57 protein-coding genes, 1 tRNA gene and 1 pseudogene (2 of these 59 cut by a window edge) are annotated in these 57671 nt (G+C 50.4%); 26 read left to right on the forward strand and 33 right to left on the reverse strand.

Annotation, left to right across the window (positions count from 1 at the left end; all coding sequences use genetic code 11):
* The 8 genes from OGY13_RS08200 to OGY13_RS08235 all read right to left on the reverse strand — a co-directional run.
* Positions 1-39 carry the beginning of a helix-turn-helix transcriptional regulator gene (locus OGY13_RS08200; protein WP_286637584.1) on the reverse strand. The gene continues 675 nt to the left of window position 1, outside the view, so 39 of the gene's 714 nt are visible here — the first part of the coding sequence; the start codon lies at positions 37-39; its stop codon lies off the left edge, out of view.
* Positions 40-141: 102 nt separating this feature from the next.
* Positions 142-891: a YaaW family protein gene (locus OGY13_RS08205; protein ID WP_286637586.1), complete on the reverse strand. Its 750-nt coding sequence runs from the start codon at positions 889-891 to the stop codon at positions 142-144.
* A gap of 142 nt (positions 892-1033) precedes the next feature.
* Positions 1034-1417, reverse strand: coding sequence for a hypothetical protein (locus tag OGY13_RS08210; protein ID WP_048227221.1), 384 nt, complete (start codon positions 1415-1417; stop codon positions 1034-1036).
* Between the two features lie 77 nt (positions 1418-1494).
* Entirely contained in the window at positions 1495-1725 is a 231-nt protein-coding gene (locus OGY13_RS08215) for a DeoR family transcriptional regulator (protein WP_159426859.1), read from the reverse strand.
* A complete protein-coding gene (locus tag OGY13_RS08220) occupies positions 1713-2177 on the reverse strand; it encodes a lecithin retinol acyltransferase family protein (RefSeq protein ID WP_023337779.1) in 465 nt (154 codons plus the stop codon). Before OGY13_RS08220 ends, OGY13_RS08215 begins: the two co-directional genes overlap by 13 nt.
* 58 nt (positions 2178-2235) lie before the next feature.
* Positions 2236-2664, reverse strand: a complete 429-nt coding sequence (locus OGY13_RS08225; protein ID WP_023337778.1) for a DUF2787 family protein — start codon at positions 2662-2664, stop codon at positions 2236-2238.
* 47 nt (positions 2665-2711) lie between these two features.
* Positions 2712-3143 carry a hypothetical protein gene (locus tag OGY13_RS08230; protein ID WP_286637588.1) on the reverse strand — a complete coding sequence of 144 codons (432 nt, stop codon included), beginning with the start codon at positions 3141-3143 and terminating at the stop codon, positions 2712-2714.
* Entirely contained in the window at positions 3136-3489 is a 354-nt protein-coding gene (locus OGY13_RS08235; RefSeq protein ID WP_286637589.1) for a hypothetical protein, read from the reverse strand. Before OGY13_RS08235 ends, OGY13_RS08230 begins: the two co-directional genes overlap by 8 nt.
* 657 nt (positions 3490-4146) lie before the next feature.
* Here OGY13_RS08235 and OGY13_RS08240 point away from each other — a divergent pair.
* From OGY13_RS08240 to OGY13_RS08250, 3 genes are all read left to right on the forward strand, one after another.
* Positions 4147-5331, forward strand: a complete 1185-nt coding sequence (locus tag OGY13_RS08240; RefSeq protein WP_502873535.1) for a site-specific integrase — start codon at positions 4147-4149, stop codon at positions 5329-5331.
* Between the two features lie 73 nt (positions 5332-5404).
* Complete coding sequence (locus OGY13_RS08245; RefSeq protein ID WP_286637591.1) at positions 5405-7336, forward strand: DUF927 domain-containing protein; 1932 nt, start codon at positions 5405-5407, stop codon at positions 7334-7336.
* A 74-nt stretch (positions 7337-7410) separates the two neighbouring features.
* Positions 7411-7761, forward strand: coding sequence for a hypothetical protein (locus tag OGY13_RS08250; protein WP_286637592.1), 351 nt, complete (start codon positions 7411-7413; stop codon positions 7759-7761).
* Positions 7762-7812: 51 nt separating this feature from the next.
* Here the strand turns inward: OGY13_RS08250 and OGY13_RS08255 are convergent, their stop codons facing one another.
* Positions 7813-9000: a tyrosine-type recombinase/integrase gene (locus OGY13_RS08255; RefSeq protein WP_286637593.1), complete on the reverse strand. Its 1188-nt coding sequence runs from the start codon at positions 8998-9000 to the stop codon at positions 7813-7815.
* Between the two features lie 63 nt (positions 9001-9063).
* On the opposite strand from OGY13_RS08255, the gene OGY13_RS08260 reads away from it, so the two are divergent.
* From OGY13_RS08260 to OGY13_RS08280, 5 genes are all read left to right on the forward strand, one after another.
* A complete protein-coding gene (locus tag OGY13_RS08260) occupies positions 9064-9312 on the forward strand; it encodes a hypothetical protein (protein ID WP_001096211.1) in 249 nt (82 codons plus the stop codon).
* Between the two features lie 201 nt (positions 9313-9513).
* Positions 9514-10566 (forward strand): ComEC/Rec2 family competence protein, encoded by a 1053-nt coding sequence (locus OGY13_RS08265; protein WP_000511435.1) that lies wholly within the window; start codon positions 9514-9516, stop codon positions 10564-10566.
* Position 10567: 1 nt separating this feature from the next.
* On the forward strand, positions 10568-11866 hold the full coding sequence (locus OGY13_RS08270) for an ABC-three component system protein (protein ID WP_286637595.1): 1299 nt from the start codon (positions 10568-10570) through the stop codon (positions 11864-11866).
* Entirely contained in the window at positions 11850-12389 is a 540-nt protein-coding gene (locus tag OGY13_RS08275) for an ABC-three component system middle component 1 (RefSeq protein ID WP_000771913.1), read from the forward strand. Before OGY13_RS08270 ends, OGY13_RS08275 begins: the two co-directional genes overlap by 17 nt.
* A complete protein-coding gene (locus OGY13_RS08280) occupies positions 12379-15510 on the forward strand; it encodes an AAA family ATPase (protein WP_114675908.1) in 3132 nt (1043 codons plus the stop codon). Before OGY13_RS08275 ends, OGY13_RS08280 begins: the two co-directional genes overlap by 11 nt.
* An 836-nt stretch (positions 15511-16346) precedes the next feature.
* Here the strand turns inward: OGY13_RS08280 and OGY13_RS08285 are convergent.
* Both OGY13_RS08285 and OGY13_RS08290 read right to left on the reverse strand, forming a co-directional pair.
* Positions 16347-16422, reverse strand: a tRNA-Phe gene (locus tag OGY13_RS08285).
* A 105-nt stretch (positions 16423-16527) separates the two neighbouring features.
* Entirely contained in the window at positions 16528-17235 is a 708-nt protein-coding gene (locus tag OGY13_RS08290; protein ID WP_048215570.1) for a DUF554 domain-containing protein, read from the reverse strand.
* A gap of 468 nt (positions 17236-17703) precedes the next feature.
* On the opposite strand from OGY13_RS08290, the gene OGY13_RS08295 reads away from it, so the two are divergent.
* Positions 17704-19839, forward strand: coding sequence for an ornithine decarboxylase (locus OGY13_RS08295; protein WP_213752649.1), 2136 nt, complete (start codon positions 17704-17706; stop codon positions 19837-19839).
* A gap of 52 nt (positions 19840-19891) precedes the next feature.
* Here OGY13_RS08295 and OGY13_RS08300 read toward each other — a convergent pair whose 3' ends face one another.
* The 4 genes from OGY13_RS08300 to mutY form a co-directional block, all read right to left on the reverse strand.
* Positions 19892-21148 carry a nucleoside permease gene (locus OGY13_RS08300; protein WP_071445575.1) on the reverse strand — a complete coding sequence of 419 codons (1257 nt, stop codon included), beginning with the start codon at positions 21146-21148 and terminating at the stop codon, positions 19892-19894.
* 210 nt (positions 21149-21358) lie between these two features.
* A complete protein-coding gene (gene mltC / locus OGY13_RS08305) occupies positions 21359-22444 on the reverse strand; it encodes a membrane-bound lytic murein transglycosylase MltC (RefSeq protein ID WP_128611709.1) in 1086 nt (361 codons plus the stop codon).
* Between the two features lie 86 nt (positions 22445-22530).
* Positions 22531-22800 (reverse strand): oxidative damage protection protein, encoded by a 270-nt coding sequence (locus OGY13_RS08310; protein WP_003027126.1) that lies wholly within the window; start codon positions 22798-22800, stop codon positions 22531-22533.
* 27 nt (positions 22801-22827) lie between these two features.
* The gene (gene mutY, locus OGY13_RS08315; protein ID WP_128611816.1) at positions 22828-23880 is read right to left on the reverse strand and encodes an A/G-specific adenine glycosylase; all 1053 of its coding nucleotides are present in this window, start codon (positions 23878-23880) and stop codon (positions 22828-22830) included.
* 160 nt (positions 23881-24040) lie between these two features.
* Between mutY and trmB the strand changes: the two genes are divergently transcribed.
* From trmB to ansB, 4 genes are all read left to right on the forward strand, one after another.
* Positions 24041-24760: a tRNA (guanosine(46)-N7)-methyltransferase TrmB gene (gene trmB / locus OGY13_RS08320; RefSeq protein ID WP_003825406.1), complete on the forward strand. Its 720-nt coding sequence runs from the start codon at positions 24041-24043 to the stop codon at positions 24758-24760.
* Positions 24760-25086 (forward strand): YggL family protein, encoded by a 327-nt coding sequence (locus tag OGY13_RS08325; RefSeq protein ID WP_003027115.1) that lies wholly within the window; start codon positions 24760-24762, stop codon positions 25084-25086. The genes trmB and OGY13_RS08325 overlap by 1 nt, the downstream gene beginning before the upstream one ends.
* 49 nt (positions 25087-25135) lie before the next feature.
* Positions 25136-25855: a YggN family protein gene (locus tag OGY13_RS08330; protein WP_003825409.1), complete on the forward strand. Its 720-nt coding sequence runs from the start codon at positions 25136-25138 to the stop codon at positions 25853-25855.
* Between the two features lie 188 nt (positions 25856-26043).
* Positions 26044-27090: an L-asparaginase 2 gene (ansB, locus tag OGY13_RS08335; RefSeq protein ID WP_003027108.1), complete on the forward strand. Its 1047-nt coding sequence runs from the start codon at positions 26044-26046 to the stop codon at positions 27088-27090.
* 114 nt (positions 27091-27204) lie between these two features.
* Here ansB and hemW read toward each other — a convergent pair whose 3' ends face one another.
* The 5 genes from hemW to OGY13_RS08360 are packed head-to-tail and all read right to left on the reverse strand — an operon-like array spanning position 27205 to position 30511.
* Entirely contained in the window at positions 27205-28341 is a 1137-nt protein-coding gene (hemW, locus tag OGY13_RS08340) for a radical SAM family heme chaperone HemW (protein ID WP_213752650.1), read from the reverse strand.
* Positions 28334-28927, reverse strand: coding sequence for an XTP/dITP diphosphatase (locus tag OGY13_RS08345; protein WP_003825414.1), 594 nt, complete (start codon positions 28925-28927; stop codon positions 28334-28336). The genes hemW and OGY13_RS08345 overlap by 8 nt, the downstream gene beginning before the upstream one ends.
* A gap of 7 nt (positions 28928-28934) precedes the next feature.
* Complete coding sequence (gene yggU, locus OGY13_RS08350; protein ID WP_003027101.1) at positions 28935-29225, reverse strand: DUF167 family protein YggU; 291 nt, start codon at positions 29223-29225, stop codon at positions 28935-28937.
* A complete protein-coding gene (locus OGY13_RS08355) occupies positions 29222-29788 on the reverse strand; it encodes a YggT family protein (RefSeq protein WP_003825417.1) in 567 nt (188 codons plus the stop codon). The genes yggU and OGY13_RS08355 overlap by 4 nt, the downstream gene beginning before the upstream one ends.
* 18 nt (positions 29789-29806) lie before the next feature.
* Complete coding sequence (locus tag OGY13_RS08360; protein WP_057067562.1) at positions 29807-30511, reverse strand: YggS family pyridoxal phosphate-dependent enzyme; 705 nt, start codon at positions 30509-30511, stop codon at positions 29807-29809.
* 17 nt (positions 30512-30528) lie between these two features.
* Here OGY13_RS08360 and OGY13_RS08365 point away from each other — a divergent pair, with 17 nt between their 5' ends.
* Complete coding sequence (locus OGY13_RS08365) at positions 30529-31509, forward strand: type IV pilus twitching motility protein PilT (protein WP_137377724.1); 981 nt, start codon at positions 30529-30531, stop codon at positions 31507-31509.
* Here OGY13_RS08365 and ruvX read toward each other — a convergent pair.
* The 8 genes from ruvX to metK all read right to left on the reverse strand — a co-directional run bounded on the left by ruvX (position 31506) and on the right by metK (position 38759).
* Positions 31506-31922, reverse strand: a complete 417-nt coding sequence (gene ruvX / locus OGY13_RS08370) for a Holliday junction resolvase RuvX (RefSeq protein ID WP_008785771.1) — start codon at positions 31920-31922, stop codon at positions 31506-31508. The genes OGY13_RS08365 and ruvX overlap by 4 nt on opposite strands.
* A complete protein-coding gene (locus tag OGY13_RS08375) occupies positions 31922-32485 on the reverse strand; it encodes a YqgE/AlgH family protein (RefSeq protein WP_003027086.1) in 564 nt (187 codons plus the stop codon). The genes ruvX and OGY13_RS08375 overlap by 1 nt, the downstream gene beginning before the upstream one ends.
* A 176-nt stretch (positions 32486-32661) precedes the next feature.
* Positions 32662-33609: a glutathione synthase gene (gene gshB / locus OGY13_RS08380; RefSeq protein WP_003027083.1), complete on the reverse strand. Its 948-nt coding sequence runs from the start codon at positions 33607-33609 to the stop codon at positions 32662-32664.
* Between the two features lie 19 nt (positions 33610-33628).
* Entirely contained in the window at positions 33629-34360 is a 732-nt protein-coding gene (rsmE, locus tag OGY13_RS08385) for a 16S rRNA (uracil(1498)-N(3))-methyltransferase (protein ID WP_008785768.1), read from the reverse strand.
* A gap of 74 nt (positions 34361-34434) precedes the next feature.
* Positions 34435-35142 carry a deoxyribonuclease I gene (gene endA, locus OGY13_RS08390; RefSeq protein ID WP_003825437.1) on the reverse strand — a complete coding sequence of 236 codons (708 nt, stop codon included), beginning with the start codon at positions 35140-35142 and terminating at the stop codon, positions 34435-34437.
* 94 nt (positions 35143-35236) lie between these two features.
* Positions 35237-35734, reverse strand: coding sequence for a SprT family zinc-dependent metalloprotease (locus OGY13_RS08395; protein WP_003825440.1), 498 nt, complete (start codon positions 35732-35734; stop codon positions 35237-35239).
* Between the two features lie 76 nt (positions 35735-35810).
* Entirely contained in the window at positions 35811-37205 is a 1395-nt protein-coding gene (gene galP, locus OGY13_RS08400) for a galactose/proton symporter (RefSeq protein WP_008785766.1), read from the reverse strand.
* 399 nt (positions 37206-37604) lie between these two features.
* On the reverse strand, positions 37605-38759 hold the full coding sequence (gene metK, locus OGY13_RS08405; RefSeq protein WP_020996311.1) for a methionine adenosyltransferase: 1155 nt from the start codon (positions 38757-38759) through the stop codon (positions 37605-37607).
* 418 nt (positions 38760-39177) lie between these two features.
* Here metK and yqgG point away from each other — a divergent pair.
* The 4 genes and pseudogenes from yqgG to speB all read left to right on the forward strand — a co-directional run.
* A pseudogene (gene yqgG / locus OGY13_RS08410) lies at positions 39178-39279 on the forward strand (small protein YqgG); the annotation flags it as partial.
* A 258-nt stretch (positions 39280-39537) separates the two neighbouring features.
* A complete protein-coding gene (gene yqgB / locus OGY13_RS08415) occupies positions 39538-39684 on the forward strand; it encodes an acid stress response protein YqgB (RefSeq protein ID WP_071692618.1) in 147 nt (48 codons plus the stop codon).
* On the forward strand, positions 39677-41653 hold the full coding sequence (gene speA, locus OGY13_RS08420; RefSeq protein ID WP_071692619.1) for a biosynthetic arginine decarboxylase: 1977 nt from the start codon (positions 39677-39679) through the stop codon (positions 41651-41653). The genes yqgB and speA overlap by 8 nt, the downstream gene beginning before the upstream one ends.
* 207 nt (positions 41654-41860) lie before the next feature.
* Complete coding sequence (speB, locus tag OGY13_RS08425) at positions 41861-42781, forward strand: agmatinase (protein ID WP_003027056.1); 921 nt, start codon at positions 41861-41863, stop codon at positions 42779-42781.
* Between the two features lie 101 nt (positions 42782-42882).
* Here speB and loiP read toward each other — a convergent pair whose 3' ends face one another.
* Positions 42883-43641: a metalloprotease LoiP gene (loiP, locus tag OGY13_RS08430; RefSeq protein WP_032944921.1), complete on the reverse strand. Its 759-nt coding sequence runs from the start codon at positions 43639-43641 to the stop codon at positions 42883-42885.
* Between the two features lie 279 nt (positions 43642-43920).
* Here loiP and tkt point away from each other — a divergent pair, with 279 nt between their 5' ends.
* The 8 genes from tkt (at position 43921) to srsR (ending at position 53544) form a co-directional block, all read left to right on the forward strand.
* Positions 43921-45912: a transketolase gene (tkt, locus tag OGY13_RS08435; RefSeq protein WP_003825453.1), complete on the forward strand. Its 1992-nt coding sequence runs from the start codon at positions 43921-43923 to the stop codon at positions 45910-45912.
* A 493-nt stretch (positions 45913-46405) separates the two neighbouring features.
* Complete coding sequence (epd, locus tag OGY13_RS08440) at positions 46406-47434, forward strand: erythrose-4-phosphate dehydrogenase (RefSeq protein WP_008785759.1); 1029 nt, start codon at positions 46406-46408, stop codon at positions 47432-47434.
* Positions 47435-47473: 39 nt separating this feature from the next.
* Entirely contained in the window at positions 47474-48637 is a 1164-nt protein-coding gene (gene pgk, locus OGY13_RS08445) for a phosphoglycerate kinase (protein WP_003027032.1), read from the forward strand.
* Between the two features lie 88 nt (positions 48638-48725).
* Entirely contained in the window at positions 48726-49805 is a 1080-nt protein-coding gene (gene fbaA, locus OGY13_RS08450; RefSeq protein ID WP_003027029.1) for a class II fructose-bisphosphate aldolase, read from the forward strand.
* 191 nt (positions 49806-49996) lie between these two features.
* A complete protein-coding gene (locus tag OGY13_RS08455; RefSeq protein ID WP_003825461.1) occupies positions 49997-50857 on the forward strand; it encodes a small-conductance mechanosensitive channel MscS in 861 nt (286 codons plus the stop codon).
* Between the two features lie 191 nt (positions 50858-51048).
* Positions 51049-51684: an arginine exporter ArgO gene (gene argO, locus OGY13_RS08460; RefSeq protein WP_003027005.1), complete on the forward strand. Its 636-nt coding sequence runs from the start codon at positions 51049-51051 to the stop codon at positions 51682-51684.
* 93 nt (positions 51685-51777) lie between these two features.
* The gene (locus OGY13_RS08465) at positions 51778-52524 is read left to right on the forward strand and encodes an oxidative stress defense protein (RefSeq protein ID WP_003825465.1); all 747 of its coding nucleotides are present in this window, start codon (positions 51778-51780) and stop codon (positions 52522-52524) included.
* A 123-nt stretch (positions 52525-52647) separates the two neighbouring features.
* Complete coding sequence (gene srsR / locus OGY13_RS08470; protein WP_003026999.1) at positions 52648-53544, forward strand: LysR family transcriptional regulator SrsR; 897 nt, start codon at positions 52648-52650, stop codon at positions 53542-53544.
* Here the strand turns inward: srsR and scpC are convergent.
* The 4 genes in view from scpC to scpA are tightly spaced (at most 24 nt apart) and all read right to left on the reverse strand, a layout consistent with a single transcriptional unit that may run on beyond the window.
* Positions 53541-55007 (reverse strand): succinyl-CoA:acetate CoA-transferase ScpC, encoded by a 1467-nt coding sequence (gene scpC / locus OGY13_RS08475; RefSeq protein WP_213752651.1) that lies wholly within the window; start codon positions 55005-55007, stop codon positions 53541-53543. The genes srsR and scpC overlap by 4 nt on opposite strands.
* A 24-nt stretch (positions 55008-55031) precedes the next feature.
* Positions 55032-55817 carry a methylmalonyl-CoA decarboxylase gene (scpB, locus tag OGY13_RS08480; RefSeq protein WP_008785757.1) on the reverse strand — a complete coding sequence of 262 codons (786 nt, stop codon included), beginning with the start codon at positions 55815-55817 and terminating at the stop codon, positions 55032-55034.
* A 10-nt stretch (positions 55818-55827) separates the two neighbouring features.
* Positions 55828-56823 (reverse strand): methylmalonyl Co-A mutase-associated GTPase MeaB, encoded by a 996-nt coding sequence (meaB, locus tag OGY13_RS08485; RefSeq protein ID WP_213752652.1) that lies wholly within the window; start codon positions 56821-56823, stop codon positions 55828-55830.
* Positions 56816-57671, reverse strand: partial view of a methylmalonyl-CoA mutase gene (gene scpA, locus OGY13_RS08490; RefSeq protein WP_048236726.1) — the final stretch only. It continues 1289 nt past the right edge of the window; the window shows 856 of its 2145 coding nt (coding positions 1290-2145); the start codon falls outside the window, past its right edge; the stop codon is at positions 56816-56818. Before scpA ends, meaB begins: the two co-directional genes overlap by 8 nt.

The following is a 57671-nucleotide window of genomic DNA, read 5'->3' on the forward strand; positions in this document are numbered from 1 at the left end:
CAGTCTGTCATGTTCGTTTTCTTGTGTTATCAGCATCATACATCATTTCCGAATTTAGCCGGGAAATGATGCCAGCAGTAGCGGACAGGATTTGTCCGCCCTCTGAAGTTTTTTAAAGCCTGAAAATCTTAAATGTAAGTGCTAAACGTCAGTATTCTCAGGTGAATAAAGATGCTTCTGGCGCATGTAGGCAATAAAAATACAGGATGGTAGCGTCACCCGGTATGCCGGACCGGCTAAATCAATCAGTAGCCAGAGAGAACTGAGCACCCAGCCCACGGGACCGGCAAAAGCGCCCATAGTCCGCGTCAACATGGCATTTCCTGCAACGGTCAGCCCTCTGCCTAACAGGGCTTTCGCCACACCATTCGTCACCACAAGCGCCATCTGATAGGCTGCAAAACCGGATGTTTTGATCCCCGCCTGTATTGCCATGGTCAGCAGCTCCGGTGTGGGATTGCTGTAGCCTGTCTGCAATTCTTCCGCCACGGTCTTTAGCTGATTGGGCGTCATCTTCTCAAGGCTTTTCTCCAGGATCTTCATCAGCAGATTCATTTCAATGTTTTCAACACTGGATTTGCTGTTGTAGTTCACCTTCATTTTATCGCAGGCATCGGTAAGAATTTCACGGTACAGCACCCCTTTACCCCAGCGGAGCAGCGTGGCGAAGCTGTTTGCACCAAACGTCTGAACCTCGGCGGCAATGGCATCCCAGTAGCGCGGGTGGTTGGGTTTGTGTTTTTTATACTGAGGATCGTAAGTCAGCGTTTCCGTGATGCGTGCCAGTCCGTCTTTCGGATCGCAGATAAGCACAGAAACCAGTAAATCCAGATCGTCACGATGACAGTGGCGCAGAAACTCAAGGTCGGGGTCGTGTCGGTAGGTAGCCATATTTCACCTCATTGCAGATATTGGACCTGACAGTTTAAGGAAGCCCCCGGACAGGGTTTGTCCGCCTGAAAAATAAAAAAGTAAAAAAAACCTGCCCGAAAGCAGGTTTCTGTTCACCGGATGGAGGTATAACGCGTCGGGATTACTTTCCGCGCCATTCCTTTTCCACTTTATCCGCAAAGGCATCGCACTGCCGGGCATATTCCGGGTTATAGAGCAGCTCCGACTGCGAAAGCTGCATGGCGGTCATGCTGCCGTTACGGGCATTTGATTCGAGCCAGGTTCTGCCATAGGTTTTGTTCATCACCTGAAGTACCCTGTTGAATACCGGTCCGTTGATGCGGGCATTGAGATTGACGCCTTTTACTTGAAGGCCGCTGTCACTGGTCTGGGTCAGGCGGGTGGAGTACATCGCACAGAAGGTCGAGTTGGTTATCATCTGAGCGTCAGCCTGCTCGTCGGCAAATGCGCTGTGGCTGAAGGCTGAAAGCAGAAGTGTGGCGGTTAACAGTTTAGAAATTTTCATCATGTTCCCTTATGGATTGAAAAGCGGAGACAGCCTGCCATACGGGGTGGTCAGGATATGTCCGGCAGAGAAAAAAGTCAGGGTTTCAGAGAGGGAGCCAGTCGCCAGAGGTGAGGGCCAGCGGATTCCAGCACAAAGGCCAGATGGGTGAGGTCCCGTCTTGCTGTACGGGGAGACACGTCAAACTGCCGGATGATGTAGCGAACAGATATTGTCTGACCGTAAAACAGGGCCATGGTCAGTCGGATAAGCCGTTCTCCCTGTCCGGTGACACGTTGCCTGCAACGGCTGGCTTTCATCGTTGCCATACGCGCCATCGGTCCCCTTTCTGAAAAGAATCGAGGTGTCTGGCAAGCCAGATATCAGGGCACGAATCGCCGGTAACGCAGCGGGCAGTAAACCGGTGGCAGTTAAAGTCGAGCAGGCTATAAGGATAGCGCTGACCCACTGCCGCCTTTGCCCGTTCAGCGGCCCGCGCACAACCCTGAGGCGTCAAATCCATACAGTCGGTATACACCGAGATAGCGGAGTTCCAGCCATCGAGCCGGTCAAGAAACCCTTTAGCCTTACTTTTGATAACGGTTCCATCGCCATCAAGATGAACAATATCGCCGTTACCCACATAGATACCGCTGTGTGCGGCAAGGCCAAAAAGCAGTTCGCACTGCACGATACCACCGTAAGCTGGTTCATCGACGCAGGAGAGAATGCAGTTATCGATAAATGAATCCACGAAGTTCAGCAGCAGAAGCCGGTACATAACATTCAGTTCCTTACTACGGGGGAGAGGGGGGATGCGTGGGAAACGTAGTGAACACTCAGCTTTCCCACAACGTACGGACCGTGAAAACCCCCATATCGTGGTAAGCCATAAAGTTACTTTCCCATAGCGACCAGAACTCACGGGCGTCGATATGAGAGATATCGCCACAGCGGGAAAGCCACGTGTATTGATGCGTCCAGCTCACATCGACATCTTTTTCAAGTTCAGGCCACGGATACCCTGCATAGTGAAAGTCGGTGACGTAATCGAGCTGCCAGTCTTCTCCGGCAGAGGTGAGGCGTATTTCGACCGGATGCCAGCCGCCCGTTTCCGGTGAGTATTCAGGGTCACGAAAGTTAATGGTTAATCCGGTGATGGGGTGACGATGAGGCGGTTTTTGCGCGACGATATCCAGAAGCATTTGGGTGAATGACCGGGAGACAGGCAGCACATAGCCGCCCTGCAATATTGCGGGTGATGACATAGTGAATATCCTGATTTTGGATTAACGGAACACAGAAAAAGTGAGGATTAGTCCTGACTGAGCGCAGCAAGCTGCGTCATACGATGTTGCCAGTCGGCATAACAACGGTGCATAAAGAGTCTGCTGCTGTCCGCTTCGATAAGGCAGATATCCGGACTTCTGAGTACGGCGGCAAGAAATCCGGCGTTGTTGGTGCTGCCCTGACCAAACAGCGGGCGGAATACACGGGACGGAAAGCTGTCCTGCTGCTGCTCCAGAATGTCGTGAATCGCATCAAGCCTTATCCATTCTCGGGAGAAGAGGCCCCCTTCGCCATTGGCGGTTAAGCGCAGGGCAAGGCTTCCGGTTTCATCCTCCTGGCCCAGCTCATACGTCAGCAGGCCCTTACTGTGGGGGCTGATTTTCTCGGCCTCACCACTGTAGAACACGGTATAGCTTTCGGTGACAGTGGCTTCGGTATCGACTTTTTTCTTACTCATGGTTCAGCGCCTCAATCAGGTTCCGGAGTTGAGTGATAATGGTCGTTTCCGGGAATACCAGATAGATACCCTGTCCGTTATCGCAGACGATACCGAGAAGCAGATACCAGCCATCATCAAGTGCGGTGACGTATTCAGGGTTAGCCAGTGCGACTGCCAGCAGCGGGTCTTCGGGGAGCGAGTCATCGTGGTTGAGATGCCAGAGCAGGGTTCCCGTTTCGTTCCAGAAGGCGGTAAACAGGTCGATATCATCGACGGGTCCAAGGATGTCATTGCTGAGGGACGCCAGTGCGGAGGCGGGCAGGTTGAGAAGGGGAAGACTGGTGGGGGTCGTGAGTTTAAACATGATTATCTCCATAAATAATTGATTCATATTGATAATATGTTTTCAAATGACTTTTAGTTACATTTTATTTACGTTGCTTGCTTGTTCTGGATTATGTCCTTAAATTTAGTGGATGACTGGCATTAAATCCCGTTTTTTTTTAGATTTTAAGCGTTTTGTAAAGAAATTAGCATGTACTGTTTTAACTGAAAATGAGAGAAGGCTTGTGCACAATTGCTATTGATTTTCTTACTTATTTTCTCAATCACAAAACGCCTTAAATAGTTCAAAAAATAAACAACACCCCGTAATCGATATTATTTATGGGTAGAAACGACGTTCAGGCCTGAAAGTGGGGGAGTGGCACTTTCAGGAGATTAAGGGGGCAAACAGGCCTCTTTAACGCGTGTTTTTCTCACCAAAATGTCAGAGTCGGTGATTTGCACTTCAGTATTTCTGCCAATACTATTCGCTCCATGTGCTGGCCAGCATCTAACTCAATACCCTTAATCTGTATTAATTGAGCGAGATGTATGCATTATGAAACCCGATAGTTCTTTAAACAAAATAACGCAGACAATGAAACGGAATGATGTTGATTCTGTGGATGGTCGCTTTTGTGAGTCAGCGCAAAACATGAAAATCAGCGTTGACGTTGAAGATTACTGTGTTGAATCGATGGCTCGACATCGCAGCCCAAAGAATCAAAGAGAGGCATTCACTAAAGCTTTTTTTGATGAGTGTAAAAACCGTGCAATACAAACTGGCCGGACTATCGAAGCCAGCGATACAAAATGTACCGGGCTTAAGGCTATATTCCATTCATCCGGACGCATTAAGTTTATTGTACGCAAAAGTATTCGCGGAAAGAATGTTTACGTTGCCGTAGGGCGTTACCCTGAATTTTCCATTAATAACGCAAGGGAACATGCCTTTAAAATAATTCAGGAGCTTAAGGCTTCCGTTGAGACTTATGGTGAGCGTTTTCTTACGCACAGCAAAATAACGTTTAATGAACTTGTGGAACAGTATGTGAAATGCGTACTTAGCACGGGCGTTAAGCGTTCAGCTAACACCGACCTTTCTAAGATCCGTAAATACCTGCGCCCTCTTCTCGGTGACAAAAAGCTGGCAGATATGACCGAGGCAGATATTCTGAGCTATCTGCATAATCTCGATCTCAAGCCAGCCACACGCAACCGCCATCTGGCGCTCATTAAAGCGGTCTTTACCTGGGCTATACGCATGGGATACACCAGCCGCTCTCCGGCGCTTTATATCAAAGCGCTGCCTGAAGTGACGTCAGATCGCCGCGCCATGGATGACTCCCAGCTTCAGCGCTGGATGGAAGTCTGTGAGTGCTGGCGTAATGGTAAACCCGATCATGAAGCCCTTGCTCTGCTCATGTTCCTTGCCCTGACGGGGCTGCGTCTGGGGGAAACCCGTCACCTTCGTCTTGAAGATGTGGACTGGAGCCGCAAGGTTATCACCCTTCGCCATACCAAAAACGGCAAACTCCGCCGTGTACCGGTATGTGATAAGGCTTTCGTTCTTCTGACAGAACAGCGTCAGCATCTGGGTGATGAAGGCTGGGTATTTCCGGGCAAGGGAACCGAAAATCCGGTTTCTGAGCCACGTCGCCTGCAAAAACGACTTTGTGAGGCTGCGGGTATTCCACCGTTCACCATCCATGAGATGCGTCATACCTTTGCGACAAAGCTCATTGAGAGCGGGGCCGACATTCACACCGTCAAAGACTTACTGGGTCACAGCACGATCAAAGTAACGTCACTTTATTTGCACTCATCACCGGCGCGTTACCACGAAGCCGTTAACCGGGCGATGAATGTTTTTCCGGCCTAAACAGAATTCCTCCTCAGGCAAGTGAGTTCTGCGCTTTACTGCCTGTGGTTCACATTCAAAAAGGACCCTGTAAATGAATAATAAATCAACACCATCACCCTTGACTACAACGGCCCCCGCTCGTTTTGCCTGCACGAAATTAAATGCATTTCTGGCTCGTCGTGCTCTTCATCTGAAGGTGGTCAGAAAAAACCTGAACAAGGCTGCTGCAATCGACATCGATCTCGATGACATTTCTAAGTGCGGATGCCGTGATGGTCTGCCTGAAGGCTTTGTCAATACTGCAAAAGGGCTTTTCTATTATGAAGGAAAAAAATGGTACCAGTTAAGCTCGACCCTCATTCTCCCTGTCTACAGGCATTATTCGGATTGTAAAATGCGCAATATGGGCGTCGAGTTGATGACTATCAACCATGCTGGAGAGTTCGCCTGTGCGGATATCTCATTAAGTGATGCGATGGTAAAACCTGATCACGTCATGGCCTCTCTGGCGGGCAAAGGTTTTGGTATCTCCCTGACGATAAAGTCTAAAGAGCTGCTGGTGCAATTCTTACAGGTGTGTATGAAGAAATCGCTGGAATTGCCTACTTATCTTGTCGCAGATTCGATGGGTTTTGTGCCCGGCAACAAAGCATTTCTTCACGGCAGTATGCCTATCGCGCAGCACCTTTTAGGATTTGACTATTTGATTCCAGCTTCCCGTGTTCCACGAGGGCTTGTCGAGTCGGGAACGCTGGATGACTGGAAAACTATGGTAGCTGAGCTGGTTCATGGCTGGCCTCAGGTCTTTGCATTATCCACCGCTTTTGCTTCGATGCTGCTGTCGTTGTGCAAAATGGATGTCGCATTGTTTCATTTTTACGGGGGGTCAACGACCGGAAAAACAATTCTTCTCCAGCTTCCCATGTCAGTTCACGGGCATGGTGGAGAACCCGGCAGTGCGCCAGATGTGAACATTTTACGCTGGAATACTACAGCGAATGCGCTTGAGAAAAACCTGAGTCGGTATTCAGGGATATTAGCCTGTATTGATGAGTTGGGTGCTTACAAACAGAAGGACTTTGCTTCCTTGCTGTACAATATTACTGCTTCGAAGGGTAAGGATAGAATGAATCAGCATCTGGAGATAGATGAGGCCTTTACCTGGAAAATGTTTATTCTTTCGTCAGGGGAAATGTCTATTCCTGAGAAGCTTGCCACGCAGAAAGAGCAAATTCAGGGAGGGCAGGAGCATCGTGCCATCAGTCTTAACATCCGCCCCGAAGATGCACGTAAAGACGGTGAGACCTCTGAAGGCGTACGTAATCGTGCTGAGAGACTGAAACATGGGTTGTGTGAGACTTACGGCACTGCGGGTAAGGAATTTATTGCCTGCCTTCTAACATTGAAGGGTGAAAATGATGAGGCCTTATCTTATCAGGAGATGTGTAAATTCATCCAGAGTGCATCAAAAGATTGCTATGGCATTCTGATCGGTGAATTGCAGGAAGAAGGCTATTCTCTCAGTGATATTCAGAAGCGTGCATTAGAACGTTTTGCCCTGTGCTTGTGCGCCGGGGGCCTGGCAACTGAATGGAATATTCTTCCCTTTGGTGAGGATGTTATTGCAGATGCGATAATGAGTGCCGCTCGCCGCTGGCTTGATGATAAGCCTAACCAGTATAACCCCGTGTTACTGGCTCTTATTGATATTCAGCGTGACCTTGTAAAGCGAGAAGGTGCGCATTTTATCGGTCTTAAAGAACCGGACAACCGTAAACCCGGAAATCACTGGGGCTATATTCACCATGCTACTGAGGATTTTTTAATCTTCGCACCTGTATTTGAAGAGTGGTGTCAGAAACATTCACTAAGCGCCAGTGAAGTCGCTAAGGAGCTGGTACGACGAAAACTGCTGCGGGTAGAAAGTAAAGGGCATTACAAAAAGCGTCCTCTTACTGGTATGGATAGGTGTTACTACCACATTAAGCGAGGGTTTATCAGTGCTGATTTGAATTGTGCTTGAGCATTATCTGAATGTAGTTAACTAACTTATCTTTAAACTTATTATTCTGAATGAATTAACAGAAGGGGAACCCCATGAATGAATTCTTCGAATTAAATGAAACTCACACTTTTCCTGGTGCTATTACAGGCTGTGAAACTATTCGCCCACCACTTACGCCTTATGGTCTTATCATGGCGCAGGCTAAATGCAATTTCTATGGTATCTGTAGGGAAGTGACCGACAGTGAGTATCCTGAATTAAAAGCAATGATTAACCGAAATGAAAATATTCGTTTCTTTGCCAGTTATATTTTCAAGGGTAACGTTCATTATGATTATCTTGGCGAATTTCCAACACTATCAATCGATCAGGCTCGCAATAAAGCCCGATATCTTGCCAGAAGTAATGAGGATGAGACCGCTTATGAATACATCCCATTCTGATTGATGAGTTTACCTTTAAAAAAAGCAGGGGCATTTGCCTCTGCTTTTCATTTATCGCAAAGAAGATAGCTGAGCTGTTATCCTTTCCGCCAGAAGTTGGCTGGTGTTCTGTAAGCGCTGAGGATGAAGGTGCGCATAACGCTGTGATGACTGACTACTGCGATGACCTAACTGCGCCTGAACGTCATACAGCGTTCCACCATGGGAAACGATGAGCGCCGCAACCGAATGGCGGCAGGTATGAATACACACTTCTTTGTCGAAAATTCCCGCCCGACGCACGATACGCTGAAAGGCTTTGACCGGATTGTTCAGCGGCATTCCTTGTTTTTTACCGATAAACAACCACGGATTTCCACGCTGCGTTGGCAGCGTTCTGATTACGTCCATCGCCAGTGAGTTAAGGTGAACAATCCGTCCATAACCATTCTTGGTTTCCGGGAGCCACAGGGTGCGTTTAACCGGGTCAACATGCTCCCACTTAGCCAGACGCAGCTCATCACGACGAAGGCCGGTCAGTAACAGCAGTTTGACATAGCGGGCAGCTACGGGGCTGGTATCGTTATCGGCGGAGAGAAAAATACGACGAATTTCGTCCTCGGTGAAATAGCGCTGCCGGGCGTTGTTCTCCCTGAGAAGCTGTACCACTCTTGCCGGATGGACAGAGGTAATGCTTTGCCTTCCTGCCCAGGTAAATACCGCTTTAACCAGTACAATGACACGATTACAGGTTGCTGCTGACAGTGAAATGCTTAACGTCTGCTGGAGGCGAAGAATGCTGGCTAGTGTGATATCGCTAAGCAGCATCTGACCAATGGCGGGACGGATATGATCCCGGTAGCGCTGGAAATCCTTTCCCCAGCTACGTTTCGCGGATTTTGCCCAAACCAGATAATGCTGGTTAAAGAGTTCATCAAATGTCATCTCTTGTCTCTTTTTTTCACGTTCCTGCTTAGGGTCAGTTCCGGTGGCTAGTGAGCGTTTATGCTCCATGGCAATCTTACGGGCTAAGGTGACATCCACCTCAGGCCAGTGACCAATAGCGATGGCGCGTTTTCGTCCATGATAGAGGTAACGGAGCAAGAATTTTTTACGACCTTCACCTTTGCTGACCAGACACTTCAGGCCAGAAATCTCGGTATCGCTGTATTCGGCATCGGTGCTGCGTGCATCTGATGTGTTAGGGGGCAGTGATTTAATGAGCTGATTAGTAAAACGGAAGCGTTTGGGAGTGGACATATAACCTCCTGTGACTGGTGTAAAGAACGTCAGGGTTGACCCATCCCCGACACGGCGTTGTTAATGGCTAAGTTGATTTTCTGGCATGGCGAAGGGAATGCTGGTGCCACATGGTATGAATTAAGACGGGAAATGCAGAAAGAGCAGGCTTTACGGTCTGATTCTGGTCTTAAGGGAAAAGATTGCCGTTGGGGAAGAGTTCACAGAAATAATATGTGTTTCAGTCTAGAACAATTACATGCCATGAGGATCAAGAGAGTTGCCCGTATATGGCAGGTATCAAAGTTGGTTATGGATGTTGCCAAAACATAGTGGGGATGGATGTTGAAGTGCTAACTTTATGTTTTTAATGGAAAAGTGTAAATTTCGTGATGCGTTGCACTCATGTAGATAACACCATTGAAAGTATCAAATTGTTTGAAAAAAAATCATCTTTGATCAACCTTAAGATTGTTTCTAGATGGTAAAATCTTCATATGGGAAAGAGCTCACTGGTAAGGAAGACAAATCCTGATGGGGATCATCGTACGAATTCTTAAAGCTAACCATGGCGATTGCATTTTGGTGAGCCATGAAAGCGGTTCAGGCACTCTCAACTTGCTCATTGATGGGGGACCTGCGACGACATTCAGGTATGGCATTAGGCAGCGCTATTCTGGAGCATTGAGTAACGCTCTCGATGATCTGAAAGGAAAGGGGCAAAACATTGATCTGGCTATCCTGACCCACATTGATGATGATCACATAAATGGTTTTATCAAGGCATTCGAAAGTCCAAACTATCTGCGTCAGCTGGTTAAATCGATCTGGTTCAATTCTTCGAGGTTAATCACACATCATTTTAATGTGCCTGAAATTTGTGAAAATAATATTTTCTTGCAGGAAGTTTCCCCTGAAACTAGCGTTAAACAGGGGCAAGAACTTGAGGCATTACTTGATGAAATCGGATGTGTGCGAGCACCGCTCATTATGGCAGGGCAAATCTACAAAGTAGGCCCGATTACTTTAACAGCACTTTCACCTGAACGAAGACAACTCGAACAGCTTTTGCATAAGTGGCCAACGGAAGTAAGTTCAGCTGACACTTCTTCATATGAGAATGATTATCACCGTTCATTGGACGAAATTTGGGCAGATGATAGATTTGAATCTGACTCATCTATTTATAATGGAAGCTCAATTGCATTTTTACTGGAAACAGATGACAAAAAAATGCTTTTTTTAGGAGACGCCAATGACCAAGTTGTTACAAAAAATTTAAGAGCATTGGGCTATAGCGAAACAAACAAGTTGAAGCTGGATCTGGTTAAAGTTTCGCATCATGGTAGTCAATACAACACAAGCAACGAATTTCTTTCAATACTAGATTCTCCATGCTTTGTTATTTCAACCAATGGTTCGAAGCATGGTCTTCCCAATAAAAGGACTATTGCAAGGATCTTAAAGGAAACAGATGGTGATATTTATTTTAATTACAGCAATGTAATTACTCCGCTGCTTTTAGCGCATGAAGCTGAGAGCTATTCTTCTCGTCTAAAAGTGCTAGGTGATGAGATTAAATTCTAACATGACAGTTTACGAAATAATGCAGTCCCACTGCGTCATGGTTAATGGTGGCAGTGGTGTGCTAGTTAATGCAATGACACTGGATTACACATATGTACTGACTGCATACCATGTTATTCGTGACACTCTCGATAATATCGAAGTTACCGATCACAGTGGCAATAAACTTACAGTATTAGCTGTGCTCCTATATCCAGACATTAAATATTTGAACGAATCCCATAATGATTTCGCAATTTTAAAAATTGAATATCAACCAGAAGTTGCACAAAGTTGTTTTACTGCTTCGACGTTGCCTCCTCGTGCTGAGCTTACATTAGTAGGATTTCCAAACACTGAAAGAAGGAGTTCGGATCCTATAAAATATTATGATGGACATATGACTAGCGTGGTCGATGAGCTTGTCATTTTCACTGTTGATGGTGTACCAGGCTTAGCCACGATAAAGGGGATGTCAGGTGGAGGTGTATATCACATAGTTGGTAGAAATACATTTCTTGTTGGTGTTGAGTTTAGGATGGATGGCACTGAAGAGGAACAACAGTTTGGCCGAGTGCAATGCCATAGCTTAGCAAAGTTTGATGAAATAATAAGAGCATACGATAGCGCACCGATGATTCCTGCCCATTTGGAATGCTTTTCTCGAATACAAGACAAAATATTTAAATTTAATGTTATTGATCAAAACAATGTTCGTAATCTTAAAGACGCGTTAGAAGCCCTTTCCAGATCACTTATAGCTAGTGGGATGTCTCCGCCTTACAAAATCATGGGGCAATATGGATTACAGCTTTTGATGGATCCCAAAACTCCTAATGAGCTCAGTAATAAAGAGTTATGGATTTCTTATTTTGAATTTTTAGTTATTTGCTCTGTGATAGATAATGTTGGAATTGTGGATGATGCATATATAAAAAGCTTGGAGCGAAAGCGGCGGCTATTATATACCAGTAATGGTGCGAACTGGATTAGCCATTTGGAAGAACTACTCAAAACGGCACGAAAACTTTTAGATAAGGATGGCACTTTAATCGTTGCATCACCTGATGCTGCTGCAAGTGTCTTGCCTCCGAACTTTCGACTTAAAAACGTAATAAATAATATAGCGGTAGTGCCAAACCAGGGGCCGTTTGCTATCGATGAAGTTGAAAGTTCTATTTATACAAGCTTCAAATTAACTCATCTGGAGGGACTCCGCAAAAGCTGCGTAATAGACCGTGAGGATGAATATCTAGTAGTTCCAGCAGGTGTACCACAATTGCAGTTATTTAAGGAGAAGCTTAATGAAATTATTAAGTAAGGAAGTCGATCTGAGTATTTTAAGTGTGAAATATGATAAAATCAGATTTCACATGTATTGCTCAGATGATCCACTTTCATTTATTTCCTGTATAGTATGTGTATGTGAGACTTCAGCCGATATTTTGGAGAATTGGCGTACTATTCAAAATGTGGTTTCTGTTCACTATCAACCATCGGGTGACTTAGCATCTTGGAATATGTATATTGTTTTTTTTACAACTGATGTTTTTCCTGTATGGGAAAAATATGAAATAGAAAACAATAAGTTTGCTGCTCGCAAGATAATTATTGATAAATTCTCAGGTGCCCCCACCTCTGCTCAGTTAGTTACTGAGTTGCAAAAATATTTGTTGGGAACAGACTTAAGACTTGATCCGCGAGTCAATGAGTCAAAAGAGGCTTTATTGTCTTTAGATAAATACGTTCGTGGTGCTCCATTAGATTCAAAGAATGAGTCCAGAGAAATCCGCGCCTCCATGGTCAATGAAATAATTAAATTTTTGAACAAAAATGAAAATTAAAAAAGTTGAGATTGAAGCATTTCGTGCCTACAAATCTAGGTCAGATGGCACGTTTGATTTCACGAATGATGGAGATGTTGCTGCAAATTTTGTTGCGATCTATGCTCCGAATGGTTTTGGTAAAAGCTCCTTCTACGATGCTGTTGAATGGGCAATTACCAATCACATGGCAAGACTTGGCGGAGAATATAATAAAGCTAATTATGAGAACGCTGCCAAAATCACCAAGGACGATAATGTTGGGCAAGAAATTTTACGTAATAAATATGTAGATAAAAATATACGCACAAAGGTAGTGGTATCAACCACTCGACCACTCCCTTTTGAGCGTAAACTACCCAAAGTCAGATCTAATGGGCGTGATTTGCGATTCGGAGATAATAGTCAAAGAGAAAATGATTTTTTCCGACAAGTGATTCTAAGTCAAGATGAAATTGATAGATTTCTCCGAGAAGCCAAACCGCAAGAGCGCTATACGAAATTTATGGAAAGTTTCGGTGGAGATATTGAAATTGCCCGTAAAGAGCTGTCAGTACTTATAAATGATAATAAGATTGAGTTGAATAATCTCAATAAAAAGAGAGAATCTATTCTTGAACAATTAAAACAACCAATAGATTCTTCAATTTTCCAAAAATTCAATTCTATTGCTGTTGAATTGAATAAGTTGGGTGAAAATATTCAATTACCTGACGAGAGTTTTTCATCTCAAGATGAATATGCTCTTAATGTTAGTCTTATATCGCGACGCCATGAACTCGACTCATCACGTTTAACGAACAATCGAACGGTAGAAGCACTGGAAGACAGGCTTCTAAAAATATCTGAAACTGAATTACATGTCCGCAGTTTAGCAGAACAGAATTTACATCTTGCTAAATTAGTGAAAGGAGTGGCCGACGCTGATAGGTACCAATCACTTTTGGATTCATACGAAAAATGTGCAGAAGATCAGAAAACCACACACATGCATATGACTCGTATTATAGAAGTGATTGATTGTATTGATGATTTTCTAAAAATTGAGTCTCATCTTCTTGAGTTGTCTACTAGCCAAAAGATAATTTCTGAAGAACGCACCAAGATCTGTGCGCAGCTTGCAGGTTTTGAAACAACAATTAATCAATTGAATAAGGAGCTTAAGGCTGTAGATGATAGGGTCGCTATACTTAGGAAGACCGTTGATAACGCCGGGCAAGTATATTTGGAGCTCGCAAATAACCGGGCTCGGGTAAGTAACCTAACACAGCAAATATCAAAAAAAGAAGTTTCTATTAAGATAGATAAATCTAGGCTTGGGGAGTTGAATCGTGAGTTGACTAGACTTTCTGAACTCAATATTAATGCCACCTCATTATCAAACGGAAATCTAGGGACCTTACTTTTAGAACCTACGAAAGTTGAGCAGCTGACGAGATGTTACGCCGAGTTTGATGTGATTGAATCACAAATTCAAGCTGTGCATGTTACTCAAAAAGCATTATCTGAACAGATGGAATTGCATGAACGACTGATTGCCATTGGAATTGACTATCTTAGTGTACGACCATCCAGTATCTGTCCTTTATGTACAGCTCCTCACCCATCTGCGGACGGTTTACTGGATAAAATTAAAGGGCGGAACCTTTTATCAGAATTAAGTGAGGAGAATTCTAAACAGCTTTTATTTTTCTCTACACGTCAGAAAGAAATTCTTCAATCAATTCAGGATATTACTCAGTGCGCAATTGATTCAAAGGCTCAGTTGATTATTAACTTAAACAAGGAATTGAGTGAGACTGACGAGAGACTTACTCTTGCAGGTAGAGATATATATTCAATAGAAGCAGAGTTAAAGACTCTTGAGAAACGGACCACAGAGTTAGAAAGTTTAGTTTGGGCACTTTCACATGATGAACTGGTATCCCGAATTGAAAAAGAAATTGGTGAGCTTTCAATCAAAAGTTCAAAGCTCCTAGAAGGAAAAGCATTAATTACCCCTCAGGTTGAAATGCTTAATGAATCACTTAAAGAAAAAGACTCTGCGCAGCAAAAAATAGCTTCGGAGCTGGAAGGTATCTTTAGCGGAAATATCTACATTACAGTTTATAAATACTTAAATGAAAATGCGATTTCGTCTTCATCCCTCAAAAGTCATACTGAAAAAAGGAAACTAGAGATTGAGGCTGAAATAATTAAGTGTAAAACCACTATTGAGTTTTTGACTGAACAATGTGCTGTTTTACAGCAAAAAATGTTAAGTGATGGCATGTGGGTGGATTTTGTTCAGTTGAAGCTGCAAAAAGAATCTTTAGAAATAAGTGTTGCCCGCTCTCAATCAGTAATTAACACGTTTTATGAGAGTTTATCTAACCTTATAATTATCCGTCCTGAGTACAGTCTTGAAAAAGTCAAAGAGCTCATAGCTGCGAAAGTTCAGGATTGCCATCTTCGTACGAAAGAATTTGATAGGCTCTCAAATAATATTAATTTACTCATAGAACTTATGAGTTCGTTTAAGCCATATATTAAACATACAGCTCTTCAGAAAGATTTAATGGCTGAAGAGATGTTAATAAAACAGCGTGAACGGGTCGACACTACTTTAACCGCAGAAAGAGATGCAATAGTGGATAGCCTGAAACTTCTTATCAATAATTTCTTCTATGAAGATCTTATTAATTCTATTTATAAGAAGATAGATCCGCATCCTGCCTTTAAAAAAGTAGAGTTTAAGGCTGACTTTGATTCTGATAAGCCAGGCCTAAATATTGTGGTTAGTGATGAGGTTGGAGAGCAAATCTCGCCAATACTTTATTTCAGTGCGGCTCAAACGAATATTCTAAGCTTAAGTGTCTTTTTAGCTAGTGCACTTCATGCGAAAGACGATGAGGGTAATCCCATCAATGTTGTTATGATTGATGACCCAATTCAGTCAATGGATTCGATTAATATACTCTCTACGATAGATCTTTTAAGAAGTATATGTGTTCAATTTGATAAACAAATTATTATTTCAACGCATGATGAAAATTTCTTTGCCTTACTCCAGCGCAAAATCCCTGCCCAAATTTTTGGATCTAAATTCTTGCAATTGGAAAAGTTTGGTGTAGTCGTCCCGGTGCAACCCTTTGTGAACTAAAGTGCTTGCACTGCCTCTAAACAATCTGCATGCACATCTCGTTGACTAAATTTGAAACGAGATGTGCATTGCTCGTTATAAAAAAAAGGCATGTTCTAATTATCCAATCCCCATCAGTATAAGTGGGTGGATAGATATATTTGGCCCCTTTAACAGATATGTTAATTTCCACTTTTCGCTTACAGTGGACCTGCAGCTCAGTAACTTACTCACTTTGTGCTAGGAACGGGCATTGCTAATAGTCAGAGTGTATGACCTGCTCATCGTTGATTAAGGACAGCGCTGTACTGGTTCGTTGAACCCACAGCTCACAACGGACACTCAGGTTATTATTCCAATACGTTTAGCTCAAGTAGTATTACTACGGATAAATCATTTTATGATGGCGTGGAGAACGGGGGGATTCTGAAAATGGTAAGAAGTGAAAGGGCAAGAAGAGCTTGTTGCAGGTGGACGGACTGGTGAAGATTCCCATCTGGAGGGTGTATGCTGCCAAGTTTCCCCGCTTGCTATTGGGGATTTCCCCACCTTATTCCCCGCGACAAAATCATGTTAAGACCAGCGGATTAAGGAGAAATGATGATTCCCCCGTTTTCCCCGTATTTTCTACTTCATTATGAATGATCTGAGAGAAAGGAACCGTAGAGGACCGTAGAAAGACCGTAGCAGTGAGGTTAGGAAAAGGTACATCAGAGGATGTTGAGGTGTCTAAAAGTAACGAACATCTGCGAAAATGGCGAGAAATCCAGCAAACAAATAACCTGTTGCAACGACCAGAAATCTACCGTAGCCAGAAAAGAAAAAAGCCCCGCTTTGCAGCGAGGCCTTATGAATAGTGGTGCCCGGACTCGGAATCGAACCAAGGACACGGGGATTTTCAATCCCCTGCTCTACCGACTGAGCTATCCGGGCAACGAGGCGCATTAAAACCGATTCGCTTCGTTTCGTCAACGAAATTTCTTCAAATCAACGCAGACTGCACAATCTATCACCACATTGTTGCTATTGCACGCATTCTCAGGCAAAAAATGCCGTCCACGCGGCGGAAAGCGGCATTGCCAGCAGAAGGGCAGGAAGCATATTCACAACCGCAAACATTTTGATTCCACAAATACGTAAACCGGTTGCCAACAACAGTAGCCCACCTACGGCGCTGAAATCGGCCATCATGGCTGGCGTCGTTAGGGGCAAAATCATTGCCGCGCAGGTGGCAAGCGTTAACTGGATTGCCAGCATTGGTACACAAATTGCCGATACCGCGATACCTAATGAACAGGCGAAGATGATGGCCGTGAAGAAATCAAGAAACGATTTGGCGATTAAAATATTCGGGTCGCCGGTCATCCCTTCATGTATAGCCCCGAAGATCCCGGTACCACTGGCGCAAAATAGCACGATGATGGCCACATAGCTCTGGATGAAGGATTCGTGCGTGGTGTTGGCATCCGACCGGGTGAAAAGCTGCTGCGCTTTGGCAACCGCGGTATTGATCCCTTTTTCCAGATAACAGAACTCGCCAATTAATGCACCGACCAACGTAGCCAGGACCATCACCGGTAGGTTAGCGCACTTGATAACCAGCAAAATACCAATCCCCAAAGAGCACAGTCCGAATATGGAGGTCATGGAGGCACGAATGCGTTCCGGTAAATGCTGGCTGAGTAGTGCGCCGAGAACACCACCAAATAAAATGGCGCCAGCATTAATAAAGGGTCCAATTACCACGTTTGCTCCTGCATACCCATTATCGTCTTGATGCTAAAGGCAATTCTCTGGGTAAAATATGTTTTCAGATTGCATTATTATGCCGCGATTGGCAGACGAAATGCTTGTTTATCTGTGAGGTTCAGGCACCGGATTTTATCTTGCGCCTGAAAGTGAAAGGTGCCATGATTGCGCGAATTTTCTCCTGTCTGAATGGGGCTGCCTGGGATGATATTACTCCCCCTACATCGCCTTCAACATCGCCTTTTTGCGCGACGTTTGCCCCTTCCTGCGACTTATCTTTACGCTCCCACCATGCGGTGAGGGCAGCGCACGCTCACTGCAGGATAACAGTAAAATCAGAGGCTATCTGCTTTTACTGATGTCTGGCGGTCGGGGCTGGTAACCAGTTTGACCTGTCATTTCGTGGGCAAAGCAATATGGCTTTGTCCGGGACTTTTGATTTTCCCGAAACGGGTTATTGCGCTTATGAAATCAATGAAAATTGCCGCCAGTGGAGAACTGGTTTCTCGTCTGTCCAGCCATCGTCAGGTGGTGTCGCTGGACAGTACTGATTTTACTGACGTTGCGGCAGTCGTCATTACCGTTGCGGATAGCCGCAGCGGGATCCTTGCTTTGCTGAAACGCACCGGTTTTCATATACCCGTGTTTCTGTTCGCAGAGTCGGATGTTGATCTGCCGATGGGTGTGAATGCGGTCATTCGCGGTCAGGCGCAGGACTGGCTGGAGCTGGAGTCTGCTGCCTGTCAGTATGAAGAAGATTTGCTGCCGCCGTTCTATGACACGTTGACTCAGTATGTCGAGATGGGGAACAGCACATTTGCCTGCCCAGGACATCAACACGGTGAGTTCTTTAAAAAGCATCCCGCGGGGCGCCATTTCTACGAGTTCTTTGGCGAGAATCTGTTTCGCGCGGATATGTGCAACGCCGACGTTAAGCTTGGCGATCTGCTGATTCATGAAGGCTCGGCGAAACATGCGCAGAAATTTGCCGCGAAAGTTTTCCACGCGGATAAAACCTACTTTGTGCTGAACGGGACCTCTGCGGCCAATAAAGTAGTAACCAATGCGCTGCTGACGCGCGGCGATCTGGTGCTGTTTGACCGTAATAACCATAAGTCGAACCACCACGGTGCGCTGATCCAGGCGGGTGCGACGCCGGTGTATCTGGAAGCGGCGCGTAATCCGTTTGGCTTTATTGGCGGTATTGACGAGCACTGCTTTGATGAGGAGTATCTGCGCCAGCAACTTCGCGAGGTTGCGCCGCAAAAGGCCGATCAACCGCGCCCGTTCCGTCTGGCGATCATTCAGCTCGGCACCTATGACGGTACGATCTACAATGCCCGGCAGGTGATCGACAAGATCGGTCATCTGTGTGATTACATCCTGTTTGACTCCGCATGGGTCGGCTACGAACAATTTATTCCGATGATGGCCGATGGGTCACCGCTGCTGTTGGATCTCGATGCTAACGATCCGGGGATCTTTGTCACCCAGTCGGTACACAAACAGCAGGCCGGATTCTCGCAAACTTCGCAGATCCACAAAAAGGATAACCATATTCGCGGTCAGGCGCGGTTCTGCCCGCATAAGCGTCTGAATAATGCATTTATGCTGCATGCTTCTACCAGTCCGTTTTACCCGCTGTTTGCGGCGCTGGACATTAACGCCAAAATCCATGAAGGCGAGAGCGGCCGTCGGCTATGGGCGGAGTGTGTGACGCTGGGCATTGAGGCCCGTAAAGCGATACTTACCCGCTGTAAGATGATTCAGCCGTTTATTCCCCCGGTAGTTGATGGCAAACCGTGGGAAAGCTATCCGACACAGGTGATTGCCAGCGAGCGTCGCTTCTTTAGCTTCGAACCAGGTGCTAAATGGCATGGTTTTTCCGGCTACGCGCGAGACCAGTATTTCGTTGACCCTTGCAAACTGCTGTTAACCACTCCGGGCATTGACGCACAAACCGGGCAATATACCGAGTTTGGTATTCCGGCGACGATTCTGGCGCATTACCTGCGTGAAAACGGCATCGTGCCGGAGAAATGCGACCTTAACTCGATTCTGTTCCTGCTGACCCCGGCAGAAAGCGCAGAGAAACTGGCGCAACTGGTGGCGATGCTGGCGCAGTTTGAGCAGCATATTGAAGACGATACGCCGCTGGCAGATGTGCTGCCCACTATCTTCAACAAGTATCCGGTACGCTATCGGGATTACACGCTGCGTGAACTGTGCCAGGAGATGCACTCACTGTACGTCAGCTTTGATGTGAAAGATCTGCAAAAAGCGATGTTCCGTCAGGAAAGTTTACCTGCCGTGGCGATGAACCCACAGGATGCGAACAGCGCTTTTATCCGTGGTGATGTTGAACTGGTGCGGATTAGTGAAGCAGCTGGCCGCATTGCGGCGGAAGGTGCGCTGCCTTATCCTCCGGGCGTGCTGTGCGTGGTACCGGGCGAAGTATGGGGTGGGGCGGTACAGCAATATTTCCTGGCGCTGGAAGAGGGCGTAAACCTGCTGCCAGGCTTCTCGCCGGAGCTGCAAGGAGTTTACAGTGAAACGGATGCAGACGGTATTAAGCGTCTGTATGGATATGTGGTGAAGTAAGTGCAAAAAAAGCGGGTTACCTTTTGGTAACCCGCTTTTCTCTGCGTAAACGTTAGTGCGCGATAGTCTGGGTGCCTGCTGGAACGCGTACGTGTTTGTATTTAAACAGCGCAACGAAGGCAAAAGCCAGAACCAGCGAGTAACCTGCGAAGATCAACCACACGGTCTGCCAGTCGGTAATACCGTTCAGCGTATAGTGTTCAACGACTTTACCGCTCACCAGTCCGCCCAGAATACAACCGAAACCGTTGGTCATCATCAGGAACATACCCTGTGCGCTGGCGCGGATTTCAGGGCGTACTTCTTTCTCCACGAACACAGAACCAGAGATGTTGAAGAAGTCGAAGGCGCAGCCGTAAACAATCATCGACAGAACCAGCAGCACTGTACCGAACGGCGTTGGATCGCCGTAGGCAAACAGGCCGAAGCGCAGCATCCACGCCACAATACTGATAAGCATCACGTTCTTAATACCGTAACGGCTTAAGAAGAACGGGATGGTCAGGATAAACAACGTCTCGGAAATCTGTGAAATCGACATCATCACCGATGCGTGTTCCACGATAAAGCTACCGGAGAACAGTGGATTGTTATCGAAGCTGTGCAGGAAGGTGTTACCAAACATATTGGTAATCTGCAGCTCTGCGCCCAGCATCATTGAGAAGATGAAGAAAATCGCCATACGCTTGTTTTTAAACAGCGCGAAAGCATCCAGACCGAGCATTGATGTCCAGCTCTGGTTTTTCTGCTGATTGGCAACCGGAATATGCGGCAGCGTCAGGGTGAACAGTACCAGTACCAGGGACAATGTCGCACCGATGTACAGCTGCATATGGCTCAGTTCAAAGCCGGAGAAGCTCACGGCCCACATCGCCAGAATAAAGCCGATGGTGCCCCAGATACGAATTGGCGGGAAGTCGGTAACGATATCCATCCCGGCAGATTGCAGGCGATAGTAGGAGATGGTGTTGATTAGCCCCAGTGTTGGCATATAGGCCAGGGAGTTAAGCAAGATCACAAAGAACATGGCCCCTGGCGTGGTGACTTCGGCTGCGGCAAACAGCGTTCCTGCACCGACCAGGTGGCAAAGGGCGTAAACCCACTTCGCACTGATCCATTTATCGGCCACGATCCCTAACAGCGTTGGCATAAGCACGGCGGCGATCCCCAGCGAGCTATACACCGCGCCAATGGATGCACCATCGAATTTAAGGGTGACAAACATATAGGAGCCGAGGGTAGTGAGCCAACTACCCCATAAGCAGAACTGCAGAAACGAGAGAACTTTCAGCTGCAGCTTAAGATTCATGTTAATTTCCTCACACCGTAATGCGGATGAATGTTTTAAAAGGCACATTTGCCGTGGCTATATGATGTGATTCTATCAATGAGATGCACTCTTTTTTTGTTACCTGTGACAAATATTTGCAAACAATTTCTGCTTGCAAAGCAAAAGAGTGATGGAGTTAACATTTTTTGTGCTTCAGGCCCCCGTTTTAGGGGGCTGAAGAGGAATACATTAGCGGCGTCGATAGGATTTTTGTGCGGAATTGACCTTGTAAAGGTATCGGCGTGATTCAGCAGAGGGATGTCGGGTGGTCAGCGTTTGATAAACGTCACCAGGAGACATGCTGTTAATGATATTCGCGGCCTGAATTTTATCGTTCGAAAACACGCGTAGCACGCTGCCCGCACCGCCGTTATACGCGGTGATTACCGCATAGCGGCGTGAGGTCGGATTATCGATACCACCTAAATAGACATTGTTGAGCATTGCCAGATAGGCCGTGCCGGTATCAATGTTGCTGGCCGGATCAAACAAGAAGCTACGGCTTGGTGTGCCTGAGCGACCTTGCGAGCGGAACACATCTTTCCCGGCGCTGTGCTGTACCACCTGCATCAGTCCCAGCGCATCGGCATGGCTCACCGCATACGGGTTAAACGAGGATTCGGTTTGCATGATAGCCAGAATCAGCGACTCGTCGACGCCATACTTACGTGAAGCCTGACGCACCATACCGACGTATTTATGCGCGCGCTTATCAAGGTGGTTCGGCACCAGATTGATCGTCACGCTATAGATGATACGCAGGCCATTGCTGCGGCTTTTAAGTCGTGTTTGCAGCAGGTAGTTGGCAAAGTTGGTGGCACGCCCCTCCCAACGAATGGGCTGGCCGGTATTATCAACCACCTGTCCGTACAGGAATGGCTCTTTGGAAATCTTAATGTCGTCGACATCGGAATAGAGGTCGATAGAACCCGGATCATCGCCCATCAGCAATGTCTTGATAATCGCCCGACGCAGGTGTCCGGTGGGATCTGTCCCGGCAATGGTCTCGACGGTTATCGTACCGTCATCAAAGTTGATGTGGCTGCGGGTTTGATACTGATCGGTATACTTGACGTAGTCCTTCGGACCCGCAATCAGCACTTCCTTAAATCCCCACAAATTCTCAATATTATGGGCAAATTGCCCCATCAGAATATCAAAACCGTTGGTATCCTTGACCCAGGCTTCGTTATAGGAATCGCCTTTTTTGGTCGAACTGGAACAGGAGATGAGCAACGGCGCAATAACGGCAAGCGCGAGAAATTTTTTCATCATTCCGGGAGTGCGTGTTGTGTTTGTTGTTTGCAAGGACCAGATTAAAACGTAGGCCGGATAAGCGCAGCGCCATCCGGCAACGGTTCTTATGATTCTGGCGTATAGCCTTCAATATGCACATCCTTACCTTCAAACAGGAAGTTAATCATCTCCTGTTCCAGTAACTTACGGTGTTCGACGTTCATCATATTGAGTTTTTTCTCGTTAATCAGCATGGTCTGTTTATGCTGCCATTGCGCCCATGCTTCTTTAGAAATCTCGTTATAAATGCGTTTTCCCAGATCGCCCGGGTACAGCTGAAAATCCTGGCCTTCTGCTTCGCGTTGCAGGAAAGTGCAAAAAATCGTTCTGCTCATAAAAAGTCCTCTTTATCGTCCGGTACGTTAAACGTGTGTACCGGCACGTAATTGCTGTAACAAACGCTCCACGGGAGCCGCCAGTCCGACCGACGGCGGTTGCGCTAAGTTATACCAGAGCGCGTTGCCTTCATCCATGCATGAGGTGAATGAAGACACGGGAAGCCACATAGGCACAATATCTAAGTGGAAATGGCTAAAGGTATGGCGAAACGCATTAAGTTGGGTCAGATTATCTGCGTTAATTTGTCGTTGCGCCAGCCAGTTGCGCAGTCCATCTTCATCGTCAAACTGCGGAAAACAGTATAAACCACCCCATAAGCCGCTGGGCGGTCGCTGTGCGAGCAGCACTTCGTCATCATGCTGCATCAGTAAAAAATAGCCCGTTCGTTCCGGTAGCGTCTGTTTGGGCTTTTTACCGGGATACAGCGCCCAACTTGCATTGGCGCTCGCCACACAGCCATTTTCCAACGGACACAGGGAACATTTAGGTTTTGAGCGCGTACAGACCATCGCGCCTAAATCCATCATCGCCTGATTAAAACGCTCAACACCCTGGGCCGGCGTAACTTGCTCGCTCAGCTCCCACAGCTTCTTTTCGACCTCTTTTTTACCCGGCCAGCCGCTTACAGCATAACAGCGAGCCAGCACGCGTTTGACGTTACCGTCGAGAATCGGAAAATGCTGACCCAGAGAGAGAGAAAGGATCGCGCCTGCGGTTGAACGTCCGACGCCAGGTAGGGCGGCTACTTCATCAAAGGTTTGCGGAAATATACCGCTATGCAGCGTCACAACCTGCTGCGCGGCTTTATGCAGATTACGCGCACGGGCGTAATAACCCAGCCCGGTCCACAAATGCAGAACTTCATCCAGCGGCGCATGGGCTAAATCCGTTACCGTTGGGAAGCGCGCCATAAAGCGCTCAAAATAGGGGATAACGGTCGCAACCTGAGTTTGTTGCAGCATTACCTCAGAGAGCCATACTTTGTAAGGCGTCTTGTCAATTTGCCAGGGCAGCGTTTTCCGCCCGTATTTGTCGTACCAGCTCAAAACCTGAGCCGAAAATTGAGACGCTTGCATGATTACCGTTTCATTATTGCCGGGGGCAAGATTGCAGCACAGCGGCAACGGGGTGTAAACCGGAACTTTCCGCTGCTCACTTTCTTCCTTTACTTGCATCCGGCAACTAACTTTGGATAATGCCCGTTTTCAGAACTCAAACACAGCAGACTAAACTTTTATGAAGAACGACGTCATTTCACCGGAATTTGATGAAAACGGCCGCCCTCTGCGCCGGATTCGTAGTTTTGTTCGTCGCCAGGGGCGACTGACGAAAGGGCAGGAACACGCGCTGGAAAACTACTGGCCGGTGATGGGCGTTGAGTTCAGCGAAGAGCCTGTAGATTTCGCAGAACTGTTTGGCCGTGACGCGCCAGTCACGCTGGAAATCGGTTTTGGTATGGGAGCGTCGCTGGTTGCAATGGCGAAAGCGCGTCCGGAACAGAATTTCCTCGGCATTGAGGTTCACTCACCTGGCGTTGGTGCGTGTCTGGCTTCAGCCCATGAAGAGGGTGTCGAGAACCTGCGCGTCATGTGCCATGATGCCGTTGAAGTCCTGCATAAAATGATTCCTGACAATTCTTTATCTATGGTTCAGCTGTTTTTCCCTGACCCGTGGCATAAAGCACGTCATAATAAACGCCGTATCGTTCAGGTACCGTTTGCTGAGCATATCTTAAGTAAGCTGAAGCTGGGCGGCGTGTTCCATATGGCGACCGACTGGGAAGCGTATGCGGAGCACATGCTTGAAGTGATGTCCTCGATTGACGGGTATAAAAACCAGTCAGAGAGTAACGATTATGTACCGCGCCCGGAATCGCGCCCGGTAACCAAATTTGAACAACGTGGTCATCGTCTTGGCCACGGCGTATGGGACTTAATGTTCGAGAGGGTGAAATAATGGCAAAGAACCGTAGCCGTCGTCTGCGTAAAAAGATGCACATCGAAGAATTCCAGGAAGTAGGATTTTCGGTTGCATGGCGTTTCCCGGAAGGTACATCTGGAGAGCAGGTCGATCAAATCGTTGATGACTTTATCAATGAAGTCATCGAACCGAACAAGCTGGCTTTTGACGGCAGCGGCTATCTGGCCTGGGAAGGTCTGATCTGTCTGCAGGAAATCGGCAAATGCACCGAAGAACACCAGGCAATCGTGCGTAAGTGGCTGGAAGAGCACAAACTCGAAGAAGTGCGTACCAGCGAACTTTTCGATATTTGGTGGGACTAAGTAGCACAGGGTCGGCAAATGCCGGCCCGATTTGTATTGAGGGAAAGATATGATGCGCAAAACGCTGCTGGCGGCAGTCCTAACGTTCACGGCGATGGCCGCACATGCAGATTACCAGTGCAGCGTCACCCCGCGTGACGATGTGATTTTGAGCCCACAAACGGTGCAGGTGAAGGGCGAGAATGGCGACCTGGTTATTACCCAGGCTGGTGATGTCACCTTCAACGGTAAACAGTACAACCTGAACGCCGCACAGCGTGAGCAGGCCAAAGATTATCAGGCGGCGTTGCGTAGCAGCCTGCCGTGGATCGACGAAGGTGCCAGAGCGCGCGTAGAGAAAGGTCGCGTGGCGCTGGACAAAATCATCGCCAAAGAGGTCGGTGAAAGCAGCAACATGCGTGGCCGCTTAACCAAGCTGGATGCGCAATTGAAAGAGCAGATGAACCGCATCATCGAGCATCGAACTGATGGCTTGACTTTCCATTATAAGGCGATTGATCAGGTCCGCGCGGACGGACAACAGCTGGTGAATCAGGCGATGGGCGGCATTTTGCAGGACAGCATCAACGAGATGGGAGCGAAAGCCGTGCTCAAAGGCGGTGGTAATCCACTGCAGGGCGTACTCGGAAGCCTCGGTGGTTTGCAGACCTCAATTCAGAACGAATGGAAGAATCAGGAACAAGACTTCCAGCAGTTTGGCAAAGATGTTTGTTCCCGCGTTGTGACGCTGGAAAACGATCGTAAAACGCTGGTTAGCACTCTGAAATAATCTTCACCTCTTATTAACGGCACAGAAACATTCTGTGCCGTTTTATTTTGTATATTTCTGTTTTTTTGATATCCATCTCTAAGAACGGCAATTTGGTGGAGATATAAATCTGGTTAATTGGAACTCGTCACATTATTCATCTGTAGGATAGACATAATGCTGCAAATTCAAGTAACTGGAGAAATAACATGGAGTTTTTCAAGAAAACGGCACTTGCCGCACTGGTTATGGGTTTCAGCGGCGCGGCGCTTGCACTGCCAAACATCACCATTTTAGCGACCGGCGGAACGATTGCCGGTGGTGGTGATTCCGCGACAAAATCTAACTACACGGCAGGCAAGGTTGGCGTAGAAAATCTGGTTGAGGCCGTACCTCAATTGAAAGATATCGCTGTCGTTAAAGGCGAGCAGGTGGTGAATATCGGCTCCCAGGATATGAATGACGAAGTCTGGTTAACGCTGGCGAAAAAGATTAATACCGAGTGTGATAAAACCGACGGCTTCGTGGTAACACATGGTACGGATACCATGGAAGAAACCGCCTATTTCCTCGACCTGACCGTCAAGTGCAACAAGCCGGTGGTGCTGGTCGGTGCAATGCGTCCGTCTACGGGTATGAGCGCTGATGGCCCGTTCAACTTGTATAACGCGGTAGTAACTGCCGCAGACAAAGCCTCTGCCAACCGCGGAGTGCTGGTGGTGATGAACGACACCGTTATGGATGGTCGTGACGTGACTAAAACCAACACTACCGACGTCGCTACCTTCAAATCCGTTAACTACGGACCGTTGGGTTACATCCATAACGGTAAAATCGACTACCAGCGTACGCCTGCGCGTAAGCACACCACGTCTACTCCGTTCGATGTGTCTAAGCTGACCGAGCTGCCGAAAGTTGGGATTGTTTATAACTACGCTAATGCCTCCGATCTGCCGGCAAAAGCGCTGGTGGATGCGGGTTACGCCGGAATCGTCAGTGCGGGTGTAGGTAACGGTAACCTGTATAAAACCATTTTCGATACGCTGGCAACCGCCGCGCATAAAGGTACCGTTGTAGTGCGTTCATCCCGTGTACCAACGGGCGCCACTACACAGGATGCAGAAGTTGATGATGCAAAATACGGATTTGTGGCTTCAGGTTCCCTGAACCCGCAAAAAGCACGTGTTCTGCTGCAGCTTGCGCTGACTCAAACCAAGGATCCTAAGCAGATCCAGGAAATGTTTAATCAGTATTAATCGATGAAGGTGGCTGCGCTTACCGCCCTAACCCTGTAGGCCGGATAAGACGCAGCCGCCATCCGGCAATTTTCCTGATGGCGCTACGCTTATCAGGTCTACGTTCACCAGCCATCACTCCGCCAGAAACAGCTCCAGCAGCGAATTCAAGAACAGCTTACCGTGTTGGGTAATCTGCCAGTACTCATCGCATTCACTCAGGTAGCCCAGGGAAATCGCCTCATCGATCTGTCGACGAATAACGTCTTCGGTAAGACCGGTATATTGCGTGAACTCCGCGCGAGGCGCGGCTTCCAGCAGCCGGAAACGGTTCATGAAGAACTCGAACGGCTTATCGGCTTCGGCGACATCGCGCTGGCTTTCGAGATAACGCCCTTGCATATACCCACGCGGATGCCGTGTTTTGGTGGTGCGCAGGATGCGTCCGTCAGGGAATGTGATCTTACCGTGTGCGCCGCAGCCAATGCCAAGATAGTCGCCAAAACGCCAGTAGTTAAGGTTGTGCTGACACTGATAACCCGGTCTGGCGTAGGCTGAGGTTTCGTACTGCTGATATCCCGCGGCGGTCAGTAGCTGGTGGCCTTGCTCAAAAATATCCCACAGCGCGTCATCGTCCGGTAAAACCGGCGGTCGGGAACCGAACAGCGTGTTGGGTTCGATGGTCAACTGATACCAGGAAAGATGCGGTGGGTTGAGCGCGATGGCCTGCTGTAAATCGCCCAGCGCCTCTTCCAGCGTCTGATCCGGTAAACCATGCATCAGGTCGAGGTTAAAGCTGCGTAGCCCCAGAGCGCTCGCCAGGTGTGCTGCTCGTTTGGCTTCTTCCGGCCCGTGAATACGTCCCAGACGTTCGAGTTTGGCGGAGCTAAAGCTCTGTACGCCAATCGAGATACGGTTGACGCCAGCGCGTTGATAATCCACAAAGCGATCGGCTTCCACCGTCCCGGGATTCGCCTCCATCGTGATTTCTGCATCTTCGGCCAGATTCAGCCGTGCTCGCACGCCGTCGAGCAGCGTTTGCATCGCCGGGCCAGAAAGCAGGCTCGGCGTGCCACCACCGATAAAAATCGTCTTTACTTCACGGCCCTGGGCATGGGCCACCTCAGTATCCAGATCGCTCAGCAGATGCTGCACATAGTCGTCATGAGGGACTTCGCCCTTTAGCGCATGCGAGTTGAAGTCGCAGTACGGGCATTTCTGCACGCACCACGGGATGTGAATATAAAGACTTAGCGGCGGAAGCTTAACCATTACGCAGGGCATCCAGCAGCAGCTTCAGCGCCTGGCCGCGGTGAGAAATTGCACTCTTTTCTTCACGGGTCAGTTCGGCTGCGGTTTTCCCTTCAGACGGCACAAAGAAGATCGGGTCGTAGCCAAAACCACCGTTTCCGGCAGGTTCACGGGTAATCACGCCCGGCCAGCTTCCGTGGCACACAACAGGCGTTGGATCGTCTGCATGGCGCATATACACCAGCACACAATGGAACTGCGCCTGGCGCTTGTCATCAGGAATATCCTGCAGGGTGTGAAGCAGTTTTTCCAGGTTCTGCTGATCGGTCGCATCTTCGCCGGAATAGCGGGCTGAATAGATACCCGGCGCGCCGCCAAGGGCATTTACTGCCAGACCTGAGTCATCAGCAATGGCCGGTAAGCCGGTAATTTGCGCGGCATGACGCGCCTTCAGAATGGCGTTCTCAATAAACGTCAGCCCGGTCTCGTCTGCAGAATCAACACCCAGTTCCGTTTGGGCAACAACATCAAGACCGAAATCACTCAGAAGAGAGGCGAGTTCACGCACTTTACCGGCATTGCCGGTCGCGAGGACAACTTTTTGCATGGGATACCTAATCAGTTAACGCCGCAATTTCGGGCGGGATCTGTTGCGGATGAATGATTTTAACCTGTTTGTGACGACCAAGCTCGCCCTTCTCAATGACGACCTGGCTTTTTGCCACACGGAACTGTTTGCCGAGAAACTTCACCAGATGGCTATTGGCCTGGCCATCAACCGGTGGGGCGGTAATGGCGACTTTAACTTCGTCGCCATGTAAACCCACAATACTGTCACGGCTGGCTTTAGGCTGAATGTAGAGCCGTAAAACCAGACCGTCGTCGCAGGGTGTAACGGCACTCATAGCGCCATCCACAGCCCCGGCAGCAGCATGTTGCCTGTCGCCTGTAACACTTCCGCGATGCCCATGTTAATAACGTAGAGCAGCAGAACCAGAATCATTGGGGAGAAATCGATCCCACCCATGCCTGGAAGTATGCGACGGATAGGACGCAGCAGCGGATCTGCCAGTTGAATCAGCACGTACTCTACAGGACTGCGGCCCTGGCTGACCCAGCTCATAATCGCCATCACAAGCAGCACCCAGAAAATCAACAGCCCGATAGTCTTCAGGACAATCAGTACGGCGGCGATCCAGATGATCGGCTGGAACGTGACCACCTTAAACAGCACGATTGCTTTGATAAAGCTGAGAACGAGCGCAACTAATGCCGATGCGCTGTCGATCGGCCCCATCGGGGGAATAATGCGGCGTAACGGCCCAATGATGGGCTGAGTGATTTTCACTATAAACTGCGAGAACGGGTTGTAAAAATCGCAGCGAGACCATTGCATCCACACGCGCAGCAGCAGCGCCATGGTATACAGCTCAATTACCGTTGAGAGCAGGAAGGTCAACGTATTCATGGTGTTCCTTAGTTTTCCTTATTTTTTAGTGTAGTCACGAGCACCAAAAATGGCAGTGCCAATGCGCACCATCGTGCTACCCGCCGCGATGGCGGCATCCATATCATCAGACATTCCCAGTGAGAGAGTGTCGATGCCTGGGTAGCGTGTTTTCAACCCGGCAAATGCTACCGCCATTTGCTGTGCAACTTCAAACTGCCTTACATAATCTGACTCTGGAGCCGGAATCGCCATCAGACCACGCAGGGTAATGCGCGGTAGTGCAGCGACTTCAGCGGCCAGTGCATCAAGCTCTGCCAGCGGAATTCCTGACTTACTGTTCTCATCGCTGATATTAATTTGGATCAGTACATTGAGCGGCGGCAGTTCCGCCGGGCGCTGTTCGCTCAGACGGGCAGCGATACGCAGACGGTCGATCGTATGGCACCAGTCAAAGTGCTCAGCGACCAGACGACTTTTGTTGGACTGCAGCGGGCCGATAAAGTGCCACTGCAGATCGTTGACGCCTTTTTCCTGGAAGTAGCGGATTTTATCCACCCCTTCCTGCACATAGTTTTCACCGAAGGCACGCTGCCCTGCGGTAATGGCTTCTTCGATGGCGCTCGCAGGTTTGGTTTTACTGACTGCAAGCAACGTAACTTCTTCTGAAGACCGCCCGCAACGCGTCGCGGCGGCTGAGATTTTGTCCCGGACATGTGCCAGGTTATGCGCGATATCGTTCATTTTCCGAGGATGTTCATATGAATATGGAAGAAATAGTGGCCCTTAGTGTAAAGCATAACGTGTCGGATCTACACCTGTGCAATGCATGGCCTGCGCGCTGGCGCATACGTGGAAAAGTCGAAATCGCACCCTTTACTACGCCTGACGTGGAGAATCTGCTGACGTGCTGGCTCAGTGAGCAACAACAGGTACAGTGGCGGGAACAGGGGCAGGTAGATTTTGCTATTGCGCTGGCAGGTTCCCAGCGGCTGCGCGCCAGTGCTTTTGCTCATCAACAGGGAACCTCGCTGGCGCTAAGATTGCTCCCGCTTGATTGTCCACGTTTAGACGATCTCCAGACCCCTGACGTCATACCTGAACTGCTGCGCAGTGAAAATGGGTTAATTCTGGTGACAGGCGCTACCGGTAGCGGTAAATCAACGACCCTGGCGGCGATGGTAGAGTACCTTAATCAGCATGTTGCGGGGCATATTCTGACGCTGGAAGACCCGATTGAATATCGTTACACCAGCCAGCGTTGTCTTATTCAACAACGGGAGGTGGGCGTACACTGCGCTTCTTTTGCCGCTGGTTTACGCGGCGCGTTGCGTGAAGATCCCGACGTCATTTTGCTGGGCGAGCTACGCGACGTGGAAACCATTCGTCTGGCGTTAACCGCAGCGGAAACCGGGCATCTGGTGCTGGCAACGTTACATACGCGAGGGGCGGCGCAGGCCATCGCGCGGCTGGTGGATACCTTTCCCGCACAGGAGAAAGATCCGGTGCGTAATCAGCTGGCAGACAGCCTGCGGGCGGTACTTTCGCAAAAGCTGGAGGAAGATAAACAGGGAGGGCGCGTGGCGCTATTTGAGCTGCTCGTCAACACGCCAGCCGTGGGCAATTTGATTCGTGAAGGGAAAACGCATCAGCTGCCCGGCGTAATTCAAACCGGGCAACAGACAGGTATGCAGACATTTGCACAAAGTCAGCAGCAGCGTCAGGCGCAGGGACGGATTTAGTAACCCTGCTCGAAATAGCTTTCGAGGATGACCACGGCAGAAGCGGAATCTACTTTGCCTTTATTCAACGCCCGGTATCCGCCTTGTTCGAACAGGCCGGAGCGGGCCTCGACGGTGCTCAAGCGTTCATCGTGCAGCGTTACGGTTACGCCAAAGCGACCGTGAATACGGTTAGCGAACTTACGCGCGCGCGCGGTAAGGGGCTGTTCTGTGCCATCCATGTTGAGTGGTAGGCCGACAATGATTTCATCCGGCTGCCATTCTTTCAGCAGGCGTTCAATCAAACTCCAGTCTGGCGTACCATCCTGCGCCTTAATGGCGGGCAACGGTCTGGCCGTACCGGTAATGCGCTGACCAACAGCAACACCAATACTTTTCGTACCAAAATCAAAAGAGAGTAATGTTCCGCTCATCAGGCATGTCCCGCCACGCCAGGCATGGTCTGAATATCTATCCCGATAAGCTTCGCCGCATCGCGCCAGCGGTCGGCAATCGGCGTTTTGAATAAGATGTTGAGGTCTGCGGGTGCCGTGAGCCAGGCGTTATCCAGTAACTCTTGTTCCAGTTGACCTTTTTCCCATGATGAATAACCCAGCGCAACCAGCACTTCGGACGGTTGTTCTTGTGTGCCCAGGGTTTCTAGTACATCGCGGGAGGTGGTGATGATGGTGTTATCTGAAATGCGGATACTGGATGCAAAACGTGACGGCGGGGTATGCAGAATAAATCCACGGTCTTCCGCCAGCGGGCCGCCGAGCATCACTGGTTTATCCAGACGAATGGCCGGATCGCGTTCTTCTGGGGTAATCTTCAGCTTTTCCAGAATCCCTTCAATTTGTAAGTTTTCCAGAGGCTTATTAACGATAATCCCCATTGCTCCGTTCTCATTATGTTCACAGATGTACACCACGGAACGGCGGAAAATCGGATCCTGGAGAGCAGGCATGGCAATCAGAAAGTGATGCTGTAAATTCATTGTCAGAGGTTCTGTTTCCTGGTTCAAAAAAGCAACAGAGCCCAGTATGTGGGCAAAGCTCGAAGATGTCACCCTCTGAAGATAGCATTGCCGGATGACGGCTTCGCCTAATCCGGTCTGCGGGGTGCAATTTCAGGCCGGATAAGACGCGATGGCGTCGCTATCCGGCAACGTATTTACTTCTGCAAACGCGCCTCAATGGCATCCATCAGCATACCGGTAATCGAAACCGGGAACTCCGCTTCGATTTCACGAATACAGGTTGGGCTGGTAACGTTAATTTCCGTCAGACGATCGCCAATGATATCCAGACCGACAAAAATCAAACCTTTCGCTTTCAGCGTTGGCCCAATGCGACGTGCAATTTCCCAGTCGCTGTCGGTCAAAGGACGCGGCTCGCCACGACCGCCAGCGGCCAGGTTGCCACGGGTTTCGCCGCCCTGCGGAATACGCGCCAGGCAATAAGGAACGGGTTCGCCATCGACCACCAGGACGCGTTTATCGCCATCTTTAATTGCTGGCAGATAGTTCTGCGCCATGCAGTAGCGGGTACCGTGCTCGGTCAGCGTTTCAGCAATGACGCCAAGGTTCGGGTCGCCTTCCTTCACACGGAAAATAGATGCGCCGCCCATGCCGTCCAGCGGTTTGAGAATGATGTCGCTGTGTTTTTGCCAGAAGGCTTTCAGCTGCGCTTTGTTACGCGTGACCAGCGTTTCCGGCGTCAGGTCGGCAAACCATGCGGTGAACAGCTTTTCGTTGCAGTCGCGCAGGCTCTGCGGTTTGTTGACGATTAGCGTCCCTTTTTCTTCTGCACGTTCCAGAATATAGGTTGCGTAGATGAACTCGGTATCAAACGGCGGATCCTTACGCATCAGAATAACGTCCAGGTCTGCCAGCGGGAGATCCTGCTCGCTCTTGAACTCATACCATTTGTCGTAGTTCTGCTCTACGCTCAGGGTACGCGTATGGGCGCGGGCTTCACCGTTGATCAGATAAAGATCGGCCATCTCCATATAATGAATTTCGTAACCGCGACGTTGCGCTTCCAGCAGCATAGCGAAGCTGGAATCTTTCTTGATGTTGATGCTTGCGATGGGATCCATCACGATGCCGAGCTTGATCATTTTCTTCTCCGTTTATGCCTTAGCCCAGATCGCCAAAACGCACCTGTAGCGCAGTAATGGCGGTGAGCGCGGTTGTCTCAGTACGCAGAACGCGAGGTCCTAACAGAATATCAGTAAACTGATAACGTGCGGTCATGGCAATTTCATCTGCCGACAACCCGCCTTCCGGGCCAATCAGCAAGCGGATGCGCTCCACCGGCAGCGGCAGCGTATTGATGCTGGCGCTGGCGCGCGGATGCAGGTTCAGTTTCAGACCTTCGTCCTGTTCCGCGCACCATGCTTCCAAATCCATTGCCGGGCGAATTTCGGGAACCCGGTTTCGACCGCACTGTTCGCAGGCGGCAATGGCGATTTTCTGCCACTGCTGGAGCTTCTTGTTCAGGCGTTCACTGTCCAGTTTAACGCCGCAGCGCTCAGAAAAAAGTGGCGTAATGAGGCTTACACCCAGTTCGATCGATTTCTGGATAGTGAATTCCATTTTTTCACCGCGCGACATCACCTGACCCAGGTGGATGTGCAACGGCGACTCACGATCGTCGAGTTCAGCGTTAAGTACCTTCACGTCCACGCTTTTTTTACTGGCGTGGGTGATTTCAGCGTCGAATACCTGATTGCTGCCATCAAACAGCTGTAGCGCCTGGCCCGGTCCCATACGCAGCACGCGGCCGATATGGTTGGCTGCATCTTCACACAGTGAAATTTGGCTGCCGGAAGTGATTGGCTCAGGGTGATAAATGCGAGGAATGCGCATAGTTAAACATCCGCGTCATGGCCCTGGGCTACGAAAGGCCAGGGCATGGTTAAAAATATTGACGCTAGTGTAGGTTAGCTCTTTTGCGCCTGGCAAGCGCGTTGCACATATGGGTTATGGTTCCCCTGTACCTTTGCAATGCGTTCGTCGCGCTCACACTCCCAGTCGGTGACCGGATATTGCTTATTCCAGGCGTTAAAAAGCTGAGTTTGCTGGCGGGAGAGCGTTAGAGAGTACTGGTCGCGCATGTAAAAATAGGTACGAGCAATGGCACCGCGGGCGCGGGCTGGCGGCTCGGCAACTTTCTCTTTGAAGTCGACCTTCATGGCGCATTGCCCATACTGACCTTCGCCACCGTTCCACTGGCTGTACATGAAGTTAGCGCGATCGCCATTTACCTCACCCACAGCAGGTTGCAGGTTATGCATGTCGCTTTCCATCTTACGATAGACCGGATCTTTGGCGCAGTTTTTACGCCCTCCGTCCTGCCAGCACTGACGCTGATGACCAAATTGCCAGGCGGGGACAACGTGCTCCCATTCAATTCGACTGGCGCGGTTTTCATTTTTTCGCACTTTATAGCCGCAGGATTCGAGGTCAACGACCCCTTTTTTGCCTTGCCAGTTAATTTTACAACCGCAGTAGAAATCGCCCGGTGCATCGGCGTTAACCTTGACGCCTGCTGCTTTTGCCTGAGAAAAACTGTTGATGCCTTCGGCTAAAACCGGGCCTGAAAACGCAGCGGCTAACAGGGCCGCAGCAAAAGAAAAATGACGGTACATCACAAACTCCGTGTCAAAACGAGCCCGCAACGTAGCGAAAGTTATTCCAGTATGCAATCAGTTAGGTCAGAAAAGTTCCTGATAATTCTGAAGATTATTCTGCAACCAGTGGTTCGCCGCAGTGAACACAGCGGTAGGTGGCCTCACCGCGTACAACGCGGTTATGGCGGCGGACGGTCAGTTGGTGCTCCTGACACTTACAGCGGTAAGTAAAAGTCTTGCGCTGCACCGATTGCAGTTCAAACTGATGCGTGCGCCGGGCCGGTACGCCCAGCACGCTTTCCATCATCCATTTCCACTCTTTCCCGTGTGGCGGCACGCGCCCAAAGTGCTTCCACACCAGTAAATGCGCCAGCTCATGGGGCACAACTTCGTTAATGAATGCGTCGACGTTTTCCATCAGCAGGACGGGATTAAGGCGAATTTCATAGGTTTGTAGCCACGCAGTGCCGGCGGCGGTGCCGCGCTGTTGGTAAACCAGCTTTGGCTCCGGATATTGGCGTTCGAGCTTGAGATTGGCCTGGGCGAGTTTTTCCCGCAGGCTACGCATAACGGCTTGTTGGATGGCGATAGGGAGACGGGAGGTTTTCATAACGCCAGAGGATAGTGCGACAGGGAAGGGACTGCAAGAGGAAGGCTTCCTCCGCTGGGGAGGAAGCCTTTGGTGATTAGTCGTGTGCGCCAATTTCGCGCAGTTTACGACCCTTCATCAGGTTACGCTCAATGTGTTCCAGAGAGACGTTTTTAGTTTCAGGGATCAGCCACAGAGTCAGGAAGATGAACAGTACGTTCAGGCCGCCGTAGACCCAGAAGGTGTTGGCGCTGCCCAGTGAGTTCAGCATCGTCAGGAAGGTTGCGCCGACGATCATGTTGGCAATCCAGTTGGTTGCAGTAGAGCAGGTGATGCCGAAATCGCGGCCTTTCAGCGGCTGGATTTCAGAGCACAGTACCCAAATCAGCGGACCGGCGCTCATCGCAAAGCCAACGATAAACATCAGCAGCATCAGTACTGCGAAGTATTGTGCGGATGCCGAGTGAATACCCACGTGCATCATTGTACCCAGCACGCCCATACCAACAGCCATCACGATAAAGCCAAGGATCAGCGTAGGCTTGCGGCCCCAACGGTCAACCAGGCCAATGGCGATAAAGGTTGCCAGCACGTTGGTCAGACCGACGATAACAGTCCCCCACATCTGCTCGGTGGTGTTGGTGTAGCCCGCCAGCTCAAAGATTTTCGGTGCGTAATACATGATGACGTTCATCCCGGTGAACTGCTGCATCACCTGTAACAGAACGCCAAGGAATACTGCGCGACGGAAGTTGCTGTTTTCTTTAAACAGCGCCCAGCCGCTCTGCTTCACCTGCAGACTTTCACGGATTTCATCCAGCTCGCGTTTGGCTTCTGCGCTGGTGTCACGCAGACGCAACAGGACGCGTTCGGCATCAACAAAACGACGTTTAGCTGCAAACCAACGTGGGCTGTCCGGCAGGAAGATAACGCCAACCAGCAGCAGCAGGGCAGGGATGATGATTACACCCAGCATCCAGCGCCATGCGCCGCTGTAGCTAAACGCTGTATCGGAAAGATACGCGCCCAAAATACCGATGGTGATCATCAGCTGATACATAGAGATCATGCTGCCACGAATCTTTTCCGGGGCAATTTCAGACAGGTACAGCGGCGCGGTATAAGACGCAACGCCTACAGCCAGGCCTAGCAGCACGCGGGAAACCAGCAGGACTTCAACGTTTGGCGCAGCGGCGGAGAACAGTGAACCCGCAACAAACAAGATCGCACCGATCATCAGGCTTTTTTTGCGTCCCAGTTTGAAGGAGAGCCAACCGCTGCCGACAGCACCTACCGCCGCACCAAACATCATGGAACTCACCACCCATTCCTGAGTGTGCGGGGTAATTTGAAACTCGTCGGTGATGAACGGTAAAGCACCGGCAATAACACCGATATCCAGGCCAAAAAGTAATCCAGCCAGGGCTGCCAGAAAGCAGACAAAAAATGTCATGGCTTTGTTGGAACGCCCCGTTTTTTTATTGTCAGGCATGATGCCCTCCGGTTGGGTAGCTAGTTTTGTTGATGTTAAGGGTAGGTGAGTACGGGGTAAAAAAAATGCGAATCACATCACATTAGTGTAATCGCTTACACTGCCATTCATGCTGGTTATTGGTTAATTCATTGAAAGTTAACATTATTTATTGGGATTAAATAATGTTGGTCGTCTGAATTTAAGACAATGATGAAATATAATGTAACAGTGATGCAAGTGTGCTGGCTAAGAGATGTTAATTCAAGGTAGAGGGAAATATGGTGTGATGTAATCGCTTTCATTTTCATTTAAAGCAATAGTAATCAGCGCGGTTTGGTGATGGATGTGGGAGAGGAAATAGGTATAAAAAAAGACCAGCGCGAGGCTGGTCTTCATAAGCGTTAAGTCTGGTTTAAATTACTTCAGACCGGCAGCGTCGCGCAGCAACTGTGCTTTGTCGGTTTTTTCCCATGGGAAATGTTCGCGACCAAAGTGACCGTAAGCAGCGGTTTCTTTGTAAATCGGGTGCAGCAGATCCAGCATCTGAATCAGGCCATACGGGCGCAGGTCGAAGAACTCACGCACCAGAAGAGTCAGCTGCTCTGAAGGCACTTTTTCAGTACCGAACGTTTCCACCATGATAGATGTCGGTTCTGCCACGCCGATTGCGTAGGAAACCTGAATCTCACAACGGTCAGCCAGGCCTGCGGCAACGATGTTTTTCGCTACGTAACGGGCTGCATAGGCTGCGGAACGGTCAACTTTAGACGGATCTTTACCAGAGAATGCACCGCCGCCGTGACGCGCCATGCCGCCGTAGGTATCAACGATGATTTTACGACCGGTCAGACCGCAGTCGCCCATCGGGCCGCCGATAACGAAACGACCAGTTGGGTTGATGAAGAATTTGGTCGAAGCGGTCAGCCATTCAGTCGGCAGTACCGGCTTGATGATCTCTTCCATAACGGCTTCTTGCAGCGATTTCTGGTCGATATCTTCAGAGTGCTGAGTAGACAGAACAACCGCATCAATACCGACGATTTTGCCGTCGTCATACTGGAAGGTTACCTGGCTTTTGGCATCCGGACGCAGCCAGGATAAGGTGCCGTTTTTACGCACTTCAGCCTGACGCTGCACCAGACGGTGAGCATAGGTAATAGGTGCTGGCATCAGCACGTCGGTTTCGTTGGTTGCATAACCAAACATCAGGCCCTGGTCGCCTGCGCCCTGTTCCAGCGGATCGGCACGATCAACACCCTGGTTGATGTCCGGAGACTGTTTACCAATCGCGCTCAGTACCGCGCAAGAGTTGGCGTCAAAGCCCATGTCGGAATGCACATAGCCAATTTCGCGAACCGTGTTACGGGTGATCTCTTCGATATCAACCCATGCGCTGGTGGTGATCTCACCGCCAACTAAAACCATACCGGTTTTGACGTAGGTTTCGCAGGCAACGCGTGCTTTTGGATCCTGTTCCAGGATTGCATCCAGCACAGCATCAGAGATTTGGTCAGCGATTTTGTCAGGATGCCCTTCTGATACGGACTCGGACGTAAAAAGGTGTTTTGCCATATTTAATTTCACCTAAGGAGAATTTGGTTAGCTCAAACTGTCGAGTGGAATAGTCATGTGTAGAAGATTCTACCATGAGTCTGCAGATGACGGACACTGGCAGTCTGAGTGTTAATCGGTATAGATGGATTAACATCTGGACGGCTATTTTAGGACAGTTCTTCGCCTGATTTCCAGCTTTTTTTGATTGAGGTCGCATTGTACTGAAAATGTAACTGGAAATTTTTCCTGACGGTGCTGGCAATGTGCATATTTATCTTTTGCTTTTTGACTTTCTTATCGGTATAAAACGCGGCGCGCGGCTCATACAAAAGCACACGACGTTTTCATCGTGTTGCCACTTCCAGCCGGGTTAAAACTTTAGCTTTGGCTTGTGGGTTCGTTCCGTAAGGAGCAACCGTGGAGGTGATACGAGATAATGAACCGTTGTATTCTGCAGAATCTGTCGCACCGTTCTGGTGTACATATGTCCCCCGCAATCTGCATCTCTGCTTTGCATACCTGTCGATGTTATATACACAAAATCATTTATGCTGCGTCGAGGCGGCAAGTGAATGAGTCTCCTGAACGTACGAGTAGTGCGTGACTAGGGCGAATGAGCGTAGCCAACAAAGAGGCTGCATGAAGGATGAAGTGTATACCCATCTCGGCGTATCTCAGGACTCAAGAGCCGGTAACGGTCACTAAGAACTGAACAAGGGCGCTCTTGGTAAACAAGAGTTTTCTCGTGGTTTCGCCGAACCGTCAGCATTAAGTTCGGTTACGTGTTTACATTGATATGAAAAAGAAACCGGTCGCACAGTCGGAGCGTCAGCACTATCTGCTGCAAATTCTGCCTGTATTTGGGTTGTTATCGCGTCTTCGGATTGCGATAGTAGTCAACTGTTTTACACTTGTTAATAAAATTGAGGTTCGCTATGTCTGACGACATTTCTTTGGGTTCGCCTTCGTCAGCAGGCGAACACGGTGTACTACGCTCCATGCAGGAGGTTGCAATGAGTTCCCAGGAAGCCAGCAAGATGCTGCGTACTTACAATATTGCCTGGTGGGGTAATAACTACTACGACGTCAATGAACTGGGTCACATCAGCGTGTGCCCGGATCCGGACGTACCCGAAGCGCGCGTTGACCTTGCTGAGTTGGTGAAAGCCCGTGAAGCGCAGGGCCAGCGTTTGCCTGCATTGTTCTGCTTCCCGCAGATCCTGCAACACCGTCTGCGTTCGATTAACGCCGCGTTTAAACGTGCCCGTGAATCTTACGGTTACAACGGTGACTATTTCCTCGTTTACCCGATCAAGGTCAACCAGCACCGCCGCGTGATTGAATCGCTGATCCACTCCGGCGAACCGCTGGGACTGGAAGCGGGTTCCAAAGCTGAACTGATGGCCGTTCTGGCTCATGCCGGAATGACCCGTAGCGTGATCGTGTGTAACGGTTATAAAGACCGCGAATATATCCGTCTGGCGCTGATTGGCGAGAAGATGGGCCATAAGGTCTATCTGGTCATCGAGAAGATGTCTGAAATCGCTATCGTGCTGGATGAAGCTGAACGCCTGAATGTCGTTCCGCGTCTGGGCGTGCGTGCGCGTCTGGCGTCGCAGGGCTCCGGCAAGTGGCAGTCCTCAGGCGGGGAAAAATCGAAATTCGGCCTGGCGGCAAACCAGGTGCTACAACTGGTCGAAATTCTGCGCGAGCGCGGTCGTCTGGACAGCATTCAGTTGCTGCACTTCCACCTTGGCTCGCAGATGGCGAACATTCGTGATATCGCCACCGGCGTACGTGAATCGGCGCGTTTCTACGTTGAGCTGCACAAGCTTGGCGTCAATATCCAGTGCTTCGACGTGGGCGGTGGTCTGGGTGTGGATTACGAAGGTACCCGTTCGCAGTCTGACTGTTCCGTAAACTACGGCCTGAACGAATACGCCAACAACATCATCTGGGCTATTGGCGACGCCTGCGAAGAACACGGTCTGCCGCATCCGACGGTAATCACCGAGTCTGGCCGCGCGGTTACCGCGCACCATACCGTGCTGGTATCAAACATTATCGGCGTTGAGCGTAGCGAACACACAGAAGCAACGCCTCCGGCTGATGATGCGCCGCGTGCTTTGCAAAGCATGTGGGAAACCTGGCAAGAAATGCATGAACCGGGAACCCGTCGTTCACTGCGTGAATGGCTGCACGACAGCCAGATGGATCTGCACGATATTCACGTTGGTTACTCTTCAGGTACCTTTAGCCTGCAAGAGCGCGCGTGGGCTGAGCAGCTTTATCTGAACATGTGCCATGAAGTGCAGAAACAACTCGACCCGAGCAACCGTGCGCACCGTCCGATTATCGACGAGCTGCAGGAGCGAATGGCGGATAAGATTTACGTCAACTTCTCGCTGTTCCAGTCGATGCCAGATGCGTGGGGGATCGATCAGCTGTTCCCGGTAATGCCGCTGGAAGGACTGAATCAGGTACCTGAGCGCCGCGCGGTGCTGTTGGATATCACCTGTGACTCTGATGGCGCTATCGACCACTACGTTGACGGTGATGGCATTGCGACCACCATGCCGATGCCGGAATATGACCCGGAGAACCCGCCGATGCTGGGCTTCTTTATGGTGGGTGCGTACCAGGAGATCCTCGGCAACATGCACAACCTGTTTGGTGATACCGAAGCGGTTGACGTGTTCGTCTTCCCTGACGGCAGCGTAGAAGTTGAGCTGTCCGACGAAGGGGATACCGTGGCGGATATGTTGCAGTACGTGCAGTTGGATCCGAACACCTTGCTGACGCAGTTCCGTGACCAGGTGAAAAACACCGATCTGGATACCGAGCTGCAGCAACAGTTCCTCGAAGAGTTTGAGGCCGGTCTGTACGGTTATACTTATCTGGAAGATGAGTAACGATAAATGCCTGCTGGCGCTACGCTTACCGGGCCTACGGAAGTAGGCCGGATAAGGCGAAGCCGCATTTGTGGCACTTACTTGAATCCGTACAAAATAACGGCGATAATTTGCCGTAAATATGCAGTTACCAAATCAATCCCTTCCTCGTCGGGCTTAACGACGCGGAGGGGATTTTTTTTCATCGATTTTTAAAGAGGTCAGTACATGAGCACCTTAGGTCATCAATACGACAACTCCCTGGTTTCTAACGCCTTTGGTTTTTTACGTCTGCCGATGAACTTCATGCCGTACGACAGCGACGCCGACTGGGTGATCACCGGTGTACCGTTTGATATGGCAACGTCTGGTCGTGCGGGCGGGCGTCATGGTCCGGCGGCGATCCGTCAGGTTTCCACTAACCTGGCGTGGGAGCATAACCGCTTCCCGTGGAACTTCGATATGCGCGAGCGCCTGAACGTGGTGGACTGCGGCGATCTGGTTTATGCCTTCGGTGATGCGCGTGAAATGAGTGAAAAACTGCAGGCTCATGCTGAGAAGCTGCTTTCTGCCGGTAAGCGCATGCTCTCCTTCGGCGGCGACCACTTCGTCACGCTGCCGCTGCTGCGCGCGCACGCAAAACACTTTGGTAAAATGGCGCTGGTGCACTTTGATGCCCACACCGACACCTACGCGAACGGCTGCGAATTCGACCACGGCACCATGTTCTACACTGCGCCAAACGAAGGGCTGATCGATCCGAATCACTCTGTGCAGATTGGTATTCGTACCGAATTCGACAAAGACAATGGCTTTACCGTGCTGGATGCCTGCCAGGTGAACGATCGCAGCGTAGATGACATCATCGCCCAGGTTAAGCAGATTGTCGGTGATATGCCGGTGTATCTGACCTTTGATATCGACTGCCTGGATCCTGCGTTTGCGCCGGGTACCGGTACGCCAGTGATTGGCGGTCTGACTTCCGATCGCGCGATCAAGCTGGTACGTGGTCTGAAAGATCTGAACATCGTCGGGATGGATGTTGTTGAAGTGGCTCCGGCCTACGATCAGTCAGAGATCACCGCGCTGGCGGCAGCTACGTTGGCTCTGGAAATGCTGTACATCCAGGCAGCGAAAAAAGGCGAGTAAGTTGTTTTGCCGGATGGCGCTAACGCTTATCCGGCCTACAGCTGGTTGATGTTTGTAGGCCGGATAAGGCGTTCACGCCGCCATCCCGCAGTGTTCAAGGGTTATTTGATCCCGTCTGCGCTCATGCGATCGCGAATATGTTGCGCACGTTCTGCGGATGCCGGGTGATCGTCAAACATTGAGCTTTGACGTCCAGCTTCCAGTTTGGCCAGTTTCTCAAAGCTGGTGGCTAAACCTGCCGGATTGATCCCGCGTTTGCGCAACAAATCATACGAGTAATCATCCGCCTCGGATTCCTGACGCTGGGAGAACTGCGAGTTCACCAGTTTCTCGCCAAGATCGCCCAATTGCGACTGCGACAGGCTGCCGACAATGCCGCCAGCGGATGCCGCCGCTGCACGTACAGCGTTGGTACCCAGCGCAACCTGCATACCTTTTTTCACGTGACCCAGCGCGACGTGGCCCATTTCATGGCCGATCACCGCTTCGACTTCGTTGTCGGTCATCATATCCATCAGGCCGCTGTACACGCGGATACAGCCGTTTGCCATGGCAAAGGCATTCACATCTTTCGCCATATAGACTTTGTAGTTCACCGGCTGGCCGTTAATGTTATCGCCAAGCGCGGCGGATATTTTGCCAAGACGCGTTGCGTACTCGCTGCTGGCTGGGGCGATAGTAGCCTTGCTGTCCATATCTTTACAGGCCTGATCGCTCAGCGCTTTTACCTGAGCATCGCTCAGACTGTAGGCCTGAAAAGCCTCCGCGCCAGAAGAAAGCAGTCCGTTGGAGTCCATGTTCTGGCAGCCGGTCAATGCCGCAGCCATGCTCGTAGCAAGCAGTAAAGCGCGAATTTTCATTTTTTCTCTTCCGCACAAAGTCAGGATTATTCTAAAAATTACGTCGTTTGCAGGTGAACCGACGCTCGGCCTAAGTATAAAGAAAAGAACAATACGCGGGCGAGAAGATTGCGCAACTTGCGCGCATGATCCAGAGATTTCTGAAGCGGCAAAAGGATGCTCCATGTACATGACACGCGGCTTGGGTTACATTGTTGGCACTTTTTTCCGGCGTAGCCCAAAACGCGCTGTCGTCAAGTCGTTAAGGGCTCAGCCTTCATTATCCGATCTGGAGTCAAAATGTCCTCACGTAAAGAGCTTGCCAATGCTATTCGTGCGCTGAGCATGGACGCAGTACAGAAAGCCAAATCCGGTCACCCGGGTGCCCCGATGGGTATGGCTGACATTGCCGAAGTCCTGTGGCGTGATTTCCTGAACCACAACCCGACTAACCCGTCCTGGGCTGACCGTGACCGCTTTGTGCTGTCCAACGGCCACGGCTCCATGCTGATTTATAGCCTGCTGCACCTCACCGGCTACGATCTGCCGATGTCCGAGCTGCAGAACTTCCGTCAGCTGCACTCCAAAACTCCGGGTCACCCGGAAGTGGGTTACACCGCGGGTGTTGAAACCACTACAGGTCCTCTGGGTCAGGGCATTGCGAATGCAGTGGGTATGGCTATCGCTGAAAAAACGCTGGCGGCGCAGTTTAACCGTCCAGGTCACGACATCGTTGACCACTTCACCTATGCTTTCATGGGTGACGGCTGCATGATGGAAGGTATCTCTCACGAGGTATGTTCCCTGGCTGGTACGCTGAAGCTGGGCAAACTGGTTGCGTTCTACGATGACAACGGCATCTCTATCGATGGCCACGTTGAAGGTTGGTTCACCGATGACACCGCGAAGCGTTTTGAAGCTTACGGCTGGCATGTGGTTCGTGGTGTTGATGGCCACGATGCTGACGCGATTAAGCGCGCAGTTGAAGAAGCACGCGCAGTAACCGACAAACCGTCCCTGCTGATGTGCAAAACCATCATCGGTTTCGGTTCTCCGAACAAAGCGGGTACTCACGACTCTCACGGTGCACCGCTGGGCGATGCAGAAATCGCACTGACCCGTGAACAGCTGGGCTGGAAATACGCGCCGTTCGAAATCCCGTCTGAAATCTACGCGCAGTGGGATGCGAAAGAAGCCGGTCAGGCAAAAGAAGCTGCATGGAACGAGAAGTTCGCTGCTTATGCGAAAGCCTACCCGCAGGAAGCGGCTGAATTCACCCGTCGTATGAAAGGTGAAATGCCGTCTGACTTCGACGCCAAAGCGAACGAGTTCATTGCTAAGCTGCAGGCTAATCCGGCGAAAATCGCCAGCCGTAAAGCTTCTCAGAACGCGATTGAAGCCTTCGGTCCTCTGCTGCCTGAATTCCTTGGCGGCTCCGCTGACCTGGCACCGTCTAACCTGACGCTGTGGTCTGGTTCGAAAGCGATTAACGAAGATACTGCCGGTAACTACATCCATTACGGTGTGCGTGAATTCGGTATGACCGCTATCGCGAACGGTATCTCCCTGCACGGTGGTTTCCTGCCGTACACCTCCACCTTCCTGATGTTTGTGGAATATGCCCGTAACGCGGTGCGTATGGCTGCGCTGATGAAACAGCGTCAGGTCATGGTCTACACCCACGACTCCATCGGTCTGGGCGAAGACGGCCCGACTCACCAGCCGGTAGAGCAGGTTGCTTCTCTGCGTGTGACCCCGAACATGAGCACATGGCGTCCGTGTGACCAGGTTGAATCCGCCGTTGCGTGGAAATATGGTGTTGAGCGTCAGGACGGCCCGACCGCGCTGATCCTCTCCCGCCAGAACCTGGCACAGCAGGAGCGTACCGAAGAGCAACTGGCAAACATCGCTCGCGGTGGTTACGTGCTGAAAGACTGCGACGGTCAGCCGGAACTGATCTTCATCGCTACCGGTTCTGAAGTTGAGCTGGCTGTGGCTGCGTGGGACAAACTGACTGCCGAAGGCGTGAAGGCTCGCGTGGTTTCCATGCCGTCTACCGACGCGTTCGACAAACAGGATGCCGCTTACCGTGAGTCTGTGCTGCCGAAAGCGGTTTCCGCTCGCGTTGCAGTGGAAGCAGGTATCGCGGACTACTGGTTCAAATACGTGGGCCTGAACGGCGCAATCGTCGGTATGACCACCTTTGGTGAGTCTGCTCCGGCAGAGCTGCTGTTTGAAGAGTTCGGCTTCACCGTAGACAACGTTGTCGCGAAAGCTAAAGAACTGCTGTAATTTCGATTACAGGTGAAAACGGGTCGCTCAGGCGGCCCGTTTTTTTTTTTGCTTTTCCGGAACGCGCCGCGCGTTGCGCAATCGCACGGCGCAGTCTGCTATCCAGACCGTCTGCGGCATCGTTGAAGGGCTCCGGGACTCGGACCTCGCGCTGGTGATTAGATGCAGGTTAGGGGGCTTTCTGATTTAAATCAGGGTGTGCAACACGACAACGAAATAATTTTGCTACGGTTATTCGTCATTCTGGAATATGGAATAAATTTAGCGTTGAAGGGCGTTAAAATGTGACGCAAGTCAGATAACTGTGTTCTGTTGCTGGACAATCATTCCTTTTATTCCTCGTTTCGCTTATTCTAGCTGAAGCGTTTCAGTCGATTAAATGTTCGACAATTAACCAATTAGTCGCAGTTTGCGACAGGTAAGGTTTCCCTGAGCGATTTGCTGCATTACTCTGTCTGCCACATCGTTTCTGAGAAATCCTTGCAGGAGACCTATGACCGTACGCGTAGCGATTAATGGTTTCGGTCGCATCGGACGCAACGTGGTTCGTGCTTTGTATGAATCCGGGCGTCGGGCGGAAATCACCGTGGTGGCAATCAACGAACTTGCGGATGCTGCAGGCATGGCGCATTTGTTGAAATATGACACCAGCCATGGACGTTTTGCCTGGGATGTTCGTCAGGAACGTGACCAGCTCATCGTTGGCGATGACGCTATCCGCATTCTGCATGAGCGAACACTCGATGCACTTCCATGGCGCGAACTGGGTGTCGACATCGTGCTGGATTGTACGGGGGTCTTCGGCAATCGCGAACACGGCGAGGCGCATATTGCCGCTGGTGCAAAAAAAGTGCTCTTTTCACATCCTGGTAGTCACGACATCGACGCAACCGTTGTGTATGGCGTTAATCAGGATCAGCTGCGCGCTGAGCACCGGATCGTTTCCAACGCTTCCTGCACCACGAATTGCATAATACCCGTCATTAAATTGCTGGATGATGCTTACGGCATTGAGTCTGGTACCGTCACCACGATCCACTCCGCGATGCACGATCAGCAGGTTATTGATGCTTATCATCCTGACCTGCGTCGCACGCGAGCGGCCAGCCAGTCGATTATTCCGGTTGATACCAAACTGGCGGCGGGCATCACGCGAATTTTTCCGCAGTTTAACGATCGTTTTGAAGCGATAGCGGTGCGTGTACCGACCATAAATGTGACGGCGATCGACTTAAGCGTGACGGTGAAAAAACCAGTAAAAGCCAGTGAAGTCAACCAGTTGCTGCAAAAAGCAGCACAAGGTGCATTTCATGGTATAGTTGACTATACGGAATTACCGTTGGTCTCTGTAGATTTTAACCACGACCCGCACAGTGCCATCGTAGATGGTACGCAAACGCGTGTGAGTGGCGCTCACCTGATCAAAACGCTGGTCTGGTGTGATAATGAATGGGGCTTTGCTAACCGTATGCTCGACACTACGTTAGCGATGGCTGCTATTGGTTTCAGGCTCGACGCTTGAGCGTCGACAAAACTTTATGAATCAACGAGAGGATTCACCATGTCTGTAATTAAGATGACCGATCTGGATCTGGCTGGTAAACGCGTTTTTATCCGTGCGGACCTGAACGTACCAGTTAAAGAAGGGAAAGTAACCAGCGATGCGCGTATCCGTGCTTCTCTGCCGACCATCGAACTGGCCCTGAAACAGGGTGCGAAAGTGATGGTAACTTCCCACCTGGGTCGTCCTACCGAAGGCGAGTACAACGAAGAATTCTCTCTGCTGCCGGTTGTTAACTACCTGAAAGACAAACTGTCTGCTCCGGTTCGCCTGGTAAAAGATTACCTGGACGGCGTTGAAGTCGCTGCCGGTGAACTGGTGGTTCTGGAAAACGTTCGCTTCAACAAAGGCGAGAAGAAAGACGACGAAGCACTGTCCAAAAAATATGCTGCGCTGTGCGACGTATTCGTAATGGACGCTTTCGGTACAGCTCACCGTGCACAGGCTTCTACTCATGGTATCGGTAAATTCGCTGATGTAGCTTGCGCAGGTCCGCTGCTGGCTGCTGAGCTGGATGCGCTGGGTAAAGCACTGAAAGAACCTGCTCGTCCGATGGTTGCTATCGTTGGCGGTTCTAAAGTTTCCACCAAACTGACCGTTCTGGATTCTCTGTCAAAAATCGCTGACCAGCTGATCGTTGGCGGTGGTATCGCGAACACCTTCGTTGCCGCTCAAGGCCACAACGTGGGTAAATCCCTGTACGAAGCTGACCTGGTTGACGAAGCTAAGCGTCTGCTGACCACTTGCGACATCCCGGTCCCGACTGACGTTCGCGTAGCGACTGAATTCTCTGAAACTGCACCGGCTACTCTGAAGTCCGTTAGCGATGTGAAAGAAGACGAGCAGATCCTGGACATCGGCGACGCTTCTGCACAGCAGCTGGCTGACATCCTGAAAAATGCGAAAACCATTCTGTGGAATGGCCCGGTTGGCGTGTTCGAATTCCCGAACTTCCGCAAAGGTACTGAAATCGTTGCTAACGCTATCGCAGACAGCGAAGCGTTCTCTATCGCAGGCGGCGGTGACACCCTGGCAGCAATCGACCTGTTCGGCATTGCTGACAAAATCTCCTACATCTCCACTGGCGGCGGCGCTTTCCTCGAATTCGTGGAAGGTAAAGTATTGCCAGCAGTAGCGATGCTCGAAGAGCGCGCTAAAAAGTAAGCATTTAATGGGCAGGGAAACCTGCCCAATTATTAGCGCGCTTTAGAGCGCGCGCCCTTTCCAAGGCCGAAGATACAGGATTCGTAATATGTCTAAAATTTTTGATTTCGTAAAACCAGGCGTAATCACTGGTGATGACGTACAGAAAGTTTTCCAGGTAGCAAAAGAAAACAACTTTGCCCTGCCAGCTGTTAACTGCGTTGGTACCGACTCCATCAACGCCGTTCTGGAAACCGCTGCAAAAGTTAAAGCGCCGGTAATCGTACAGTTCTCCAACGGTGGTGCTTCTTTCATCGCGGGTAAAGGCGTGAAGTCTGACGTTCCTCAGGGCGCTGCAATCCTGGGTGCTATCTCTGGCGCGCATCACGTTCACCAGATGGCTGAACACTACGGTGTTCCGGTTATCCTGCACACTGACCACTGCGCGAAGAAACTGCTGCCGTGGATCGACGGTCTGCTGGACGCGGGTGAAAAACACTTCGCAGCAACCGGCAAACCGCTGTTCTCTTCTCACATGATCGACCTGTCTGAAGAGTCTCTGGAAGAGAACATCGAAATCTGCTCCAAATACTTGGCGCGCATGTCCAAAATGGGCATGACCCTGGAAATCGAACTGGGTTGCACCGGTGGCGAAGAAGACGGCGTGGACAACAGCCACATGGACGCTTCTGCACTGTACACCCAGCCGGAAGACGTTGATTACGCATACACCGAGCTGAGCAAAATCAGCCCGCGTTTCACCATCGCAGCTTCCTTCGGTAACGTACACGGCGTTTACAAGCCGGGTAACGTTGTTCTGACCCCGACCATCCTGCGCGACTCTCAGGACTATGTTTCTAAGAAACATAACCTGCCGCACAACAGCCTGAACTTCGTCTTCCACGGCGGTTCCGGTTCTACTGCTCAGGAAATCAAAGACTCCGTAAGCTACGGCGTAGTGAAAATGAACATCGACACCGATACCCAATGGGCTACCTGGGAAGGCGTTCTGAACTACTACAAAGCGAACGAAGCTTACCTGCAGGGCCAGCTGGGCAACCCGAAAGGCGAAGATCAGCCGAACAAGAAATACTACGATCCGCGCGTATGGCTGCGTGCTGGTCAGGCAACCATGATCACCCGTCTGGAACAGGCTTTCAAAGAACTGAACGCGGTTGACGTTCTGTAATTTACGCCATTCTACGTGACATGAGGCCCGCAAATGCGGGCCTTTTTTATTGCCATTTCAATATGCTGCTGGCAGAGAATTCTGTGATCTGTTTGGCAAAATCCAGGTTTATTGTTTACCCTTGTCAGATTGCCAGTCCCGTTGGGACGGCTTTATTTTTCCCATTTGGGTAAGCAAAAAAGGAATATTGAATGGAAGATTTGAATGTTGTCGACAGCATAAATGGTGCGGGCACCTGGCTGGTCCGCAATCAGGAGCTGCTGTTAAGCTATGCCGTCAACATCGTTGCGGCCATCGCCATTGTCATTATCGGTATGATTGTGGCGCGCATCGTATCAAACACCGTTAACCGCCTGATGGTGGCACGTAAAATTGATGCAACCGTTGCTGACTTCCTCTCCGCACTGGTGCGCTACGGTATTATCGCGTTCACGCTGATTGCCGCTTTGGGTCGCGTTGGGGTACAAACCGCTTCTGTGATTGCCGTTCTCGGTGCCGCAGGTTTAGCCGTTGGTCTGGCGCTGCAAGGTTCGCTGTCCAACCTCGCCGCTGGCGTGCTGCTGGTGATGTTCCGTCCGTTCCGCGCAGGTGAGTATGTAGACCTCGGCGGCGTAGCGGGAACCGTACTCAACGTGCAGATTTTCTCCACGACTATGCGTACCGTAGACGGTAAGATTGTGGTGATCCCAAACGGTAAAATCATTGCCGGGAACATCATTAACTTCTCTCGTGAGCCGGTTCGTCGTAACGAATTTATCATCGGCGTAGCTTACGACTCCGATATCGATCAGGTGAAAAAAATCCTCACCGATATCATTCAGTCTGACGAGCGTATCCTTAAAGATCGTGAAATGACGGTGCGCCTGAATGAGCTGGGCGCTTCCTCGATTAATTTTGTGGTACGCGTCTGGAGCAACAGTAGCGATCTGCAAAGTGTCTACTGGGACGTACTGGAGCGTATTAAACGCGAGTTTGACGCCAACGGTATCAGCTTCCCGTACCCGCAGATGGATGTGAACTTCAAGCGTGTGAAAGAGAGCGCGGCAGAGTAATCGCGTGCCCGGTGGCGCTATCGCTTACCGGGCCCACAGGTTTTGTAGACCGGATAAGCGTCAGCCGTCATCCGGCATTCCCCCACCCTTGGTATTAATTCTTCTTATCCCTGATTAAAATTATCCATTTCCGCTAATGTTTCCCCCGCGCTATAGTCTGCTCCTAAGAGAAACAGTTCGGGATGATTAACGTGTTATCGTATTATTTTCAAGGGCTTGCACTTGGTGCGGCTATGATACTTCCGCTCGGTCCGCAAAACGCCTTCGTGATGAATCAGGGGATCCGTCGCCAGTATCACATCATGATTGCTTTACTCTGCGCTATCAGCGACTTAGTGCTGATTTGCGCGGGGATCTTTGGCGGTAGCGCCTTGCTGATGCAGTCACCATGGCTGATGGCGCTTGTCACCTGGGGTGGGGTGGCATTTTTACTCTGGTACGGTTTCGGGGCGTTAAAAACGGCGATGAGCAGTAACCTGGAACTGGCCAGCGCCGAGGTGATGAAGCAGGGTCGCTGGAAAATTATCGCTACTATGCTGGCGGTGACATGGCTCAACCCCCATGTTTACCTGGATACCTTTGTGGTGCTTGGGAGTCTGGGAGGCCAACTGGACGTTGAGCCTAAGCGTTGGTTTGCGCTGGGCACCGTCAGCGCTTCGTTCCTGTGGTTCTTCGGCCTGGCATTGCTGGCGGCCTGGCTCGCTCCGCGTTTGCGCACTGCTAAAGCACAGCGGATCATCAATACCCTGGTAGGATTGGTGATGTGGTTTATCGCTTTTCAGTTGGCAAAAGAAGGTGTTGCGCACGTTCATGCGTTGTTCAACTAAGTGTTGTCTGATGGACAACGCAGCGAGATCGGCTAAGCTTGCCTGCATGTGCCCTGAGTTTCGGGGTAATTAATGAAACATGGAGGAACGACCGTGAAGTTCAAAATAATGGCCCTGGCGGCATTAGTCGGATTCAGCGCACTATCGGTACAGGCAAATGAGTTGCCAAATGGACCGCACATCGTGACTTCCGGAACGGCAAGCGTGGATGCGACACCAGACATCGCTACTCTGGCGATTGAAGTGAATGTAGCTGCAAAGGATGCGGCTTCAGCGAAGAAGCAGGCTGATGAGCGCGTGGCGCAATATCTGTCCTTCCTTGAACAGAACCAGATAGCGAAGAAAGATATTAGCGCGGCAAACCTGCGCACCCAGCCGGACTACGACTACCAGAATGGTAAAAGCGTCCTTAAAGGCTATCGTGCGGTACGTACCGTTGAGGTCACGCTGCGTCAGTTGGACAAACTCAATGCGCTGCTCGATGGTGCACTGAAGGCCGGTCTGAATGAGATCCGTTCGGTATCGCTTGGCGTTGCCCAGCCGGATACTTACAAAGATAAAGCGCGTAAAGCAGCAATTGATGATGCTATTCATCAGGCTGAGCAGTTAGCTGCGGGCTTTAACAGCAAACTGGGGCCCGTTTACAGCGTGCGTTACCACGTTTCCAATTATCAACCGAGCCCGATGGTACGGATGATGAAAGCAGATGCAGCACCTGCGACATCCGCTCAGGAAACCTACGAACAGCCGGTTATTCAGTTTGACGATCAGGTTGATGTGGTCTTCCAGATTGAGCCGACGGCGGGGCAACCAGCAGCAACGCCAGCCAAAACCCAGTAATCATTGCAGACCCGGCTTTCCAGCCGGGTTTTTTCTGTGAGCAACTGTAAAAATGAGACCCTACATCCAGTCTTTTTTTTCGCCGTAATGAGGATAGGCCATAGCGATTTTTAAGGGGACGCTATGGATATTTTTATCTCGAAAAAGATGCGTAATTTCATTCTGCTGGCGCAAACCAATAACATCGCCAGAGCGGCAGAAAAAATACATATGACCGCATCGCCTTTCGGTAAAAGCATTGCCGCACTGGAGGATCAAATCGGCTATACGCTGTTTACCCGCAAAGATAACAACATCAGTCTGAATAAAGCCGGACAGGAACTGTATCAGAAGCTGTTTCCCGTTTATCAGCGCCTTTCTGCCATTGATAACGAAATCCATAACGCCTCTCGCCGCTCGCGGGAAATCGTCATCGGGATCGACAATACCTACCCAACGATTATTTTTGACCAGTTGATTAGCCTTGGTGACAAGTATGACGGCGTGACGGCTCAGGCCGTTGAATTCAGCGAGAATGGGGTGATTGATAACCTGTTCGATCGCAAACTGGATTTTATTATCTCGCCGCAGCACGTTTCCCCCCGCGTCCAGGAACTGGAGAATCTGGCGATTAGCGAACTGCCTCCGCTGCGTCTGGGGTTTCTCGTTTCCCGGCGCTACGAAGAAAAACAGCCGCAGGATCTGCTGCGCGAGCTGCCCTGGCTGCAAATGCGCTTCCAGAATCGCGCCAACTTTGAGGCGATGCTGGATGCATACATGCGGCCCTGTGGGATCAACCCGACGATTATCTACCGTCCGTACAGCTTTATGGCCAAGATCAGCGCGGTAGAGCGCGGGCAGTTTTTGACGGTGATCCCTCACTTCGCCTGGCGGCTGGTGAACCCGTCGACGCTAAAGTATTTCGATGCGCCCGGCAGCCCCATGTATATGCAGGAGTTTCTCTATTCGCTGAAAAACCATCGTTATACCGCCACGATGCTTCAGCATATTGCTGAAGATCGTGACGGTAGCGCAAGTTAACCGAGCATCGATCCTGTTTCGAGAAGATTACGATGCAGATCGAACGCATGGCTGAGATCGTGATGGATATGTCCGCCGGGTGCTTTCTCCAGATAGCGGTGCAGATAATCCCGGTAAAGAGGGTGCGCACAGTTATCGATAATCGTGTGCGCCCGCTGCATCGGAGATAGCCCACGCAGATCGGCAATCCCTTGTTCGGTCACGATCACTTTAACGCTATGTTCGCTGTGGTCGACATGGCTGCACATTGGTACGATGGTGGAGATTTTCCCGCCTTTGGCAATCGACGGCGCCATAAAGATAGACAGGTAGGCATTGCGCTCGAAATCCCCGCTGCCGCCGATGCCATTCATCAGGTTCACCCCCGCAACGTGCGTGGAATTGGCATGGCCGTAGATATCAAACTCCAGACCGACGTTGAGCGCAATAACCCCCAGCCGACGGATGATCTCCGGGTTATTGGAGATCTCCTGCGGGCGCAGCACAATCCGGCTGGCGAAGAAGTCCATGTTGTCGTAAATCTTCTGTAGCGACGGGGCTGAAATGGTCAGGCTGGAGGCGCTGGCACCTGTTATCTTGCCCGTTTCCAGCAGATGTACCACCGACTCCTGCAACACCTCCGAATACATCATAAAGGGCGGGATATCTGGGTTCTCGCCCAGTCGCGCCATTACCGCGTTGTTGATATTGCCCACGCCGCTTTGTAAGGGTAGAAACTCAGCTGGAATACGTTTGTGAGCCATTTCTGCCAGCAGGAAAGTGACGACGTTATCGGCAATTTGCTGGCTGACCGGATTGGTTTTATCCGCCGCATTTCCGGCATCGGGCAGCTCGGTATCCACCACCGCAACCACCTTTTTGGGGTCTATCTGTACGCACTGGCTACCCACGCGATCCATGGTATGAAAAATGGGTACGCTGTTACGCCGCGGCGGCGCACCGGGTATCACGATGTCGGCAAACTCCGCCACGCGCGGATTATGGTAATGATTCAATTCAATGATCACTTTTTTCGCCCGCAGCAGCCAGGTCGGCCCATTACCAATACCGCTGGAAAGCCAAATCCGGCCATCTGGCGCAATGGCGGAGGCTTCAATGACGGCAACATCGATCTCGCCAAAAAAGCCGTAATTAACCATTTGCGCCACTTCACTCAAATGGAGATCGACAAACCTCACCTGGCCCTGATTAATTTTCTCGCGCAGGCCCGATGACGTTTGATAAGGCGCCCGCCAGGAAACGGCATCCGCCGCGGATAGAACATCATCAGCGGCGGCGCCAATTGATGCTCCGGTCAGCAGGCGGATCTGAAAAGGCTGCCCGTTCTGATGCCGTTCGCAGGCGCGTTGGGCAATTGCGCTGGGTAACGCTTTGGGTGAACCCGCAGGGGTAAAGCCGCTAAACGCCACCATATCATCGTGCTGGATAATTTCTGCCGCCTGTTCGGCGCTCATCCGTTTCATGGCCGTCTCCTTCCTCGGACGTGATTAATGGCCAACAAAATTTGGTTTACGTTTTTCCATAAACGCGTTCATCCCTTCCTGATAATCCTCGCTGTCGTACACCGCGCGGCGCATGCCCTGAATACGCTCGAACTCATCGGAATTCATGGTGTGCGCTTCACCAAGCACGCGCAGTTCTTCTTTGATGACGGCGATGGCCAGCGGCGCTTTTTCCGAGATGTGGTGCGCCATTTGCAGAGTGAAATCTTCCAGTTCCTCGACGGGCACGACATGGTTAAGGATCCCGACCGCCATGGCGCGTTGAGCGGTGATGGGCGAAGCGGTAAAAATCAGCTCTTTCACGATGTGAAAACCAGCGTCGCGGGTCAGGTTGTGGATGCCCACCAGGTTATACGGCACACCGAGGTTGACCGGGGTCATCGAGAAAGTGGAGGTACTGGCTGCAATAATCAGATCGGAACTCATGATCATCTCAAACGCGCCGCCCCAGACGCTGCCTTCGACCATGGAGATCACCGGCTTCGGGTATTTTTGGATCATACGGGTTATCTGACGCAGCGGATCGTCATAAGAGAGCGGATCGCGACGTCCGGTAGGGAGTTCATGAATATCATGCCCGGCAGAAAACACTTTGGCCCCGCTTGGAGCGCGCAGAATGATGCAGCGAATGTCTGCACGATTGAGATCGCTCAGCGCCTGCATCAGATCGTCAATAAACACTTTACTCAGGGCATTGAGCTTGCGGGCGTAATTGAACTCAATAACCGCGACTTTCTGGATGATGACCACGTTGACGTATTGATAAGACATAATGTTCTCTTTATTGAAAGTAATGATGCTGAATAAATTCGCTGATGTGCCGCAGACCGGTGCGCGGCGAAAGATCATTGTTTTTGACGGCCTGTAGCGTCTGCTGGAAATAGCGGTCGAAATCAGTCCGCGCAAACAACAGATGCAGGGCTTCTTCTTCAGCCTGCTGGTGTAACCAGTCCACCGCCTGCTGCTGGCGAACTTTTTCCAGTCGGCCGCTGGCGGTCAGGCACGTTTTAAAGTCGCTAATCGCCTGCCAAACCTCCTCGATACCGCGTTTTTCCAGGGCGCTACAGGTCAGAACCCGCGGCTGCCACTCGTCATATTTGCGGCGCAGAATATGCAGGGCGGACTCGTACATATGGCGGGCAATGGCAACGCTGGTATGGTTATCACCGTCGTCCTTATTGATGACGACCAGATCCGCCATTTCCATCAGGCCTTTTTTGATGCCCTGTAAATCGTCGCCACCGCCAGCGATTTGCAGTGAGATAAAGCAATCCACCATGCCTGCGACTTCGATTTCTGACTGCCCAACGCCGACGGTTTCTACAATCACCACGTCAAAGCCAGCCGCTTCGCACAGCAGCATTAATTCGCGGGCACGCTGGCTGGCACCGCCTAAATGACCGCAGGAAGGGACCGGGCGAATAAACGCAGATTCGGCGCGGGCCAGCTCCGTCATGCGGGTTTTATCGCCAAGAATGCTGCCGCCGCTGACCGGGCTGCTGGGATCGACGGCGATCACCGCCACCCGTAATCCGTGGTGGATGAGCAACATGCCGAATGCTTCCAGGAAAGTGCTTTTGCCCGCGCCCGGCGTACCGGTGATCCCCAAGCGCAGGGCGTTACCGGTGAACGGCATAATCGCGTCCAGCAATTGCGTACTCAGCGGCTGGTGGCGCGGGTGGTTGCTTTCGACCAGCGTCATCGCCTGGGCGAGCGTAGCCCGTTCGCCGAGTCGCAAACGGCGAACGGTATCTTCAAGCGTGGCGGCGTTAATCATGATGCTGACTGATACGGGTTAACACATCGCGGACGCTGTCGAGCATTGGCGTGCCGGGACCATAAATGGCTGCCACGCCATGTTCGTGCAGGAAGGCGTAATCCTGTGGCGGAATAACGCCTCCTGCTACCACGCAGATATCTTCACGCCCCCATTTTTTGAGTGCGGTAACCAACTCAGGAATCAGCGTTTTATGGCCCGCCGCCAGTGACGATGCGCCTATTACATGCACATCGTTTTCTACCGCCAGACGGGCGATCTCTTCCGGAGTGGAGAACATCGGGCTGAGATCGACATCGAAACCGAGATCGGAATAGGCGCTGGCGATTACCTTCGCGCCGCGATCATGGCCGTCCTGGCCCATCTTGGCGATCAGAATACGCGGGCGGCGGCCATTTTCCGCGAGGAACTGTTCGGTTTGCGCAACGATGGTATCGAACTCATCGGCGGATTTGTCTGACTGGTGATAGCTTTGCGCAATCACGCCGGTGACGCAGTGGCTGGGAACCAGATACCGATCAAAAGCGACTTCCAGCGCGTCGGAGATTTCACCGAGCGTGGCGCGAACGCGGGCGGCGCTGACGGCGGCGGCCAGCAGGTTTTCATTATGCTGCGCGGCGTGGGTCAGCGCGGATAGCGCGGCCTTGACAGCATCGTTGTCGCGGGTGTTGCGGATATGTTTCAGCGAGGCAATCTGCTCGTTGCGCACCTTCACGTTGTCGATCTCCAGTACCGACGTCTCGTCTTCTTTATCCAGCTTGTACTTATTGACGCCGACGATAACGCGCTTACCCTGGTCGATCAGCGATTGTTCGCGCGCGGAAGCTTCTTCGATCATCCGTTTAGGC

Source organism: Citrobacter sp. Cpo045, assembly GCF_030332875.1.
Lineage (GTDB): Bacteria > Pseudomonadota > Gammaproteobacteria > Enterobacterales > Enterobacteriaceae > Citrobacter > Citrobacter portucalensis.

What these genes read in the sequence shown, in the direction of transcription:
- OGY13_RS08205 (WP_286637586.1), bottom strand. Translation starts at nt 891, where the DNA reads ATGGCTACCTACCGACACGACCCCGACCTTGAGTTTCTGCGCCACTGT.
- OGY13_RS08210 (WP_048227221.1), bottom strand. Translation starts at nt 1,417, where the DNA reads ATGAAAATTTCTAAACTGTTAACCGCCACACTTCTGCTTTCAGCCTTC.
- OGY13_RS08215 (WP_159426859.1), bottom strand. Translation starts at nt 1,725, where the DNA reads ATGGCAACGATGAAAGCCAGCCGTTGCAGGCAACGTGTCACCGGACAG.
- OGY13_RS08220 (WP_023337779.1), bottom strand. Translation starts at nt 2,177, where the DNA reads ATGTACCGGCTTCTGCTGCTGAACTTCGTGGATTCATTTATCGATAAC.
- OGY13_RS08225 (WP_023337778.1), bottom strand. Translation starts at nt 2,664, where the DNA reads ATGTCATCACCCGCAATATTGCAGGGCGGCTATGTGCTGCCTGTCTCC.
- OGY13_RS08230 (WP_286637588.1), bottom strand. Translation starts at nt 3,143, where the DNA reads ATGAGTAAGAAAAAAGTCGATACCGAAGCCACTGTCACCGAAAGCTAT.
- OGY13_RS08235 (WP_286637589.1), bottom strand. Translation starts at nt 3,489, where the DNA reads ATGTTTAAACTCACGACCCCCACCAGTCTTCCCCTTCTCAACCTGCCC.
- OGY13_RS08240 (WP_502873535.1), top strand. Translation starts at nt 4,147, where the DNA reads ATGGCTCGACATCGCAGCCCAAAGAATCAAAGAGAGGCATTCACTAAA.
- OGY13_RS08245 (WP_286637591.1), top strand. Translation starts at nt 5,405, where the DNA reads ATGAATAATAAATCAACACCATCACCCTTGACTACAACGGCCCCCGCT.
- OGY13_RS08250 (WP_286637592.1), top strand. Translation starts at nt 7,411, where the DNA reads ATGAATGAATTCTTCGAATTAAATGAAACTCACACTTTTCCTGGTGCT.
- OGY13_RS08255 (WP_286637593.1), bottom strand. Translation starts at nt 9,000, where the DNA reads ATGTCCACTCCCAAACGCTTCCGTTTTACTAATCAGCTCATTAAATCA.
- OGY13_RS08260 (WP_001096211.1), top strand. Translation starts at nt 9,064, where the DNA reads ATGGCTAAGTTGATTTTCTGGCATGGCGAAGGGAATGCTGGTGCCACA.
- OGY13_RS08265 (WP_000511435.1), top strand. Translation starts at nt 9,514, where the DNA reads ATGGGGATCATCGTACGAATTCTTAAAGCTAACCATGGCGATTGCATT.
- OGY13_RS08270 (WP_286637595.1), top strand. Translation starts at nt 10,568, where the DNA reads ATGACAGTTTACGAAATAATGCAGTCCCACTGCGTCATGGTTAATGGT.
- OGY13_RS08275 (WP_000771913.1), top strand. Translation starts at nt 11,850, where the DNA reads ATGAAATTATTAAGTAAGGAAGTCGATCTGAGTATTTTAAGTGTGAAA.
- OGY13_RS08280 (WP_114675908.1), top strand. Translation starts at nt 12,379, where the DNA reads ATGAAAATTAAAAAAGTTGAGATTGAAGCATTTCGTGCCTACAAATCT.
- OGY13_RS08295 (WP_213752649.1), top strand. Translation starts at nt 17,704, where the DNA reads ATGAAATCAATGAAAATTGCCGCCAGTGGAGAACTGGTTTCTCGTCTG.
- OGY13_RS08300 (WP_071445575.1), bottom strand. Translation starts at nt 21,148, where the DNA reads ATGAATCTTAAGCTGCAGCTGAAAGTTCTCTCGTTTCTGCAGTTCTGC.
- mltC (WP_128611709.1), bottom strand. Translation starts at nt 22,444, where the DNA reads ATGATGAAAAAATTTCTCGCGCTTGCCGTTATTGCGCCGTTGCTCATC.
- OGY13_RS08310 (WP_003027126.1), bottom strand. Translation starts at nt 22,800, where the DNA reads ATGAGCAGAACGATTTTTTGCACTTTCCTGCAACGCGAAGCAGAAGGC.
- mutY (WP_128611816.1), bottom strand. Translation starts at nt 23,880, where the DNA reads ATGCAAGCGTCTCAATTTTCGGCTCAGGTTTTGAGCTGGTACGACAAA.
- trmB (WP_003825406.1), top strand. Translation starts at nt 24,041, where the DNA reads ATGAAGAACGACGTCATTTCACCGGAATTTGATGAAAACGGCCGCCCT.
- OGY13_RS08325 (WP_003027115.1), top strand. Translation starts at nt 24,760, where the DNA reads ATGGCAAAGAACCGTAGCCGTCGTCTGCGTAAAAAGATGCACATCGAA.
- OGY13_RS08330 (WP_003825409.1), top strand. Translation starts at nt 25,136, where the DNA reads ATGATGCGCAAAACGCTGCTGGCGGCAGTCCTAACGTTCACGGCGATG.
- ansB (WP_003027108.1), top strand. Translation starts at nt 26,044, where the DNA reads ATGGAGTTTTTCAAGAAAACGGCACTTGCCGCACTGGTTATGGGTTTC.
- hemW (WP_213752650.1), bottom strand. Translation starts at nt 28,341, where the DNA reads ATGGTTAAGCTTCCGCCGCTAAGTCTTTATATTCACATCCCGTGGTGC.
- OGY13_RS08345 (WP_003825414.1), bottom strand. Translation starts at nt 28,927, where the DNA reads ATGCAAAAAGTTGTCCTCGCGACCGGCAATGCCGGTAAAGTGCGTGAA.
- yggU (WP_003027101.1), bottom strand. Translation starts at nt 29,225, where the DNA reads ATGAGTGCCGTTACACCCTGCGACGACGGTCTGGTTTTACGGCTCTAC.
- OGY13_RS08355 (WP_003825417.1), bottom strand. Translation starts at nt 29,788, where the DNA reads ATGAATACGTTGACCTTCCTGCTCTCAACGGTAATTGAGCTGTATACC.
- OGY13_RS08360 (WP_057067562.1), bottom strand. Translation starts at nt 30,511, where the DNA reads ATGAACGATATCGCGCATAACCTGGCACATGTCCGGGACAAAATCTCA.
- OGY13_RS08365 (WP_137377724.1), top strand. Translation starts at nt 30,529, where the DNA reads ATGAATATGGAAGAAATAGTGGCCCTTAGTGTAAAGCATAACGTGTCG.
- ruvX (WP_008785771.1), bottom strand. Translation starts at nt 31,922, where the DNA reads ATGAGCGGAACATTACTCTCTTTTGATTTTGGTACGAAAAGTATTGGT.
- OGY13_RS08375 (WP_003027086.1), bottom strand. Translation starts at nt 32,485, where the DNA reads ATGAATTTACAGCATCACTTTCTGATTGCCATGCCTGCTCTCCAGGAT.
- gshB (WP_003027083.1), bottom strand. Translation starts at nt 33,609, where the DNA reads ATGATCAAGCTCGGCATCGTGATGGATCCCATCGCAAGCATCAACATC.
- rsmE (WP_008785768.1), bottom strand. Translation starts at nt 34,360, where the DNA reads ATGCGCATTCCTCGCATTTATCACCCTGAGCCAATCACTTCCGGCAGC.
- endA (WP_003825437.1), bottom strand. Translation starts at nt 35,142, where the DNA reads ATGTACCGTCATTTTTCTTTTGCTGCGGCCCTGTTAGCCGCTGCGTTT.
- OGY13_RS08395 (WP_003825440.1), bottom strand. Translation starts at nt 35,734, where the DNA reads ATGAAAACCTCCCGTCTCCCTATCGCCATCCAACAAGCCGTTATGCGT.
- galP (WP_008785766.1), bottom strand. Translation starts at nt 37,205, where the DNA reads ATGCCTGACAATAAAAAAACGGGGCGTTCCAACAAAGCCATGACATTT.
- metK (WP_020996311.1), bottom strand. Translation starts at nt 38,759, where the DNA reads ATGGCAAAACACCTTTTTACGTCCGAGTCCGTATCAGAAGGGCATCCT.
- yqgB (WP_071692618.1), top strand. Translation starts at nt 39,538, where the DNA reads ATGAAAAAGAAACCGGTCGCACAGTCGGAGCGTCAGCACTATCTGCTG.
- speA (WP_071692619.1), top strand. Translation starts at nt 39,677, where the DNA reads ATGTCTGACGACATTTCTTTGGGTTCGCCTTCGTCAGCAGGCGAACAC.
- speB (WP_003027056.1), top strand. Translation starts at nt 41,861, where the DNA reads ATGAGCACCTTAGGTCATCAATACGACAACTCCCTGGTTTCTAACGCC.
- loiP (WP_032944921.1), bottom strand. Translation starts at nt 43,641, where the DNA reads ATGAAAATTCGCGCTTTACTGCTTGCTACGAGCATGGCTGCGGCATTG.
- tkt (WP_003825453.1), top strand. Translation starts at nt 43,921, where the DNA reads ATGTCCTCACGTAAAGAGCTTGCCAATGCTATTCGTGCGCTGAGCATG.
- epd (WP_008785759.1), top strand. Translation starts at nt 46,406, where the DNA reads ATGACCGTACGCGTAGCGATTAATGGTTTCGGTCGCATCGGACGCAAC.
- pgk (WP_003027032.1), top strand. Translation starts at nt 47,474, where the DNA reads ATGTCTGTAATTAAGATGACCGATCTGGATCTGGCTGGTAAACGCGTT.
- fbaA (WP_003027029.1), top strand. Translation starts at nt 48,726, where the DNA reads ATGTCTAAAATTTTTGATTTCGTAAAACCAGGCGTAATCACTGGTGAT.
- OGY13_RS08455 (WP_003825461.1), top strand. Translation starts at nt 49,997, where the DNA reads ATGGAAGATTTGAATGTTGTCGACAGCATAAATGGTGCGGGCACCTGG.
- srsR (WP_003026999.1), top strand. Translation starts at nt 52,648, where the DNA reads ATGGATATTTTTATCTCGAAAAAGATGCGTAATTTCATTCTGCTGGCG.
- scpC (WP_213752651.1), bottom strand. Translation starts at nt 55,007, where the DNA reads ATGAAACGGATGAGCGCCGAACAGGCGGCAGAAATTATCCAGCACGAT.
- scpB (WP_008785757.1), bottom strand. Translation starts at nt 55,817, where the DNA reads ATGTCTTATCAATACGTCAACGTGGTCATCATCCAGAAAGTCGCGGTT.
- meaB (WP_213752652.1), bottom strand. Translation starts at nt 56,823, where the DNA reads ATGATTAACGCCGCCACGCTTGAAGATACCGTTCGCCGTTTGCGACTC.